Origin of the sequence: Iodobacter fluviatilis (genome assembly GCF_900451195.1) — a bacterium.
In the GTDB taxonomy this organism is placed as follows: Bacteria; Pseudomonadota; Gammaproteobacteria; order Burkholderiales; family Chitinibacteraceae; genus Iodobacter; species Iodobacter fluviatilis.
Map to the genome: position 1 here is coordinate 460,358 of NZ_UGHR01000003.1, position 57,319 is coordinate 517,676.

54 protein-coding genes (2 of these 54 cut by a window edge) are annotated in these 57,319 nt (G+C 49.9%); 30 read left to right on the plus strand and 24 right to left on the minus strand.

Annotation, left to right across the window (positions count from 1 at the left end):
• Window positions 1-485, minus strand: the 5' portion of a protein-coding gene (locus DYD62_RS17480) for an ABC transporter ATP-binding protein (RefSeq protein ID WP_207916629.1). The gene continues 325 nt to the left of window position 1, outside the view; only the first 485 of its 810 coding nucleotides appear in the window; it begins with the start codon at window positions 483-485; its stop codon lies beyond the left edge, outside the window.
• Between the two features lie 428 nt (window positions 486-913).
• Between DYD62_RS17480 and DYD62_RS17490 the strand changes: the two genes are divergently transcribed.
• From DYD62_RS17490 to DYD62_RS17540, 11 genes are all read left to right on the plus strand, one after another.
• Window positions 914-2,224, plus strand: coding sequence for an ExeA family protein (locus DYD62_RS17490; RefSeq protein ID WP_115228685.1), 1,311 nt, complete (start codon window positions 914-916; stop codon window positions 2,222-2,224).
• 149 nt (window positions 2,225-2,373) lie between these two features.
• The gene (locus DYD62_RS17495; RefSeq protein ID WP_165928707.1) at window positions 2,374-4,203 is read left to right on the plus strand and encodes a type II secretion system protein GspD; all 1,830 of its coding nucleotides are present in this window, start codon (window positions 2,374-2,376) and stop codon (window positions 4,201-4,203) included.
• On the plus strand, window positions 4,200-5,618 hold the full coding sequence (locus tag DYD62_RS17500) for a tetratricopeptide repeat protein (RefSeq protein WP_115228687.1): 1,419 nt from the start codon (window positions 4,200-4,202) through the stop codon (window positions 5,616-5,618). Before DYD62_RS17495 ends, DYD62_RS17500 begins: the two co-directional genes overlap by 4 nt.
• Before the next feature lie 91 nt (window positions 5,619-5,709).
• Complete coding sequence (locus DYD62_RS17505) at window positions 5,710-7,416, plus strand: GspE/PulE family protein (protein ID WP_099397100.1); 1,707 nt, start codon at window positions 5,710-5,712, stop codon at window positions 7,414-7,416.
• Window positions 7,417-7,436: 20 nt separating this feature from the next.
• Window positions 7,437-7,931: a hypothetical protein gene (locus DYD62_RS17510; RefSeq protein ID WP_115228688.1), complete on the plus strand. Its 495-nt coding sequence runs from the start codon at window positions 7,437-7,439 to the stop codon at window positions 7,929-7,931.
• 42 nt (window positions 7,932-7,973) lie between these two features.
• Complete coding sequence (locus tag DYD62_RS17515; protein ID WP_115228689.1) at window positions 7,974-9,170, plus strand: type II secretion system F family protein; 1,197 nt, start codon at window positions 7,974-7,976, stop codon at window positions 9,168-9,170.
• Window positions 9,167-10,723, plus strand: coding sequence for a hypothetical protein (locus tag DYD62_RS17520; RefSeq protein ID WP_115228690.1), 1,557 nt, complete (start codon window positions 9,167-9,169; stop codon window positions 10,721-10,723). The genes DYD62_RS17515 and DYD62_RS17520 overlap by 4 nt, the downstream gene beginning before the upstream one ends.
• Window positions 10,713-11,300: a hypothetical protein gene (locus DYD62_RS17525; RefSeq protein WP_115228691.1), complete on the plus strand. Its 588-nt coding sequence runs from the start codon at window positions 10,713-10,715 to the stop codon at window positions 11,298-11,300. The genes DYD62_RS17520 and DYD62_RS17525 overlap by 11 nt, the downstream gene beginning before the upstream one ends.
• Complete coding sequence (locus DYD62_RS17530; protein WP_115228692.1) at window positions 11,297-11,593, plus strand: hypothetical protein; 297 nt, start codon at window positions 11,297-11,299, stop codon at window positions 11,591-11,593. Before DYD62_RS17525 ends, DYD62_RS17530 begins: the two co-directional genes overlap by 4 nt.
• Entirely contained in the window at window positions 11,571-13,040 is a 1,470-nt protein-coding gene (locus DYD62_RS17535) for a hypothetical protein (protein WP_115228693.1), read from the plus strand. Before DYD62_RS17530 ends, DYD62_RS17535 begins: the two co-directional genes overlap by 23 nt.
• A 103-nt stretch (window positions 13,041-13,143) precedes the next feature.
• Window positions 13,144-13,896 (plus strand): type II secretion system protein, encoded by a 753-nt coding sequence (locus tag DYD62_RS17540; protein ID WP_115228694.1) that lies wholly within the window; start codon window positions 13,144-13,146, stop codon window positions 13,894-13,896.
• A 444-nt stretch (window positions 13,897-14,340) separates the two neighbouring features.
• On the opposite strand, the gene secA is transcribed toward DYD62_RS17540, so the two are convergent.
• Window positions 14,341-17,079, minus strand: a complete 2,739-nt coding sequence (gene secA, locus DYD62_RS17545; protein ID WP_115228695.1) for a preprotein translocase subunit SecA — start codon at window positions 17,077-17,079, stop codon at window positions 14,341-14,343.
• A 99-nt stretch (window positions 17,080-17,178) separates the two neighbouring features.
• Window positions 17,179-18,069, minus strand: a complete 891-nt coding sequence (locus DYD62_RS17550) for a M23 family metallopeptidase (protein WP_115228696.1) — start codon at window positions 18,067-18,069, stop codon at window positions 17,179-17,181.
• 26 nt (window positions 18,070-18,095) lie between these two features.
• On the opposite strand from DYD62_RS17550, the gene DYD62_RS17555 reads away from it, so the two are divergent.
• Both DYD62_RS17555 and DYD62_RS17560 read left to right on the plus strand, forming a co-directional pair.
• The gene (locus DYD62_RS17555; protein ID WP_115228697.1) at window positions 18,096-18,536 is read left to right on the plus strand and encodes a DciA family protein; all 441 of its coding nucleotides are present in this window, start codon (window positions 18,096-18,098) and stop codon (window positions 18,534-18,536) included.
• 92 nt (window positions 18,537-18,628) lie between these two features.
• Complete coding sequence (locus DYD62_RS17560; RefSeq protein WP_115228698.1) at window positions 18,629-19,273, plus strand: type II secretion system protein; 645 nt, start codon at window positions 18,629-18,631, stop codon at window positions 19,271-19,273.
• Window positions 19,274-19,321: 48 nt separating this feature from the next.
• Here the strand turns inward: DYD62_RS17560 and hda are convergent, their stop codons facing one another.
• On the minus strand, window positions 19,322-19,999 hold the full coding sequence (gene hda, locus DYD62_RS17565) for a DnaA regulatory inactivator Hda (protein WP_115228929.1): 678 nt from the start codon (window positions 19,997-19,999) through the stop codon (window positions 19,322-19,324).
• Between the two features lie 184 nt (window positions 20,000-20,183).
• Between hda and purM the strand changes: the two genes are divergently transcribed.
• The 4 genes from purM to DYD62_RS17585 all read left to right on the plus strand — a co-directional run bounded on the left by purM (window position 20,184) and on the right by DYD62_RS17585 (window position 24,367).
• The gene (purM, locus tag DYD62_RS17570) at window positions 20,184-21,221 is read left to right on the plus strand and encodes a phosphoribosylformylglycinamidine cyclo-ligase (RefSeq protein WP_115228699.1); all 1,038 of its coding nucleotides are present in this window, start codon (window positions 20,184-20,186) and stop codon (window positions 21,219-21,221) included.
• A gap of 82 nt (window positions 21,222-21,303) precedes the next feature.
• On the plus strand, window positions 21,304-21,939 hold the full coding sequence (gene purN / locus DYD62_RS17575) for a phosphoribosylglycinamide formyltransferase (protein WP_115228700.1): 636 nt from the start codon (window positions 21,304-21,306) through the stop codon (window positions 21,937-21,939).
• Window positions 21,939-23,093: a DUF3108 domain-containing protein gene (locus tag DYD62_RS17580; RefSeq protein WP_115228701.1), complete on the plus strand. Its 1,155-nt coding sequence runs from the start codon at window positions 21,939-21,941 to the stop codon at window positions 23,091-23,093. Before purN ends, DYD62_RS17580 begins: the two co-directional genes overlap by 1 nt.
• Window positions 23,094-23,098: 5 nt before the next feature.
• The gene (locus DYD62_RS17585; RefSeq protein WP_115228702.1) at window positions 23,099-24,367 is read left to right on the plus strand and encodes an RsmB/NOP family class I SAM-dependent RNA methyltransferase; all 1,269 of its coding nucleotides are present in this window, start codon (window positions 23,099-23,101) and stop codon (window positions 24,365-24,367) included.
• A 106-nt stretch (window positions 24,368-24,473) separates the two neighbouring features.
• On the opposite strand, the gene DYD62_RS17590 is transcribed toward DYD62_RS17585, so the two are convergent.
• The 18 genes from DYD62_RS17590 to DYD62_RS17675 all read right to left on the minus strand — a co-directional run bounded on the left by DYD62_RS17590 (window position 24,474) and on the right by DYD62_RS17675 (window position 44,323).
• Window positions 24,474-24,998, minus strand: coding sequence for a GNAT family N-acetyltransferase (locus DYD62_RS17590; protein ID WP_115228703.1), 525 nt, complete (start codon window positions 24,996-24,998; stop codon window positions 24,474-24,476).
• An 89-nt stretch (window positions 24,999-25,087) separates the two neighbouring features.
• Window positions 25,088-25,312: a hypothetical protein gene (locus tag DYD62_RS17595; protein WP_115228704.1), complete on the minus strand. Its 225-nt coding sequence runs from the start codon at window positions 25,310-25,312 to the stop codon at window positions 25,088-25,090.
• A 192-nt stretch (window positions 25,313-25,504) separates the two neighbouring features.
• Window positions 25,505-27,880 (minus strand): alpha/beta hydrolase family protein, encoded by a 2,376-nt coding sequence (locus DYD62_RS17600; RefSeq protein WP_115228705.1) that lies wholly within the window; start codon window positions 27,878-27,880, stop codon window positions 25,505-25,507.
• A gap of 201 nt (window positions 27,881-28,081) precedes the next feature.
• Window positions 28,082-29,344, minus strand: a complete 1,263-nt coding sequence (locus DYD62_RS17605) for an ATP-binding protein (protein ID WP_115228706.1) — start codon at window positions 29,342-29,344, stop codon at window positions 28,082-28,084.
• Window positions 29,344-30,384: a cobalamin B12-binding domain-containing protein gene (locus DYD62_RS17610; RefSeq protein ID WP_115228707.1), complete on the minus strand. Its 1,041-nt coding sequence runs from the start codon at window positions 30,382-30,384 to the stop codon at window positions 29,344-29,346. The genes DYD62_RS17605 and DYD62_RS17610 overlap by 1 nt, the downstream gene beginning before the upstream one ends.
• A gap of 24 nt (window positions 30,385-30,408) precedes the next feature.
• Window positions 30,409-30,708 (minus strand): antibiotic biosynthesis monooxygenase family protein, encoded by a 300-nt coding sequence (locus DYD62_RS17615; protein ID WP_115228708.1) that lies wholly within the window; start codon window positions 30,706-30,708, stop codon window positions 30,409-30,411.
• A 221-nt stretch (window positions 30,709-30,929) separates the two neighbouring features.
• Window positions 30,930-31,331 carry a ClpXP protease specificity-enhancing factor gene (locus DYD62_RS17620; protein WP_115228709.1) on the minus strand — a complete coding sequence of 134 codons (402 nt, stop codon included), beginning with the start codon at window positions 31,329-31,331 and terminating at the stop codon, window positions 30,930-30,932.
• An 84-nt stretch (window positions 31,332-31,415) separates the two neighbouring features.
• Window positions 31,416-32,021, minus strand: a complete 606-nt coding sequence (locus tag DYD62_RS17625; RefSeq protein ID WP_046351697.1) for a glutathione S-transferase N-terminal domain-containing protein — start codon at window positions 32,019-32,021, stop codon at window positions 31,416-31,418.
• 129 nt (window positions 32,022-32,150) lie between these two features.
• The gene (locus DYD62_RS17630) at window positions 32,151-32,672 is read right to left on the minus strand and encodes a response regulator (RefSeq protein ID WP_115228710.1); all 522 of its coding nucleotides are present in this window, start codon (window positions 32,670-32,672) and stop codon (window positions 32,151-32,153) included.
• Window positions 32,672-33,991 (minus strand): response regulator c-di-GMP phosphodiesterase, NosR family, encoded by a 1,320-nt coding sequence (nosR, locus tag DYD62_RS17635; protein WP_207916626.1) that lies wholly within the window; start codon window positions 33,989-33,991, stop codon window positions 32,672-32,674. Before nosR ends, DYD62_RS17630 begins: the two co-directional genes overlap by 1 nt.
• Window positions 33,992-34,138: 147 nt before the next feature.
• On the minus strand, window positions 34,139-35,782 hold the full coding sequence (locus DYD62_RS17640) for a PAS domain-containing sensor histidine kinase (protein WP_115228711.1): 1,644 nt from the start codon (window positions 35,780-35,782) through the stop codon (window positions 34,139-34,141).
• A gap of 24 nt (window positions 35,783-35,806) precedes the next feature.
• A complete protein-coding gene (locus DYD62_RS17645; protein WP_115228712.1) occupies window positions 35,807-37,132 on the minus strand; it encodes an ATP-binding protein in 1,326 nt (441 codons plus the stop codon).
• A gap of 44 nt (window positions 37,133-37,176) precedes the next feature.
• Window positions 37,177-40,023, minus strand: coding sequence for an EAL domain-containing protein (locus tag DYD62_RS17650; RefSeq protein WP_115228713.1), 2,847 nt, complete (start codon window positions 40,021-40,023; stop codon window positions 37,177-37,179).
• Between the two features lie 332 nt (window positions 40,024-40,355).
• Window positions 40,356-41,111, minus strand: coding sequence for a cytochrome c1 (locus tag DYD62_RS17655; RefSeq protein ID WP_115228714.1), 756 nt, complete (start codon window positions 41,109-41,111; stop codon window positions 40,356-40,358).
• 12 nt (window positions 41,112-41,123) lie between these two features.
• The gene (locus DYD62_RS17660) at window positions 41,124-42,398 is read right to left on the minus strand and encodes a cytochrome b (protein ID WP_115228715.1); all 1,275 of its coding nucleotides are present in this window, start codon (window positions 42,396-42,398) and stop codon (window positions 41,124-41,126) included.
• A 10-nt stretch (window positions 42,399-42,408) separates the two neighbouring features.
• Window positions 42,409-42,993 (minus strand): ubiquinol-cytochrome c reductase iron-sulfur subunit, encoded by a 585-nt coding sequence (gene petA, locus DYD62_RS17665; protein ID WP_115228716.1) that lies wholly within the window; start codon window positions 42,991-42,993, stop codon window positions 42,409-42,411.
• Window positions 42,994-43,103: 110 nt separating this feature from the next.
• Complete coding sequence (locus DYD62_RS17670) at window positions 43,104-43,571, minus strand: hypothetical protein (RefSeq protein WP_115228717.1); 468 nt, start codon at window positions 43,569-43,571, stop codon at window positions 43,104-43,106.
• A complete protein-coding gene (locus DYD62_RS17675) occupies window positions 43,571-44,323 on the minus strand; it encodes a Nif3-like dinuclear metal center hexameric protein (protein WP_207916621.1) in 753 nt (250 codons plus the stop codon). The genes DYD62_RS17670 and DYD62_RS17675 overlap by 1 nt, the downstream gene beginning before the upstream one ends.
• 22 nt (window positions 44,324-44,345) lie before the next feature.
• On the opposite strand from DYD62_RS17675, the gene DYD62_RS17680 reads away from it, so the two are divergent.
• Complete coding sequence (locus DYD62_RS17680; RefSeq protein ID WP_115228718.1) at window positions 44,346-45,497, plus strand: Do family serine endopeptidase; 1,152 nt, start codon at window positions 44,346-44,348, stop codon at window positions 45,495-45,497.
• Between the two features lie 41 nt (window positions 45,498-45,538).
• On the opposite strand, the gene DYD62_RS17685 is transcribed toward DYD62_RS17680, so the two are convergent.
• Both DYD62_RS17685 and DYD62_RS17690 read right to left on the minus strand, forming a co-directional pair.
• Entirely contained in the window at window positions 45,539-46,723 is a 1,185-nt protein-coding gene (locus DYD62_RS17685) for a M23 family metallopeptidase (protein WP_115228719.1), read from the minus strand.
• A gap of 175 nt (window positions 46,724-46,898) precedes the next feature.
• Window positions 46,899-48,869: a monovalent cation:proton antiporter family protein gene (locus DYD62_RS17690; RefSeq protein WP_115228720.1), complete on the minus strand. Its 1,971-nt coding sequence runs from the start codon at window positions 48,867-48,869 to the stop codon at window positions 46,899-46,901.
• 364 nt (window positions 48,870-49,233) lie between these two features.
• On the opposite strand from DYD62_RS17690, the gene DYD62_RS17695 reads away from it, so the two are divergent.
• The 12 genes from DYD62_RS17695 to DYD62_RS17750 all read left to right on the plus strand — a co-directional run.
• Window positions 49,234-50,205 carry a KpsF/GutQ family sugar-phosphate isomerase gene (locus tag DYD62_RS17695; protein ID WP_115228721.1) on the plus strand — a complete coding sequence of 324 codons (972 nt, stop codon included), beginning with the start codon at window positions 49,234-49,236 and terminating at the stop codon, window positions 50,203-50,205.
• A 174-nt stretch (window positions 50,206-50,379) separates the two neighbouring features.
• On the plus strand, window positions 50,380-50,895 hold the full coding sequence (locus DYD62_RS17700) for a KdsC family phosphatase (RefSeq protein WP_115228722.1): 516 nt from the start codon (window positions 50,380-50,382) through the stop codon (window positions 50,893-50,895).
• Window positions 50,895-51,473, plus strand: coding sequence for an LPS export ABC transporter periplasmic protein LptC (gene lptC / locus DYD62_RS17705; RefSeq protein ID WP_115228723.1), 579 nt, complete (start codon window positions 50,895-50,897; stop codon window positions 51,471-51,473). The genes DYD62_RS17700 and lptC overlap by 1 nt, the downstream gene beginning before the upstream one ends.
• On the plus strand, window positions 51,451-51,954 hold the full coding sequence (lptA, locus tag DYD62_RS17710) for a lipopolysaccharide transport periplasmic protein LptA (RefSeq protein ID WP_115228724.1): 504 nt from the start codon (window positions 51,451-51,453) through the stop codon (window positions 51,952-51,954). Before lptC ends, lptA begins: the two co-directional genes overlap by 23 nt.
• Window positions 51,951-52,676 carry an LPS export ABC transporter ATP-binding protein gene (gene lptB, locus DYD62_RS17715; protein WP_099399311.1) on the plus strand — a complete coding sequence of 242 codons (726 nt, stop codon included), beginning with the start codon at window positions 51,951-51,953 and terminating at the stop codon, window positions 52,674-52,676. Before lptA ends, lptB begins: the two co-directional genes overlap by 4 nt.
• Complete coding sequence (locus DYD62_RS17720) at window positions 52,677-54,050, plus strand: RNA polymerase factor sigma-54 (RefSeq protein WP_115228725.1); 1,374 nt, start codon at window positions 52,677-52,679, stop codon at window positions 54,048-54,050.
• A 24-nt stretch (window positions 54,051-54,074) separates the two neighbouring features.
• Window positions 54,075-54,401 carry a ribosome hibernation-promoting factor, HPF/YfiA family gene (hpf, locus tag DYD62_RS17725; protein ID WP_099399309.1) on the plus strand — a complete coding sequence of 109 codons (327 nt, stop codon included), beginning with the start codon at window positions 54,075-54,077 and terminating at the stop codon, window positions 54,399-54,401.
• 105 nt (window positions 54,402-54,506) lie between these two features.
• Complete coding sequence (locus DYD62_RS17730; RefSeq protein ID WP_099399308.1) at window positions 54,507-54,980, plus strand: PTS sugar transporter subunit IIA; 474 nt, start codon at window positions 54,507-54,509, stop codon at window positions 54,978-54,980.
• On the plus strand, window positions 54,961-55,905 hold the full coding sequence (gene hprK / locus DYD62_RS17735; RefSeq protein WP_099399307.1) for an HPr(Ser) kinase/phosphatase: 945 nt from the start codon (window positions 54,961-54,963) through the stop codon (window positions 55,903-55,905). The genes DYD62_RS17730 and hprK overlap by 20 nt, the downstream gene beginning before the upstream one ends.
• Window positions 55,902-56,750, plus strand: coding sequence for an RNase adapter RapZ (gene rapZ, locus DYD62_RS17740; protein ID WP_115228726.1), 849 nt, complete (start codon window positions 55,902-55,904; stop codon window positions 56,748-56,750). Before hprK ends, rapZ begins: the two co-directional genes overlap by 4 nt.
• The gene (locus DYD62_RS17745; protein WP_233702965.1) at window positions 56,743-57,177 is read left to right on the plus strand and encodes a NusG domain II-containing protein; all 435 of its coding nucleotides are present in this window, start codon (window positions 56,743-56,745) and stop codon (window positions 57,175-57,177) included. Before rapZ ends, DYD62_RS17745 begins: the two co-directional genes overlap by 8 nt.
• Window positions 57,152-57,319: the 5' end (the start) of a Gx transporter family protein gene (locus tag DYD62_RS17750; RefSeq protein ID WP_115228727.1), read on the plus strand. The gene runs 357 nt beyond the window's last position; 168 of the gene's 525 nt are visible here — the first part of the coding sequence; the start codon lies at window positions 57,152-57,154; its stop codon lies off the right edge, out of view. Before DYD62_RS17745 ends, DYD62_RS17750 begins: the two co-directional genes overlap by 26 nt.

The window sequence follows — 57,319 nt, forward strand, 5'->3', positions numbered from 1 at the left end:
ACAGCAGGGTCAAGTGCAATTGCCCTTGCCAATGCCACACGCCTTGCCATACCGCCAGACAGCTCTGATGGCATCTGATCACTGACGCCGCGTAAGCCCACGGCATTTAGTTTCATCAGCACTAAATCACGAATCATGGATTCGGGCAGATTGCTGCGCTCTCTGAGTGGAAAAGCCACGTTATCGAATACAGATAAATCAGTAAAAAGTGCGCCAAACTGAAACAACATGCCCAGTTTTTTACGCATTTTGTAAAGACTGGCCTCGTTCATCCTGCCCACATCCTCTCCGGCAACCGTCAGCTTGCCCAGATGGGGCTGAATTTGCCCGCCAATCAACTTGAGGATGGTGGTTTTGCCCGAGCCGGATCCACCCATGATGGCAACGACCTGGCCGGGCTTGATGCTCAGTGAGACATCGGTAAGCACCGGACGTTCACCGTAAGCAAAGCTCACATTCTCAAACTGGACCAGCGAGGAAGGCATGGTGCACGATACTCTTGGCATAAAAAGGGGGTATTGTAGGTGGGTCTGGCCTGATCAGGTAGGTTAACTTTGTATGAAAATGTATGGAATTATTGCCATGCAACAAAGCTGGCATCTCACGGCAAGTCTTGTATCACCTTTGCTGCCGGGGAATCCGCAGCAATTCTCGTGTTTTTCGCCCCGATAAACCCGCCAAAAATGGCATGCAAACATACGAAAAAACAACATTTCTATTGCCTTTATTCCTGCTGGTTTTAAATTTAATTCCCTCTTTATTTCATGACTGATGAGCATTGCAGCTGCGGCGCTCACTCTGCAGCGTTTTATTGCGCTCAGGCAAAGACCTGTCCGTCCAGATATTTGTTTAATTTTTACTGAATCCTCGTACTAGTATGAAAGCAAGCGTTCATCCATAGACAGGATCATCAATGTATCTGGAACACTTTGGCTTAAACGAACCCCCTTTTCGGATTACGCCACACCCTGAGTTTTTCTTTGTTGGGGCTGAGCGGGGCGCTACTCTGGATGCTTTGATATATGCCGTCCTAGCCGGAGAAGGCTTGGTTAAAGTGGTGGGGGAAGTCGGAAGTGGCAAAACCATGCTGTGCAGGGTATTGATCGAACGTTTACCTGCCAGTGTAGACAGCGTTTATATCGCCAATCCCGCCATGAAGCCGGATGAATTAATGCTGATGATTGCTGAGGATTTGGGCATTGTTTGCGATGCAACATACACCAGTGGCAGAGTAAGGGATTTGCAGGCCGCTTTACTCGAGCGTTTTGCCACAGGGCGGCAGGTGGTCATTCTGATCGATGAAGCCCATGCCATGCCAACAGAAAGCCTAGAGGCAGTCAGGCTGCTTTCAAATCTGGATCATGGTCACCACAAGCTATTGCAAATCGTATTATTTGGGCAAACCGAGCTGGATGCGCGTTTAGCCAGCCAAGATTTACGCCAATTACGTGAGCGGATTACCCATGTATTTCAGCTTGCACCACTTAAAGCAAAAGATATTGAATCTTATATCGATTTTCGGATGCGCACGGCAGGGTATCGTGGCCCTGCGTTATTTCAAGCCGAGGCGCTGACGTCTATTTACCGTGCTTCGGAAGGATTAACCCGGCGGATAAATATTCTGGCAGATAAAGCTTTAATGGCTGCATTTTGCCAGAGCCAGCATTCCATTACAGCAAAGCACGTAAGCGCAGCGGTGAAAGACAGCGCTTTCAAGTCGGTTAAAAAGCGCACCGGTTGGGGATGGATTGTGCTGTCTGTGGGGCTGGCTGGAGGCGTATGGGCGGGCCTGATGCAAGCCGCAAACCCGCCAGCTCAGGCGGTAGTGGCATCAACACCCCTGGCATCAGCCAGCAGCCCGGAAACCTTGGTCCCTGAAGTGCCGCTTTCTGCAGCTTTGCGGCAAAAACTGACTGAATCCAGGCAAAAAATGAATCGGGCGGAGGCGAGCGAAACGGCGGTTATGCTGCTGGTGACTTCTCAATCAAAAACAGCTGAATTAGAAAAATTCTTGGTACAGGCCGCTCTGTTATTGCCCCAGGAGCAATTATTAATTTATCCCGCTGAAGTCAGGGGTAATAAAGGCTGGGGCCTAGTTTATGGTCTTTTCCCTGATAAAAACAGCGCCAAGGCCGCAATGGCCACTCTGCCGGAATCACTCAGAAAAAATAAGCCTATTTTACGCACGGTGGGGGGGATGCGGGACGAATTGTGGAATCTGTAAGTATGAATAAAAAGCAAAGATAAGCTATTAATCAGGACTAATTAATTATTCCATTCTATAAATGATTTCATGCCGAACTTAAATGGCTGGCCTGATGAAGTAATGATCCGGCTATAAAACAGCAGATGTTTCTGTATGAGTGCTCAATTATGCGGTGGCAAATTTTAATTCTGGTTTCCTTGCTCAGTGCCTGCGCGGGTCAATCGGGCTTGGAGATGGAAACTGGCCGCCATTTAGAAGCTAAAGCCGTCTCTTCTGAGATTCCAAAGCCGGTCAGTGCAATGCCTGTTTTACCTAAGCCACAGCCCGCTGCTAAAACGGCCACCTATAGCGTGGTGGTGCATCAGGTGTCTGTAAATGAAATTTTATTTGCCCTAGGGCGGGATGCCAGAATAAACGTGGATGTACATGCCGGGGTAAGCGGCAATGTTACATTAAATGCAATTAATCAGACGCTGCCGCAAATATTAGAGCGGATGAGCAAACAAGTTGATTTGCGCTGGGAGCTGGAAAACGGCGTGCTAACTGTTACGCCAGATTTACCCTATCTTAAAACCTACAGAATGAATTATTTTAATTTATCTAGAAATGTTAAATCTAACGTTACGCTGGCTAATTCGGTAAGCAGTGGCAGTGGAGGTGGGTCTGGCAATAGCTCTAATACGCAAATTGATATGCTGGCCGATCATCATTTGTGGAAACAGATCGATTTAAATTTAAAAGAGCTGCTGGGTATCTCGGCTGAAGCAAAAACTGGTGGGGCGCAGCTGGGGGCCATTGTGCAGGATCAAAGCGCACAGGCTGTTAAGAGTAATGTCTCTGTTGATAAAAAAGAAGTCGTTAAAACAGCTGCAGAAGCAGCAAAGGCAGCCAAAGATATAGCCCAGGCTAATAAAACCAATGCAGAAACAGAAAAAATAAAATCAGGTGAATCACAGCCTATTAATAAAACCAGCCCGCCGGCAGATAGCAGCAGATTAGTCATTCTTAATCCAGAAACAGGTGTTGTTACAATAAGGGCCAGTCAGAAGGAACACGCAAAAGTAGCCGAGTATTTAAATGCAGTACAAAGCGGTGCTTTGCGTCAGGTGCTGATTGAGGCCACGATTGTAGAGGTTTTATTATCTGATCAGTATCAGGCCGGGGTAGATTGGAGCCGGATAGGTGAAACAGATAATCAGTTAAATTTTCAACAGAAATCTCTGGCTAATAATCTGGGTACTGCCCCTTTAAGTATTCTTTCCTATACCAAAACGGGGGGTATTTTAAGCGGTACATTTAACTTCACGATTAAAATGCTGGAGCAATTTGGCCGCACCCGTGTGTTATCCAGCCCCAAAATCATGGCATTAAATAATCAGACTGCCGTAATGAAGGTTGTGGAAGAGCAGGTGTATTTTACAATTAAAGTCACACCACCCGTTGTAACAGATGGGAAAGTCACCACACAGGCTACTTACGATAGCGAGCTGCATACCGTGCCTATTGGTTTGGTGATGCAGGTGACGCCGCAAATATCTGAAGATGGTCAGGTGGCACTGAATGTAAGGCCAACCATTACCAATATTAATTCATTTATTGAAGACCCTGCTGTAGCCATTCTGGCCGCAGCCAACAATACACAAATTAAAAGCCTGGTGCCTATATTGCAGGTCAGGGAATTTGATTCCACATTAAAAGTAGCCAGCGGGCAAGTGGCTATTTTGGGTGGGTTAATTCAGGATTCATTAAATAATGACAGGCAGGGGGTGCCAGGTTTATCCCGAATGGCCTATGTGGGCGATTTATTCAGCTACCGCAATGATAAAGTTAGAAAAATTGAATTAGTGGTTTTTTTACGACCTGTTTTAATCAGGGATAGTAGCGATTTAGGTAATTACCAGCAGTTTTTACCTAATGATCAGTTTTTTAAGAATGAAGCTGATCATGATTTATCGGCATTTCAGTCCGGAGGTGTTCCTTTGGGGACTAAACCATGAGCTTATTGCTGCAGGCCTTAAAAAAAGCGGAGGAAGCCAAACGGCTGCGTGAAGCGGCAGCCTTGGCTGCAGGTGATGAAAACCTTACCACTGCAACGGATCAAGCCGCTGATCTGAATACCCACCTGCAGCTAAGTGATGTTGCTGATGAGCAAGTGCCAGATGCGCTGGAGGAAGTAACCACTTCATTATCTTTGGAAGATACTGAGCCCTTATCCCCTCCTACCGATGCACCATGGGAGTTTGTACCGCTGCCATTAGATGATTTGGCCCTGCCTGTGCCGCCCGCCGAACCGGCTCCAGCCGGTCAGGCCAATCAAACCGATCAGGTTAATTTAGCCGTGGATACGGCTAATTTACCGCCAGCGCCGCTTAATACACCAGAGCCTGAAGAAGATCTTACCTGGCTGAAAAGCACACCTCCGCCTGCTGCTCCAAAAGAGCCTGTGGCTCCTGTGACCATGACCGCCCCTCCACCCGCACCTATTGTTGCTCCGCCACCAGCAGTTAAGCCTAGGCAGCGTTCCCATTCGCTTCCCTGGCTGGTGCTGGGTGGCGTTTTGATTATGGGGGGAATGGGGGGCTATTTCTGGTGGCAGTATCAGGCACTGACATTGTCTGCTGTTGCAGCACCAGCACCAGCACCAGCACCAGCACCAGCCATCGCAGAGGCGGCCCCGGCAGCACCTGCCTCCAGTCCGGTGCCAGCTACTCCGCTTCCTGTTCGGGCAGCCAGTGCTGTGGTGGTCGTGCTGACTCCGGCCCCCCTGCCTGTTCCTGCCCGCTACAAAGGTGATGCGGCCAGAGTGGAGGAGCGTTCCGGTGCACCCAATGGCGCGGGCATTCGTTTTGAAACACAAAATAATGAGGCTGCAGTTCCGCTGCCGCTGGCGATGGCATATCGCTCTTTTCAGCTGGGCGATTATCGGGCGGCTGAGGAGGGCTACCGGCGCATACTGCAGCTGGATGCCCGCAATCGTGATGCCTTGCTGGGAATGGCCGCCCTTGCGATAAAGCGGGGCGCAGGCGCTGAGGCCACTCATTTTTACCGGCAAATATTATCGCTGTATCCAAGAGATGAAGTGGCGCAGTCGGCTTTGTACTCGCTAACCCCTGCGAATGAAAGCTCTGAAGCAGGCCTGCGCCAGCTCTCGTCTCAGCAGGCCGATGCCGCATTTGCCTTGGCTAATTTTTACGCGGGGCAAAATCGCTGGAGTGAGGCACAGGGTGCATATTTTCAAGCGCTGACCCTTGATGCAGGGAATGCAGATTACGCATTTAATCTGGCTATCAGCCTGGAGCACTTACAAGAAAATAAATCTGCAGCAAGGTATTACCGGCAAGCCTTAGCAGGCAAAGGGACTTTTGATCGGGCGAGCGCCGAAGCAAGATTAAAAGCTTTGGAGTCGCAATGATGATGACCGCCACAAAGTTAGCGCCAGCCAGCGGATCAGATTTGGTGGCTTACCTGCTTGCCAAAACAAGCTTGCATGCCATGGAGCACTTATGAACGCGCCGGTCAGAAAGCTGCCGCTGGGCGAACTGCTGGTTTCTAAAGGCCTGCTGTCAGAAGATCAGCTGCGTATTACCCTCTTTGAGCAGCGGCGCAGCGGCGTGCCACTTGGCAAGCTGATGGTGTCGCTGGGCTTTGTGTCTGAAGGCATCTTGCGTGATGCCTTGTCTGAAAACCTAGGGCAGGTCAGCGTCGATTTATCCAAGATTCTGGCCGACACGCAGGCGATTAAGCTGGTGCCTAAAGACGTGGCCAAGCGGCATATGCTGCTGCCCGTGTCGCTGGATACGGAAAGAAATAAGCTGACGCTGGCGATGTCTAACCCGAATAACCTGGTTGCGCTGGATCAGGTGCGTATTCTGCTTAAAGACAAATACGAGTTGGAAACTCTGCTGGCTGCAGAATCTGATTTAGTCCACGCCATCGATCAATATTATGGTTTTGAGCTGTCTATCGATGGCATTTTGAATGAAATAGAAACCGGGGTGATTGATTACGCCAGTCTGCAGCACGCCGAGGCCGAGTACAACCAGCCGGTAGTGCGCCTGATTGATGCGCTGCTGGCCGATGCCTGCACGCGCGGCGCATCGGATATCCACTTTGAGCCTGAATCGTCTTTTGTGCGGATTCGCTACCGCATCGATGGTGTGCTACGGCAAATTCGCGCCCTGCACAAAACCTATTGGCCTGCGATGGTGGTGCGGCTAAAGGTGATGAGCAATATGAATATCGCCGAAACCCGCTCGCCGCAAGATGGCCGCATCTCGCTCACCCTAGCTGGCAGACCGCTGGATTTTCGGGTGGCGGCGCAGCCTACCACTTGGGGCGAGAATATTGTGCTGCGGATTTTAGACAGGCAAAAAGGCTTGGTGAAGCTGGATAAGCTGGGCTTGAGTAAAGAAAATCTTTATTTATTGCAGCTGATGATTGCCCGGCCGGAAGGGATTATTTTGGTCACCGGCCCTACCGGCTCGGGAAAAACCACCACCCTCTATTCGATTTTAAGCAGTGTCAACACCGAAGCCGTTAACATCATGACGCTGGAAGACCCAGTGGAATATCCGATTCCCATGCTGCGGCAAACCTCGGTAAATGAAGCGGCCAAAATGGATTTTGTGAACGGTATTCGCTCCATGATGCGGCAAGACCCGGACATCATTCTGCTGGGCGAAATCCGCGATCGCGATACCGCCGATATGGCATTTCGCGCGGCCATGACCGGCCACCAAGTTTACTCAACCCTGCACACCAACTCTGCCATCGGCTCCATTCCGCGCCTCTTAGATATCGGCGTGCTGCCCGACGTGTTGGCAGGCAATATCATCGGCATCATCGCCCAGCGCCTTGCCCGAAAACTCTGCCCGCTCTGCCGTGAGCCCTATGAGCCCGATGCCTTTGAGCGGCGCTTATTGGGCATAGCGCCGGAGGGGGAGCCCATCACGCTGTACCGCGCCAGTGGTTGCCCCAAGTGTGATCACCAAGGCTATAAGGGCCGTTTAACCGTGATGGAAGTCTTAAAAATGAGTGCCGAGCTGGATGAACTCATTGCCCGGCATGCCACGCGCTTAGAAATAAAAAAAGCGGCGGAAGCCCAAGGCTTCAGAACCATGGCCGATGATGCATGCAGGCATGTGCTGGATGGGCTGACTTCGCTGGCAGAGATTTCCCGTGTGATTGATTTAACCGACAGGGTGGTTTAGCGCCTCAAAGGAGGATTGCAATGTATGTACGTGAACATATTTCGCGCGTGGTGGATGGCAAAACCTACAACACGCGCACCGCATTAAATTGCCATATGCATACCGAATCAAAAGACGATCAGGGCGTGCCGCATTTGATCGAGCTGTATCGCACCAAGCGTGATCAGTATTTTTTGGTTGAGCACAATATCCCTCATCCTCATATGGATACTGAAAAACGGTTGCCCACCGATGTGCTGACGCCCATTTCGCTGGAGCAGGCAGAGGAGTGGGTAGAGAAATACTGCCCCTGGCGTAAAGAAAAGATTTTTGCATCCAGCAGTGAAGCGGACGCCACCACACTGACTTTGCGAATAGACAAAATGACCAAGGCGCAGCTGATTGCTCAGGCGGCCAAGCATAACCTCACCCTGAACGCCTATTGCCTGCTGAAGCTGGAAAAAATTCTTTATGAAAAAGAATCACCAAGAGGCGGCGGAGTGTTTCTGGAACGTGGGTTTAATCCTTCGGAGTGAGGGGTAGATGGCCCTCTGCGGCTTGATTTCTGAGGAAAGCCAATGCAGTTTACTTATCGTGCGGCAGACAATGCGGGCCTAGTTCAGAAGGGTAAAACAGAGGCCAATAATCTGACGGATTTAGAGCAGCGCCTTGAGCGGATTGGGCTGAGCCTGATTACGGCGAAAGCGGCATCGCCAGGAGGTGGGCTGGGCGGAAAAAAGGTCAGCCGGCGTGAGCTGATTACATTTACTTTTCATATGGAGCAGCTTACCCGTGCAGGGGTCTCTATTCTGGAAGGTTTATCTGATCTGCGCGATAGCCTAGAAGAGCCGCGTTTTCGCGAAGTGATTGCTAATTTAATTGAAGATATTGAAGGTGGGCAGCAGTTTTCGCAGGCGCTGGCTGGCCATCCCCAAGTTTTTGATGCCATTTATGTGAATCTGATTCGTGCAGGTGAGGCCAGCGGCAAATTACCGGAAGTATTACTTAATTTATCTGATTCATTAAAGTGGCAGGACGAGCTGGTTTCACAAACTAAAAAGATCGTGATGTATCCGGCATTTGTAGGCGTGCTGGTGGTGGGGGTAATTACTTTTTTAATGATTTATTTAGTGCCGCAATTAGTTTCTTTTGTAGCCGCTATGCAGCAAACCCTGCCTTTGAATACCCGTATTTTAATTGCGGTATCTAATATATTTATTTATTACTGGTGGGCTTTGTTTGGCACGCCCATTATTTTATTGCTGCTGTTTCGTTTGCGCTTGCGTCATGACGCTAGGTTTCGCCATCGCTTTGATGGCTGGAAACTCACTATTCCGCCATTTGGCCCGATTTTGCATAAAATTATTTTGGCCCGCTTTGCCAACTTTTTTGCCCTGATGTATGCAGCTGGGATTCCTATTCTGGATTGCATCAAAATCTCGGAAGGAATTGTCAGCAACAGCATGGTGGCTGAATCATTGCAGCGGATTCAGGCACAAATCCGTGAGGGGCAAGGGGTGACGGCCAGCTTTAATCAGGAAAAAATGTTTCCGCCACTGGTGCTGCGCATGCTGAAAGTGGGCGAGAGCACCGGCCAGCTAGATCATGCCCTGATGAATGTTTCCTACTTTTATAACCGCGACGTAAAAGAATCCATAGAGCGCGTACAGGCTTTGATCGAGCCATCGCTCACCGTGGTGCTGGGCCTGATTTTGGCTTGGATTATGTCCTCGGTGCTTGGCCCTATTTTCGACACGATTAGCAAATTGCGATGAGCCACTGCACACTCTTTTTATCCAATACCCGGCTGATCGCTTTTCGTATCGAAAAGGGCCAGCTGCTTGAGCATGCGCGCTTTGCTCTGGATGATGAAGGTGCTGCAGCGTTCTCATTTTTTTTGGATGCCTGGAAAGAAGCCATTTTCAGCCTGCTGGTGGATGTGGTTGAGGAAGATTTTCAGCTGGAATCGATTCCGCATCTGGGGCGCAGTGATCGCACGGCCTTGCTGGCCAGACGCCTAGATCAAAACTACCGGACCACGCCCTATCGCCGTGCTTTTGTGCAGACATTTGCCAAATCAGGTGAGCAGGATAAGGTGCTGATGTCGGCATTAACGCTGGCGGCTCCCGTCGACGCCATTGTGAATGCGTTGCTGGCCAAAAAAATGGTCTTGCAGGGGATTTATTCTGCGGCCCTGCTGGCTGGAGAAATGCTGCATAGATCAGGCTTGGGGCTGACGCATTATTTGCTGGTTTCATTTACCCCCGGCGGCGGAATGCGCCAGACTTATCTGGCCGCAGACGGGCTTAAATTTAGTCGCGTGAGCAGCCTGCCCGAGGGCAGCAATTTGCAGGATACAGAGCGCCTTGCTGAGGTGATTGTGGTGGAGGCGCTGCGGGCCAGGCAGTATTTATCCACGCTACGCCTGCTGGGGCGTGAAGATAAGCTGCAGCTTGCTGTGCTTTCGCCTGATGGCGATTGCCAGCCGGCAATTCGCGCTCGCTTGGCAAGCAGTGGTGATGCTGCTCAGTTTGTACTGAGTGATGTGCCGCTGGATTTACTGGCACGTAAGCTGCACCTGCCTCAGGCAGATTCCTTGCTGCATATTTTATGCAGCTGGCTGGAGCTACACCCGCCTGCCAACCATTATGGGCAGGGCCGCCATCTTATTCATGCCACATGGCGAAAGCGCGGTATTTTGCTGCGCCGTACTGCATACCTTGGTTTATTTCTGGCCTGTGTCTGGAGCGGGCAGGCGATATGGGAGGCAGGTGAGATTCAGGCATCCATTAGTCAGTCGCTTAAAAAAACTGGGCAGATTGATGAGCGTTTGCGGCGTTTTAATCTGCTGCTCAAGCAAGGCCAGACGAGTGACCCCGCGGCGATGAAGGGTACGGTTGAGCTTTATACCAAGGAATTTCTGACCTGGCCGGATATGGAAGATCAGGCGCAGCAAGTGAGCCACGTTTTGCTGGATTTTCCTGAGCTGATTCTTGATGAGCTGCATTGGAAATCTGGCCGTGGCCCGGTTGACCCTGCTACTCAGGCAGAGGCTGCGGATGCATCGGCACCCGCCGCAATCCCTGTGGTGATGGAGCTGAAAGGCCGGGTAGAGCCCTTTGATTTGCAATATCGGCAGGCGCTGGCCAGTGTGGAGCGCTTAAGTGCTCGGCTGGCAGGCTTGCCCGGTGTTACCGTGCAGCCGGTGACGCTGCCCCTCAATACCAGCTCTAAATCTGGCGTTGAAGCCAAGCCATTGCAGCAGGATAGTCAGCGGGTGGATTTTTCTCTGCGCCTGAGCTGGGAGCAAAAAAAGCATGAAAATTGATCTTCAGCCCCTGCAGCTGATTCGCCATGATCTGATTATGACTGGGGCAACCCTTGCTCTTGGCTTGCTGCTGATTGTGCTCTCGCAGATTTATCTGTGGCGGGCACAGGATGAGCAGCAGGCTTTGCGCAGCAATGTGCAACGTTTAACCTTGCAAGCCGATGCCCAGGAGAATGCCTGGAATAACACCCAGCAATACCGTGCGCTTTATCAGACGCTTAGCCAGCGCGGCATACTCAATGGCGAGCACCGGCTGGATTGGATTGAGTATCTGACCGAGCTGAACCGCCGCTCGCCCGGGCTGAGCATTCTGTTTCGTTTTGAGCCACAGCGTGTCTTTACCGCTACTGCAGAAACCGTGCAGCTCTATGGCAGCAAAATGATGCTCAGCTTTGAGCCCAGTGATGAAGATGAGTTCTCGCAAGTGCTGGCTGGTTTAAGGCGCTTATCCGGCTGGCCAGCGCCGGAGCAGTGCGTGATGACCCGCCAGGCAGAGGCCGGAGCGGGTTTAAAAGTGATTTGCGATATTGAATGGTTAAGCATCGGGCCGGTGGCCGCCCCTGAGGCAAGTCAATGAAATACATCATTTTGATTTATCTGATTCTTAGCCCACTGGCTGATGCCGGGTGGGGGCGTTTATTTTTTAGCCCGGAAGAGCGGGCGGTCGCGCGCGGTGAAGCCTCTGCGCCGCAGGCCGTGTGGGCCACTGGCTCGGAGGCGCTAAGGCTGGATGGTGAAATTAGTCGTAATGGTAAGAAAATACGCTGGCTGAATGGCGCGCTAAGCACGGCCTCTGTGCCTGCCGGGCTGAAGGTAGGGCAAACGCTAAGCCGCGGAGTAAGGCGTGATGTTTACCAAACAGCGCCTTAGGCAAAGCCGTCAGCAGGGGGCCATTGCCCTGATGCTGTTAATGGTAGTAGGGCTGGGGATAGCCGGGGCGATCCTAGCAGGATTTAGCCGCCATGCTCTTGAGGTTTATCGTGAGCAGCAAACGCAAAATGTGCTGGCAGAAGCCAAAAAAATACTACTGGCAGAGGCTTTATCTAAACGCGGCAATACCGTGCCGATTACCCGCCCTGGGGAGTTTTTCTGCCCCGATCTGAATATCCCGGGTGAGGCTGCTTATGGGCAGAGTGGCTTGAATGGCGCAGCTTGCCCGGGCGCTGCGGCGCGGATTGGCCGTATTCCATGGAGAAGCTATCAGGCTGCAGAGCTGCGCGACAGCTCTGGCGAGCCGCTCTGGATGGCGGTGGCTGATGGTTTTCAAGAGCGAAGAAATACGCCGCTCAATAGCGATACTGCGCCTGCGGGGGCAAATCCCTGGTTTTATGCGGCCGCCAATAATGGCACTCAGGCTTTGTCTGATGCGGCAGACCCGGTGATTGTGGTGATTCTGGCCCCCGGAGCGGCTCTCAATGGGCAAAATCGCAGTACGGCTGCTCAGCAGCGAAATGCAAATAATTATCTGGAATGTAATCGGCTGACTGTGGGAGGTGCATGTCTTGGTGCGCCCAATAACTATGCTAATTACAACGCCACGCAAGGGCGGTTTTTGAATGGGCCGCGGCTGGATGCCAATGCGAACCCAACACTGAATGACCGCCTGATTACTATTCGGCGCAGTGAGTTGCTGGCCCCTTTAGAAAAACGCGCAGCCCAAGAGTATCAGCAGCTGATTCAGCTTTGGGCCGTGCAGGCGGGAGCGGGGGCTTTACCCAACCCGGCCAGCCCGGCGGACCCTGGCTGTGCGGATACGGCTGCAGTAAACAGCAATGCCTGTACGCCTTCGCCTGCTGTTTGCCGTGGGCATATACCCAAATCGATTGCACTGACAGGCGTGGGTTTGCTACCTGTTTTGCCTGAATATCTGGTTAATCCGGCCAACCGGCCCGCCACAATGCCAAGCCAGGCGGCATGGCAAAACGTATTGCTTGAATACGACTGGCTCTATCGCAATCGTTGGGAGCAAATGTTTTTTTACGCTGTGGCCAATACACCCAACTGCCCTGCGCCCATCGCAATTACATTAAGAAATATGCAAACGCCAGCAGCAGGTGTGAATGCGGTCATGATAGGGGCAGGGGTTGCGCTAACGGGACAAACCCGCGTGACGGCTGCTGATAAAGCGTTCTTAAATAATTATCTGGACCCAGTAAGCAGCTATGCCGCAGCGCCCGATATTAACCGCCGGGCGTGGGATGCGGTGCCGCCGCAGATAGATCAGTACGCCAAGCTTGGGTTGGCCGATGCAGGGAATGATCGCCTTTATTATCGTGTTGCAAACCAATGGACGTATGCGCCAAAGGACAGACCATGAGGCAGAGGGGATTTACTCCTGCTGAAATGACCATCGTTCCGGTGATTATCGGCAAGCTGCAGGCGGGTGGCCCAGTGGATTTTAAGTCCCTAAAGGAGAGAGCATGAAGGAGAGGGGATTTACACTTGCCGAAATCGCAATTGTTTTGGTGATTATCGGCATTATGCTGGCAGGGGGCTTGGGCGCTTTTAAGGCACAAACAGACAGCCAGAGAATGCGTGAGGGGCGGGCTCAGATGGCCGAAATTAAAGAGTCTTTGCTGGGGTTTGCTGTACAGCATGGTTATTTACCCTGCCCGGCGGATCCGGCTCTGACGACGTTTACAGAGGATCGCGCGGCAAATGGCACTTGCAACCGGGCCCAGGGCAGTATTCCAGGCGCAACTCTGGGTTTGCCGCGTTCAACCGATCCGTTTAATCAGCCATTTACTTATCGGCTAACGCTGGGTTTTGCCGATAACGGCCCCGCATCACTGCCGCCTGTGGTGACGGATAGCAATCAAACACTGGGAGTGGCAGGCAGCTGTCCTTTGGGCAGTGTGGCGCCTTTAGGGATGAGCTTTATGCTTTGCTCATCTGGGGATATTCTGATTTACCCGACTTCGGGGGCTGCAACTCCACTTGCATCGAATGTGCTTGCTGTCGTCGTGATGCACTACCGCCACGGCCCGCCCAATGGAGCGGCGGGCTCTGCTGATGAGCAGGAAAACACCAATAACGATGTTAATTTTGTGAGCAAACTCAGGGCAGAGGATGACCCTGCAACACCGGCTGATGAAGAATACGACGACATTACCGATTGGATTAGCCCGTCTATTTTGGCGGCAAGAATGCTGGCGGCGGGTAAGTTACCTTGAGGTATTGGCTTGTCTAGGTGCTGCATTCCATGTGTGCTAAGCAAAGTCAAAAAGATAGTGCCATCGGCACGTTGATTTTGGAACGGTAGCCCTTGCTTCGCCAATAAAAGAAGCAAAGACAACAGCAAAACACGAAGGCCCCTGCTGCGGTCTAATCGAGTCGGCGGCGGGCGGGATTGGCTCGCTGCCTCGCTCCCAAGTGAGATCCCCGCTTGCTCGGAGCTTGTGTGTTTCAAGGAGATATTTAGCCCCGTCTATGAGCCGCGATAAAATTTGTATGCACCTGAGTATTGAAAATGCAAACAATCAAAGCAAATGGCTTTGAACTCTGCTTTTCTCCGTGAAATTGCGCATCCTCGGTGTTTCAAGCGTGAGTTTTGTTATAAGGGCTTACAAATAAAAAACCCCGAAGCACGCTTCGGGGTTTTTTGTGGCTGCAGGGTATTAAGCAATTTGCCCGTGGCAGTGCTTATATTTCTTGCCTGAGCCGCAAGGGCAGGCGTCATTGCGGCCTACGCCGGAGAACTGCACTTTCGCACCGCCCTCCATGGCTTGCATCAGTGCCGCTTTGATTTGCTCTTCATCACCGCTTGCCAGTAAAGCTTCTAATTCCTGATGATTAAATTGCAAGGCTGAAGCGGGCAACTCTTGTGGGCGAACAGCATCCACATCTTCTTGTGAGCGTACTTGCACGGTCATCACAATCTGAATCACTTCGCGTTTAATGTTTTCTAAGAGCTGAGAGAACAGCTCAAACGCTTCACGCTTGTATTCTTGCTTAGGATTCTTTTGTGCATAGCCGCGTAAATGAATACCTTGGCGTAAATGATCAAGCGATGACAAATGCTCGCGCCAGCTTTGATCGACGTGTTGCAGGAGAACCGAGCGCTCAAACTGACGGAAAGTTTGCTCGCCCGCAGTTTCAACCTTTTTATTGTAGCTTTCAGCGGCAGCAACCTGTACACGCTCTTTCATGGCTTCAATGGTCAGCGTGGTGTCGTTTTTGATCCAGTCTGCAATGGCAAGATCAATATTAAATTCGCCCAATGCACGCTCTAAACCCACAACATCCCATTGCTCTTCCATTGAGTCGGCAGGGATATAGGTGTCAAAGAGATCAGAGACCATGCTGTCGCGCATTGCACCGATGGTTTCGCTTACTTCTTCGCTTTCTAAGATTTCATTGCGTTGGCCGTAAATCGCTTTACGCTGCTCGTTGGATACATCATCGTATTCCAGCAATTGTTTACGAATATCGAAGTTGCGGCCTTCCACTTTACGCTGGGCAGATTCAATCGCGCGGGAAACCATACCGGCTTCAATCGGCTCGCCTTCAGGCATTTTTAAGCGATCCATCACCATCGCTACGCGATCACCGGCAAAAATACGCAGTAGAGAGTCTTCCAGCGATAGATAAAAACGGCTGGAGCCCGGGTCACCCTGACGGCCAGAGCGGCCGCGCAGCTGGTTGTCGATACGGCGTGATTCGTGGCGCTCGGTACCGATAATATGCAAGCCACCCGCTGCAACAACGGCTTCGTGGACGATTTTCCAGTCTGCTTTCATTGCCGTGATTTTGGCGGCTTTATCGGCCTCGCTTAATTCTGTATCTGCTTCAATGGCCTTGATTTCGCGCTCAATATTACCGCCAAGCACGATATCCGTACCGCGACCGGCCATATTGGTGGCAATAGTAATCACGCCAGGCGCACCAGCTTGGGCGACGATATCGGCTTCGCGAGCGTGCTGTTTGGCATTCAGCACATTGTGCTTAAAGCCGTCTTTTGTCAGCATTTCGGAGAGCAATTCAGATTGCTCAATCGAGGTGGTACCTACCAGCACCGGCTGTTTGCGTTCTTGGCAGCCTTTGATATCGGTGATGATGGCGTTGTATTTTTCGCGGTCGGTTTTGTAAACCTGATCCTGCCTGTCGTCCCGCACCATATCGCGGTTGGTTGGCACAATCACGGTTTCCAGACCGTAAATTTGCTGGAATTCGTAAGCTTCAGTATCGGCTGTACCGGTCATGCCGGAGAGCTTGGTATACATGCGGAAGTAATTTTGCAGTGTAATCGTGGCAAGAGTCTGGTTCTCTTGATTGATTTCTACGCCTTCCTTGGCTTCAACAGCTTGGTGCAGGCCTTCAGACCAGCGACGGCCGGACATCAGACGGCCAGTAAATTCATCAACGATGACAATCTCGCCCTCGTCGGTCACTACATAATGCTGATCACGCTGGAACAAGGCATGGGCGCGCATCGCAGCATACAGATGGTGCACCAGGCTGATATTGCCAGCGGAGTACAGGCTGTCGCCTTCTTTTAACAAGCCCTTCTTGGTGAGGATGGCTTCTACTTTTTCGTGCCCTGCTTCTGAAAGCAGCACTGAGTGGGCTTTTTCATCCACCCAGAAATCGCCTTCAGATTCTTCTTCGCTTTGGCGGGTCAGCTGGCCGGGAATATCGTCTACCAGCTGGTAAAGCTCAATGCTGTCTTCGGCCGGGCCAGAGATAATCAACGGTGTGCGGGCTTCATCGATCAGAATCGAATCCACTTCGTCGACAATGGCGTAGTTCAGCTTGCCCTGCACGCGCTCACCCACAGTGAACACCATATTGTCGCGCAGATAGTCAAAACCGAATTCGTTATTGGTGCCGTAAGTAATATCGCAGGCGTAAGCCGCTTGTTTTTCGTCGTGTTGCATCTGGCCCAGATTCACACCACAAGTCAGCCCTAAGAAATTATAGAGCTTGCTCATAATGCCCGCATCGCGGCTGGCCAAGTAATCATTTACAGTAATGACGTGTACGCCATTGCCGGAGAGTGCATTCAGGTAAGCAGGCAGCGTGGCAACCAGTGTTTTACCTTCACCCGTGCGCATTTCAGAGATCTTGCCCTGGTGCAGCGCTAAGCCACCCATTAGCTGCACGTCAAAGTGACGCATGCCTAAGCTGCGCTTAGAGCCTTCGCGGCAAACAGCAAAGGCCTCTGGCAGAATTTGATCAAGTGTTTCACCCTTGGCAACGCGGCTGCGGAACTCTGCCGTTTTAGCGCGCAAGTCATCGTCGGAAAGAGCGGCAATGCCCGCTTCAAGGGCGTTGATCTGCTTTACGATGGTGCCGTATTGTTTGAGCAGGCGGTCATTACGACTTCCGAAAACTTTTTTGAGCAAATTTGCAATCATCTAAAGCTACCAGCAATGGGCTAGGCCCGGTTATTGTGACAACGGCGGATAAGCATCCTCATCCGCCGTATATGCTACCGTTTCAATCAAAATTCAAGATCAATCGCCGGATTTTGTCGCAGCAATATTAATTTCATTCGTGGCAGGGCCAATAAATCGTAAGGGATTTTGTGCTATCCCTTTATATCTTATTTCAAAGTGCAAGTGTGGGCCTGTCGAGCGGCCTGTGGATCCAAGTAAGGCTATTACCTGGCCCGCATTTATCTGATCCCCCACTTTCACGGCAAGCTTAGATGCGTGAGCATAGCGGCTTGTGATGCCATTGCCGTGATCTAAGTCAACCATATTACCATATTGGGGGTGGAAGGCCGCAAAGCTGACTTTGCCACTGGCTGCCGCCATAATGGGTGTGCCACTATCGCCTACAAAATCGATGCCTTCATGAAATACCTGATTGCCATTAAATGGATCAATCCGCTTACCAAAGCTTGACGATTGTAAGCCTGCATTGAGAGGGGCTTTGGAAGGCAGTTGCCACGCCTTAGGCCGCAGTAACACGCTTTCTGCTAAGGATAGCTGATCCAGCCTAGCGTTCAGATTTTGGCTGGCCGCGTCAATTTCATTGGCCAGCGTTTCGGTGCTCATTGCAGTGCCCTTGTGTTGCAAACCGCCCTGAGGCACGGGCTGGCTGGATAAAAAGGGCTTAATATCAATCCCGGTTTTATTCCCAACTTGGCTGGCCAGACCATCAAGGCGTAATAATTTAGCCTGCAGCTCTCCCACCCGGATGGCAAGCGCATCAATTTCGGTCTGGCGGGCATTATTATGGGGTATCAGCCGCCACAGCGCAGGGGATTGCTTAAAGCTGCTTGTAACAGCAACACTGACGGAAGCAATCAGCAGGGCCGCAATCAGACCCAGAACGATCACTTGTCGTGTATCTAGGGTAAGTGTTTTGCCCAGGCGATCAGACATCACAATGACATTCATTTCATTATCCTAACAGGCCATCAGCCATGAAAAAAACCACTTTGCAGCAAGTCGGGCACGACAGACAGCTCGCCAGTCTGATGCATCAGGTTGATGATCTGGCGAGAGTATTAACGCTGGTGCGTTCTGTATTGCCGCCAGCGATGGCAGTGCATTGTCTTGGAGTGGCCTGGTCCGGCGATACTTTATTAATTGGTGTAAGTGGCAGTGCTGCGGCATCCAGAGTACGCCTGAACGCGCCTCAGATTCTTGCTGCACTGCAAGCCGGCGGATGGAAAGCTACCGTAGTTCAGCCCAAGGTGCAAGTCGGCTTGCAAAGCACAAATGCCATGCGAAGCAAAGACTTACATCTGAAAGAGGGGGCTTGTGTTGCTTTCTCGCAGCTGGCAGACACCCTAGAAGAGGGGCCATTAAGGCAGGCCATAGCTTCTCTCCTGAATCGCCATGCACCCAAAGACCAGATTTAGTCTATAAACCTTGTAAGGCCTTGTAATAACATGTTTTTGCTGATGTTCAGGCCCTATTCTCTGAGAGGCTAAATCGACGAAGGAGCTGGGCAATGAGTGTGAATCAGGCGGGGTGTCAGTCTAAACAAGGTGGTTTTACTCTGGTGGAGCTGGCCATTGTGCTGGTGATTATTGGTCTGATCCTTGGGATGGCTTTTAAGGGCAAGGATTTGATTGACGGGGCAAAGGTGAAGAGCCTCGCAGCACAATACAATAAGGTGCAGGCGGCGTTTAATATTTATTTTGAGCGTTATGGCGCTTATCCGGGGGATGGATGTGGCGTAGTAGCTTTGGGAGCTTTTACGCCTTGTGTAGGTGCTAAAAATGGGGTTTTAGATACGGCAAATGAAGTCAATTCGGCGCTCATTCAGTTGCAAAATGCTGGAATGTTAAGTGCTTCTGACCTGTCAACTCCTTTTGGTGTTCCATGGAGCATATCCTCTTCAACACTGGCGACATTTCCTCCTGCTGGAACAAATTACCTTACTTTTACGGCAGGTGGACTTAACCCCCCTTTGGCGACTGTTGCTGATGCTCGTTACGTATGTGCATTGGATAGATTGATTGATGATGGAGCAAACGGGAATCTTGCTGCAGCAGCAAGAACTACCGTTAGAAGTGGTTTGGCTTATACGGCAGCAACGGATTGTTGGGGGCTTCAGGGTAAGGCGAGTGTGGGTTTGCGCTTGCTGCCATAATGAGCAATTAACGCGTCAGTTCGCCCGAGCTTGCCACCAAACTCGGGTTTACTCCGTCCAATCCCCGCGCAACACTTCCCTCAGCAAAGAAACCGTTACCGGTCTTTTTTCAGTCAAAGATAAATCATTGGCCGCATCCAGATGCTGATACAAGGTCGGCAAATCGCGCGATGCATGGCGCAGCAGGTAATCGGCTAAATCATCCCCCAGCTCAAAACCCAGTGCATAAGCGCGGCGTTTTAGGGCGGCGGCTTTGTCTGTGTCTGATAGCGGTTTGAGCTGATACACCAAGCCCCAGCCTAGACGAGTCGTTAAATCGGGCCTGAGCAGCAGCAGCATCGGTGGCTTAGGGCCTGCAGCCAGCAGCAGGCCTCCGCCATCTTTGAGCGTATTAAAGTGATCAAACAGGCGGATTTGTTCATCACGGCTAAGTGCATCAACGTTGTCTACAATGAGCGCGGCTTCTTTGGGTAAAGAAGCGGGCAGGGCATCGTGGGCGGCATCGGTAAAAAATATTTGAGTGCCGGCGGGCAGCATGGCGCGCGCGGCGGCGAGTAAGTGGCTCTTGCCACTGCCGCGTTCTCCCCAAAAATAGAGAAAGCGCACGTCTCCCTCACCAAGGCTCCAACAACCAAGCTGATAAAGCAGCTCGGCGTTTTCGCCACGGATAAAATCCTCAAAAGAGGGCAGGGCTGGCAGTTGCAGATCCAGCACGAGTTGCTTCATGCGGGAGGGGCTCCAAGAGGTCGATGACAAGCGTGCGGGTGTTTTTTCACAAGATGCGATAAAATGTCTGGCTTTGCGGCAGGTGCTGTTCCTAAAAGGGCCATTCACCTGCACTAATATAACGAATGTTCGCCATTCTAGCGCAGAAGCCCCTAGTGGCGCTGCCAGTTTCACGAGGCCTTGCATGACCAATCAAAGCTTGAGCTACCGCGATGCGGGTGTCGATATCGATGCCGGCGATCAGTTGGTTGAAAATATTAAGCCCTACGCTAAGCGTACCATGCGCCCGGAGGTGCTGAGTGGTATTGGCGGTTTCGGCGGTTTAGTCGAAATCAGTAAAAAATACCAAGAGCCTGTTTTAGTGTCCGGCACCGATGGTGTGGGCACTAAACTGAAGCTCGCTTTTGAGCTGAATCGTCACGATACCGTGGGGATTGATCTGGTTGCGATGAGTGTGAATGATATCTTGGTGCAAGGTGCCGAGCCATTATTCTTCCTCGATTACTTCGCTTGTGGCAAGCTCGATGTGCCCAATGCAACTGAAGTCATCCGCGGCATTGCCAATGGTTGCGAGCAGGCTGGTTGCGCACTGATCGGTGGCGAAACTGCAGAAATGCCAGGTATGTACCCAGTGGGTGAATACGATCTGGCTGGCTTTGCAGTTGGCGTGGTCGAAAAAAGCAAAATCATTACTGGCGACGATATTGCGCCGGGTGATGTGGTGCTGGGCCTAGCTTCTAATGGCGCGCATTCCAATGGCTACAGCTTAATTCGCAAAATCATGCACCGCGCTGAAGCCGATTATGCTGCAGAATTTGACGGTGGCAAGAGCCTTGCTGATGTAGTGATGGCAGCAACACGCATCTACGTGAAGCCACTGTTGAAACTTATGCACGCTTTGCCGGTCAAGGGTATGGCACATATTACCGGCGGCGGCATCAGCGAAAACGTACCGCGTGTATTGCCCGCTAACGTCGTTGCGGCCATCGATGCAAAATCTTGGACCATGCCTAAGTTATTCCAGTGGCTGCAAAAAGAAGGCAATGTGGACGCGCAGGAAATGTACCGCACCTTTAACTGTGGCGTGGGTATGGTGGTGATTGTGGCGGCAGACCAAGCCGATGCAGCGATTGCCCTGCTGCAGGCAGAAGGTGAAACCGTTTACACCCTAGGCGCGATCCGTGCCCGTGTGGGTGATGAGCACCAGACTCAAGTCATGTAATGGTTGCAGGGCGGGCACGCGTGCCCGCCTGAGCAGATACTGGGCGAGGGGCACTTACCTCGCCCTTTCTCTTTTGAGACTTATGAAAAATATCGTTATTTTGATTTCTGGCCGTGGCAGCAATATGCAGGCCATTGTGGATGCACAAATTGCGGGTGCAAATATCTGCGCCGTGATTGCAAATCGCCCCGATGCCGCAGGCCTTGCCTGGGCTGCAGAGCGTGGCATTGCCACCGCCGTGCTTGATCACAAACTTTATGCCGGCCGTGAGGCCTTTGATGCCGCCCTGACTACGCTGATTGATGGCTATGCACCTGATTTAATCGTGCTGGCGGGCTTTATGCGAATCCTGACAGCTAGCTTTGTCAATCACTATGCTGGCCGCCTGATCAATATTCATCCGTCCCTCTTGCCTGCTTACACTGGCCTGCATACACACGAACGTGCTCTGGCTGATGGCGTAAAAATTGCAGGTTGCACCGTACATTTTGTGACAGCTGAGCTGGATCATGGCCCTATTATTTTGCAGGCCGCGCTGGCCGTGCTGGATGACGATACGGTAGCCAGTTTATCCTCAAGAATGCTTGAGCAAGAGCATTTGATTTACCCGCAGGCAGTACGCTGGTTTGTAGAAGACCGCCTGAAGCTGATCAATGGCAGGGTGCATGTGGATAGCCCCGCACCTGCGGCCGTTTTGATCGCGCCACCGGTGCTTTAATGTTGCGCTGGCCGGGCTTGCTGCTGGGGATCGCTGCACTGCTGTCCCTGCTATTGCATCTGGGCTCAATATTTAATGAGCAAATTTATGCCTGGCTGACGCAGCAACCTTACACCGAGAGTGAGCTAAAAAAAGTCACGCAAAAGTTGAGCGATATCGCCCAGGCAGACGATGCCCGTCCTGCTGGCTTGAAAGGGGTGAAACCCGCGGATCATCAAGTCGTCTATTTACACCATGGGCCTGTGCTGCATAAAAAAACCGCAGAGAAACCTATGGTGCTGGCGGCGAAAAAATCCCCCGCCAGGATTGCTGCAAGCAGCCCCCCTGCTGCAGAGCGGATTGCAAGCAGTGTGGCGGTGGCAGCCAGCGCCGTTGCAAAAGAAGTGCCGCAGGCCTCGGCCGCAAGCAGTGTTAAACCTGTGGTGGTGATTGCCTCGGCGGTTGTTGAAGAAGAATTGCCTCCGCTCAAAGAAAGCCCTTTAGTGGCGGAGCAAACTTATCCCGCAGCGGTAGAAATTACCTATGCTTATGGAATATTTCCGATCCGTATGAGCTGGAAGGCGGTCAATGGCCATTATTCGCTGAAGCTGCGGGGTGCTTTATTTAGTAAATCACGCAGCTTTGTCAGTGATGGTGAAGTAGGGCAAAAAGGGGTGATTCCGCATCGCTTTGCAGATTATCGTGACGAAAAGCTGATTAATGAGGCCCTCTTTAATTGGGATGATATGCAAGTCACCATTAAAGATGGTGGCAGCAGCAAGGTTGAAGCTTTAAAAGCGGGTGATCAGGATATTTTCTCTGCTGCGTTTCAACTTGCCCTGCAGGGCTCACGGATGAAAGATTTTACTTTTACCGTAGCCAGCGGCCGTAAGATTTATAAAGACGTACCGTTTGAAATCAGCGGCCAAGCTAGCCTGCGATTAGGTGACAGGCAAATCGAAGCCATTTTGTTGCGGGGCCGTTTTGAAGACCGTACTTTTGATTTTTGGCTGGCACCACAGTGGCACAATATGCCAGTACGAATGACCTTATCACTGGGTAGCGAAGGCAGCTTCGATATCTGGGCGAATGATATAAAAATTAATGGGGAAATGGTGCTGGAGCCTCCAAGCAATAGCCATAACTCCAACTCCAACCGCATGATGCGAAGATAAAAGACATGATTGCTTTAAATAATACCCGTTACCACGCCGCTATTTCTGTTCTGTCCGAAATGCTGGTGTTTGCCGCCCCATCTGATGCCACCATGTCGCGTTTTTTTCGCAGCAATCCCAATCTGGGCGGGCAGGATCGCCATATGATTGCTGAATGCGTGTATGGCATTTTGCGCAATAAAATTCGCCTAGAATGGGTTTTAGGTGGCCCAGCCAATGCGCGCAGCCTGCTTACTGCTTATCTGGTCGTGGTAGAGCGCCGTAATCTGCGTGAATGTGGCGATTGGTTCCCGGACACAGAAAAAGACAATTTTGCCCTCTGTAAAAGCAAAAAACTCGCCGAGGCCCCGGTGTATGTACGTGCCGATCTGCCAGAATGGGTCGTGAATGACCTGATCGCTGGCGGCATGATAGACGCTGATATCCTTGCGCTGGGCGCTGGCCTGCAAGGCGCTGCTGCGCTTGATCTGCGTGTAAACAGCTTAAAAGCCAAGCGCGAGCAGGTCGCTGCTGAGCTAAAAGACGTGGGCGGAATCGACACCATCCCAACGCCTTACTCTCCTTGGGGCCTGCGCGTGACAGGCAAGCCCGCCATTAATAAATACCGCGCCTTTACCGAAGGCCGTGTAGAAGTACAAGACGAAGGTAGCCAGCTTCTGGGCCTGCTTACCGGCGCAAAACGCGGCCAGATGGTGGTGGATTTCTGCGCGGGTGCGGGGGGTAAAACCCTGCTGCTGGGTGCAATGATGAATTCCAGTGGCCGTTTGTATGCCTTTGATGTGTCAGAAAAACGCCTGAATAACTTCAAGCCTCGTCTGGCCCGCTCCGGCCTTTCTAACGTGAATGCCCAGCTGATTTCCAGCGAAAACGATCAGAAAGTGAAGCGTCTGGTTGGCAAAATCGACGCGGTACTGGTTGATGCTCCCTGCTCCGGCATGGGCACAGTACGCCGTAACCCGGATCTGAAATTCCGCCAGAACCCGCAAAGTGTGGCCGAATTGAACACCATGCAAGCCAGTATTCTGGCCTCTGCTTCACGCTTGGTAAAATCCGCAGGCCGCCTGGTTTACGCCACATGCAGCTTCTTACCTTCCGAAAACGAAGCCATTGTTGAAGCCTTCCTTGCCGCTAATCCAGATTTCAAACTGCTTGATGCGCCTGAGCTGCTGAAAGCTGAGCAAGTAGAAATCCCGCTGACCGGCCCTTACTTCAAATTATCTCCGCACCTGCATCAGGCCGATGCTTTCTTTGCGGCGGTGATGCAAAGAGATTAATTGCTTCCGCGTTAAGAAAAAAAGCCCATCACGTTGATGGGCTTTTTTTCGGTATAGATTTGCAAGTCCGGGGTGAACACACGGTTTGAATGTTCATCTGCCAGAACTACACTTTAGTTACCCAAGCCGCTTTATCCATAGACCAGACCGCAGTATCCATCTCATACCAGCGCTCTATGCCGCGATATTGCATGCCTAGTTTTTTCATAACATGGGCCGATCCATGATTATCCTGATGGCAGACGGCGTATAAAGAGTCTGCTTCCAGTTTGTCAAAAGCAAATGCGGCCATCGCTTGTGCGGCTTCTGATGCATAACCCAGCCCCCATTTGTCTTTACGCAGACGCCAGCCTATTTCCAGAGGATTGGCCGGGTCACGCCCCAAGTGTTGTATGCAGCCTGCACCTATGATTTCATCGCTGTCGGTTTCGATGAAACTCCACCAGGAGAATCCGTATTCTATCCAGCGGGCCTTGACGCGCTCTATCATTGCCCGGGTTTTTGCTGGTGTCTCTGGTTTGCCGGTGATGTATTGCATGACTTCAGGCTGACTATTCATTTTGAACAGCCCGTCAAAATGGTGGTCGCTGATTGCTTCGAGGCGCAGGCGTGCAGTAGTCAGTATCGTCATGATCAGTTAAGACGCCATAGAATGATGGTTTAAATTTTGCGTGTTTCCTGATGGACATCGAAAAAAGCCACCACAGGGCAGCAGGGGGTTTAAGCGATGGCTTCTAAATCCTCTATCGGATGTTCCATCGTGACATCGTTTTCGGTGGGGCGGCGGGCTATCCAGCGGACTTTGACTAGGCTTTTTGTTCCGCCAAGGGGCACAAACACATCCAGCACATAACCTTTGCGCCGGTCCAGCAGACGGCCAATTTCGGGTTTAAGGTACTGAATCTGGCTTCTGCGAAACTGTACCGTTTGTTTTACTTTAATCATCTTGCTCTTCTGTTTATGAATGGGCCCATGGCAAGGTAAAACAGCATGGGCTTTGTGTCAGTTTTTTAAACGGCTGTTGTTTTCTGTCTCTATGTAAGCATGACAAATATATTGATTGATGCCAATAGAATTTTGGGGGAGTGCCGCTTCAATTTTCAGCAAAAAACCCATCCAAGGATGGGTTTTTTTGTTTTATGGTTTGGTTTTTAAATAGGTTTCCAACCACTGATCCTGCTCCCACAGCATTTGCATAATGGATTCGCGGGCGCGGTAGCCGTGGCTTTCATTGGGCAGCATGACTAAGCGTGCTCTGGCACCCAAGCCTTGCAGTGCCTGGTACATGCGCTCGCTTTGCACGGGGAAGGTGCCGGAATTGTTATCCATTTCGCCATGAATTAAGAGCAGCGGGTCTTTGATCTGATCTGCGAAGTTGAAGGGGGCCATCGCTTGGTAGACAGGTTTTGCTTCCCAAAAATTGCGGTCTTCGGATTGAAAGCCAAAGGGAGTCAGCGTGCGGTTATAAGCGCCGGATCTGGCGATGCCAGCTTTAAATAGGCGGGTATGTGCCAGCAGATTGGCCGTCATAAATGCACCGTAGCTATGGCCGCCGACGGCGATTTTATTGCGATCGGCTACACCCAGCTTCACCACGGCATCTACAGCGGCTTCGGCATTCATGGTGAGCTGCGGCAGATAGTTATCGTTAGGCTCGGTTTTGCCTTCGCCCACAATCGGCATGGCGGGGTTGTCGAGTACGGCGTAGCCGCGGGCCAGCATGGCTTGCGGGCCGTTGTAGCTGATGCGGTTAAAGCGGTAAGGTGATTCGCGCACCTGGCTGGCAAGCTGGGCGTTTTTAAATTCGCGCGGGTAAGCCCACATCAGCATGGGCAGCGGGCCATCGCGCTTTGCTTCGTAGCCTGCGGGCAGATAAAGCGTGGCATCCAGCATCACGCCATCTTTACGCGGGTATTGGATTTTTTGCTTTTGCACGTCTTTAAGTTGTGGTGTGGGATGGGGGAATTGGGTGAGCGCACGGCTGCTGCCTGCCAAGTCTCGTAGGTAGAAGTTGGGTCTTTCGGTAGTGGCTTCACGGCTGCTGATGAAGCGATTCTCATCCAGCATCGCAACGGGAATTTCATAAAACGGTGCTTGTGATTGCCAGAGGCGTACCGATTTTTTGCTAGCTAATTCATAGCGGTCTAAAAAGGGCCGGTCGCCTTCAGGGCCTGCGCCTTCACCAATCAGATAAATAGCCTTGCTGTCACTCTTAATGATGTTTTGGGCGTAGACATTTTTTGCCATGACTGGCTCACCCGGATCGGCATAGCGGTCTTCTGATTTGCGGGCGACTAGTAGCTCAGGCGCTTGTTCGGGGTGATCGGGGTGAATGCGCCATGTGCGGGTATCGCGTGTTTTCCACCATGATTCTTCGACCAAGGCTAAATCGCCACTTCCCCATTGCAGGGATGAGGCACGCCAGGCTAGCTCTATCAGCTTTTGCGGCGGGGCCGTGAAGGGTGCGCTTTGCTGGAGCAGTGCATCGCGTGTTTTGGCTTCTGTTGCTGGATTGCCGCCATCTTGCGCTTCCAGCCAGGTGAGTGTGGCGGGCAGATCTTTGCGCCATGCAAAATCACGTGGCTCTTTGGATACGGCGTCGTTGCCCGGCGGGATACGATCTTGCAGTGGCAGAGCCACTGTTTTGAGCTGTTTGCCTTGCTTATTCCAAACCTCTATCGCTTGCGGGAAGTATGAAACCGGCAGCAAATAAGAATAGGGACGGCGCAGCGAGGTGGTCAGAATCAGTTCACCATCAGGTGATGCACTGGCAGCCAGCAGGGTGAGTGGCTGGGCAATTTTTTTGATTTCGCCTTTCAGGTTCACAGTGGCCAGCTGGCTTTGTAGATGCCAGTCGAGCAGATCGGCGTCGCTTGGTGTTTTCAGCATATCGGCGTAGGTGCGGATTGCGCTTTTACTGCCGGGCTGGCTTTCCTGGGTATTGGGGCCGCTAGGGGTGAGCGCTGCTGTGGGTGCTTTTCCAGCCGGTTTAAGCTGCACCAGTAATTGCTCGCTGGCGCTCAGCCAGCTAAAGCCAGCTCCTGCAATGGCGTTGATGGGCTCTTTAATCAAAGGCCGGGCGCTGGCTTGGGCCACATCAATCAGCCAAAGCTCCACCCCTGCATCGCCCCAGCGGCTAAAGGCAATCCAGCGCTCATTGGCCGACCATGCGGTATCGGCAATTCGCGCTTCCTTAGGCAGACCGCTGATATTGCGGCTTAATCCGGTTTTGATATCCAGTAAGCTGGCACCGTTGGCAAAATCAAAGCGGCTTTGGCTGCTCATTTTTGGGTTGATACGCAGGCCCGCGAGTTTTAACTCGGGCTGTGCTACATCGCTGATGCCGGGCAAGCCTGGCAGGCTGAGCAGCAGGGCGGTGCTGTGCTTGGGGCCAAGGCGGAATAAGGGGCCACGCGGGGCATCAACGATGGCTTGTAATTCGGCTGGCGGAGTTTGATAGGCAGCTATGGTAAGAGGGCTCATCATCAGGGTAAGTAGCAAAAGTAGGCGCATAGGATCTTTTTCAATAGCTTATGGGCGGGGCAATAGCTGCTTTGGGCAGGCTTTGCATCTTGTGCCTCACTGTAACACAGTGGTTTGTAAGTATATTGAAATAGTATCGGCTTGATAAAGTGGGGTATGTAAGCGCAATTTTGAATTTAATACGATTGCTTAGTCAGGCTTTATGGGCTGAGTGCACTTGTGAATGAAACATCAACAGCCCCTGACTAATGGCAAGCGAATACGAAACAGGCTGCCTTGGCCAGGGCTGCTGTTTAAGTCTATGTGGCCACCGTGGTCTGCGATGATTTTCCATGCCTGAGAAAGCCCAAGGCCTGTGCCGCTGCCTACGGGTCTGGTGGTGAAAAAGGGCTCAAAAATTCTGGATTGCTGCTCTTGCAGTATGCCGCAGCCGTTGTCCTCAATTTCTATCCAAACCCAGCTCTGATTACAGCCTGAGCGCAGGATGATCAATCCTTTTTCGCTAATGGCTTGTGAGGCATTCGTCAGCAGATTAAGAAAAACTTGATTGATTTCTGCTAAATGGCATTGCAGCAGAGGGATATGGCCGTATTCGCGCCGGATGATGGTATCGGGGCGGAGCTTGCTTTGAATCATTTGTACCGTGCTTTCTAGGCCTTTGTGCAGATCCGCCATTTGCCAGCTTGTTTGTTCGATTTGAGAAAATTCTTTCAGATTTTGCACAATATCCCGTACCCGCCGCAGCCCATCCCTAGATTCATTCAGTAGCTGCTGGCTGTCTTCCCGCAGATAGGGAATATCTTTTTTTTGATAAAGCTGCCGGATTGCTGCGAGGGTACCGGCGGGGAGTAGTGATTCGGTGGCGGTATAGGCGTCGAGCACGCTCAATAGATCGTTGATATATCCGCTCATGACGCCTAAATTGGCGCTGACAAAGGCGATAGGATTGTTGATTTCGTGGGCAACGCCCGCAGCTAATTGGCCGATTGAGGCCATTTTTTCTCTTTGCAGCAGCTGGCTTTGGGTCTCTTCCAGTTTTTTAAGCAGGCTGTCTTGGGCTCGGTTGGCGCGCAGCAGCTCGCGTTGTTTGTCAGCCAGCTCTTGATTTAAGGTGAGCACGGTTTGGATAAGCTGCTCGCTTTCTTTTATATCGTATTCACTGATTATCTCGATATTGCCGTTGCGGCAATACACGAGGCCCTTTTGCGAATGCCCGGAACCCTGGCTGTCTAGATAGTTAAGAATACCCCGGTGCAAAATGCCATCTTCATTGCTCCCAATCAGAGCGATAAGGGTGTTGAAATCAGGGTTAATGATAAAAGGGCTGATATCTTGGGGGCTTGAGGCTGGGTCTTGCTTGAGCAGCTGATAAAAGCCATCGTTGGCGTCGATGATAGTGCCCTCCTTGTTTAGGATGACATAGCTGATTGAAACCAGCGCTCTCAGCATGGGGGGAATCATCGTTTGCGGGGGCAGCGAGGCAGAGAAGGGCATTAGATCGTTTCTATCTGAGCAAGATCTGCTGAAGGAGACCAACTATCTGCCTTTAGCGTGCGCCACATTTCACTTAGTGCATTGGTGCAAAGTCCTCCTATCATAATCTGCGGGCGATGCTCACCAAACTCCCCGTGAATAGCTGCAATCGTCCGCCTTAGGGTATCTAAATGCTGGGCTTGAGATACCGATAAGCCAACCAGCTCTGGCTGCCATGTTGAAATCTGTGAGAGCAAAGCCTTTATGGGCAGATTTGCCCCCAGCTGTTGTACCTGCCAGCCTGCCAGTTCGAATGAATCAGCCACCATCCGTATCCCAATCGAGTGCAAATTGCCTTCTACGCAAGCAAATAACGCTCGTTTTCCATTGCTAGGGGAGAAATCAGCAAGGCTATACAGATATGCCAGCTCATTTTGCACAATGGTGGTTGCCAGATGTTCCTGGGCGACACTAATTTGGTTTTGTTGCCACAACTGGCCAATCTGATACATAGCGGGTTGTAATAGATGGGTCGCAATATATATATACCCGGCTCCATCTCGGTGGGCTTGCTGCAGCAGCTCATGGGCTTCACGAATATTGCCTGCTGCCAGCTTGCGTGTAAGTAAGTCCGCAGATTGGTGAGGCGCAGGCAGGCACTGCATAAATGCGGGAATCTGCGCTGATACTCTGGCGGCAGAAAGAGCGCTGCTGGCATCGTTGAAAATGCCTGAAATAATGGCGTGCTCAATAGGGGTGAGTTTATGTTCAAAATAGTCTGCAAGCCAGTGCAGCGATTCTACAAGCGAGCTGCCGGGCACATTGCGCGCAGCCAGCACGCTATCAAGCCAGCAGATGTATTCAGTAAAGGGCCTGCTGTTGCCGCTGCTCAAAGCCCCGGTTAAGAATGAGATATGGAGTGCAATATCGGCCTTGCAGCTGCGTTTGCCCTGCTCGCCAAAGCGATGTTGCAGATCAGGGTGGGAGGCATAAATTCTGGTGGTGGCATAGTCTGCCGCTGCATGGCTGTGCTCAAGGAGGATCTCACTAAGAATCGGCATGAAGGTTCTCCATATGCACACGCTTTAATCACAGAGAAAGCTGAAGTACTCGATGCGTGTTGTATTGGGTAGCAGCTTCAGGTTTTTGGGGATGCCCTGATGGGATTGTCGGTAGTTGTGGCTGTGGTGCCAGCTGTGAAAGCTTTCGGCATTATTCCACCAGGTGACCAGCATAAATTGCCTAGGGTCAGATTCGGGATTCCACACCTCCATCCTTATAAAACCTGCGCTGTCATCTGCCAGATGGGGCCGCTGCAGAAAGGCTTCTGCAACAGCATCGTGCGTGTTATTGGCTACGGTAAAGTGGCTGACGGCAATAAACATAAGGTGTCCTTGCGGCGGCGGGGGCAGAAGACCATATGACTTAATAGTCAGCAAACAGCCAGCCTGAATCAAGATTAATGAAATGCAATAAGAAGATAAAATGAGTGTAGTTTGAAACGGGCAGATATACACCGCAGATAGGGGCTTATTGGGTGAATAGCGGGCGTATGTTGTTTACTGCTGGCAGGCATAAAAAATCCCACCGCAGGGGTGGGATTTTTTTACTTAACCACTCGCAGCTGTGGCTTGCCTGTTGGGCGGGGCGGAGTGTCATCCGGGCCATCGTCAGCTGTTTCTGTTGCTTCATTCGGGCCTTCGTATTCAAAGCCCATACCTTCTCCGTTTTCACGCGAGAAAATTGAAACCACACAACCAATCGGGATCAGGATTTCTCTGGAAACACCGCTAAAGCGCGCAGAAAAGCTGATGTAGTCGTTACCAATGCTGAGATTGTGCGTGGCGTTATAGCTGATATCCAGCACAATTTCGTTGTTTTTAACGTGCTCCATCGGCACTTGTAGCTTGCCCATCACACGCACAACCAGATAAGGCGTGTAGCCATGGTCCGAGCACCATTCATGCAGTGCACGAATTAAATAAGGCTTGGTGGAGACGGTTTGCATAGTTTGTCCTTAGTGACTGGAGGGTGGGGAATGGTGAGCGGGATGTAGTAAGTGCTCACTCACGATTCCCTCTATGCCTGCAATTTACTTACGCATCGCTTTTTCGTTTGCTGTCAGCGAATCAATAAAGGCTTGACGGCTGAACAGACGCTCACCGTATTTCATAATTGGCGCAAGTGCTTTGGTTACTTCGATACCGTAGTGCTCAAAGCGCCAGATCAGTGGTGCAATGGCTACATCCAGCATGGAGAACTCTTCGCCCAACATGAATTTTTGCTTGGCAAACAAAGGTGCGATTTGGGTCAGGTTATCACGGATGGTTGCGCGGGCCTTTTCCATTTCTTTCTTGGTTGTGCCGCTGGTTTCCAGTGTTTTAACGTGGATAAACAGCTCGCGTTCAAAGTTAAATAACATCAGACGGGCACGGGCGCGCATCACAGGATCCGCTGGCATCAGCTGCGGGTGCGGGAAACGCTCGTCGATATACTCGTTAATGATGTTGGATTCATACAATGTCAGATCGCGCTCAATCAATACGGGCACTTCATTGTATGGATTCATCACGGCCAAATCTTCAGGCTTGCTATGAACATCGACGTCGATGATTTCGAAATCCATGCCCTTTTCAAACAAGACAATGCGGCAACGATGGCTAAACGGGCAGGATGTACCGGAATACAGCTTCATCATGGTGACGGATCTCTGCAAAAGTATATGAATTGCAGCATTCTACGCATTTTGGCGGCTTTAATCCAGAAAACGAATATAACGATATGATTTTTAAGAAAAAAATGTAATAAATGACAAAGCGTTTTTTGCTTAACTTGTTTCATCACCATCTAAAAGTACAGAGCCATCCGGCCCCCAGTTCACTTGCGTCAGGCTGTGCTTATGAGATTCACTACGGATTTTTCGCAGCTCATCGGCCAGCTGCTGGTTTTCAATAGCCAGTTTTTGAAAACGCAGCGCGCCAGCAACGGCAGAGCGTAATTCAAAATCATTCCATGGCTTACTGATAAAGCGGTAAATCTCCACTTCATTAATGGCTAGGACCAAACCGGCTAGATCAGTCATTCCCGATAAAATAATACGTATGCAATCGGGCTGGCGATAGCGAAAATCCGTTAAAAAAGCCACGCCATCCAGCTCGGGCATACGGTAATCAGAGATCACTAAATCAAAAGACTTTTCTTCGCTGGCAACAAGGGCGGCTCTGGCATCGGTATAGGTATCAATTTCATAGCCTGGGGATGTGCCATCAAATTCATCTTTGGCATTGAGCGTGCGTTTTAAAGCAGAAAGAATATTTGCTTCATCGTCAACTATCAGTATCCGGGACATTATTTCACCTGAATGTAGATTTCTAATGCGGAATGATCACTTTTTTCAAATGCACAAATTTGCTTGATCAGACGCTCATCCAGAACATGATCTTTTGCCAGCAGCATCACGCCGGAGGCAAGTAGATCACGGGCCAGCACCATTTGGGGTTTAAGCTCTTTGCTGCGGATTAATTGCTCGTGGCTGTATTCCGGCCTTGCAATTACGGCAAGAAATGCTTCAACCACCTTGGGGTCGTAACGTTTGCCGCTGCTGCTTTCGATGTTTTTAATGGCCTCAGATTGCAGCATGGCTTTGCCAGTAAGAAACCCAGCCTGAAGCGATTCATAATCGCAGCAAAGGCCTAAAATTCGCGCGCCGATCGGGATTTCAGCTGCCGCCAACTTATCAGGGTAACCCAGGCCATCAAAGCGTTCATGCTGGCTGCGAATAATGGCAGATGCACCTTGCAGCTGTTCCAGCGCCATCAGCGCAGCATGGCCTTTACTTGGGTAATTTGCATAAATATTGCGCTCTTGCAGCGTCATTTCAACTAAGGGCTTTGCAAGCAATGTGTCTGGCAGACCTATTTTGCCTATGCTGTGCAGCAGGGCGGCAATAAATGTGTCTTGTACTTCTGTTTCTGTCAGGCTTAATTGCCTTGCTACTTTTCGGCTTAAATCGGCAATAACACGGGCATGGCCAGATAAATTATTGGCCCGCATTTCTATTAAATTTGCAAAAACTCTGACTGATGTTACAAAGCCTTTTTTTAGTTTCTCATGCATGGCATGCAATTCACTCATGGCGGATTCTAATTCATAAGTACGGGCCTTAACCTGAGCTTCCAGTGACTGATTTAATTCCTGTAATTTTTGATTCTGCTGGCCTATTAGGGAGTTAAGCTGAATTTTATCTCTTTCCAGCCGTTTTACGGTGAGTGCTTCTTCAACAATACTCAGCATCTCCTGATCATCCCATGGCTTGGAAATATAGCGGCTGATTCTGGCTTTATTGATGGCATCAATGGTTGAATGAATATCTGCATAGCCAGTAAGTAAAATACGCGGAATGTCAGGCCAGTAATTGAGCGCAATTGAGAGAAATTCGGCCCCATTCATTTCTGGCATACGCATATCAGAGATAATCAGATCGATTTTTTCCTGGCCAAGAATAACCAGCGCCGCTGCACCACTTTCAGCTGTAAGAATTTGATAGCCGGATCTGCGCAATAAGCGGCGAAGTGAAGCAAGAATATTGGCCTCATCATCGACGCATAGCACGGTAAACTCTTCACATAGAGCTGGTGCTGTGTAATCGATAAGATCCGCTTCTGGCACGATTGAATCCTTTCTCAGTTCGGGTAAATATAAAATCTTAAGCAATATCAGATTAAAATATTCTGTTCAGCATTTAAAACCTGGCATTTTTTCGGGCTGACCCGATATACAAACAGGTATGCTATTCTCTGTGACATTATTTATAAATCATTCCTGCTTTATTGGCAGCCAAATATCAAAGGTTGTGCCTTCTCCTTGTTTGCTGTGTACATCAATCCGGCCGTGATGTTCCTGAATAATGCCGTAGGAAAGTGATAACCCCAGGCCTGTGCCATGGCCAACGGGTTTGGTGGTAAAAAAAGGGTCGAAGATTTTGCTTAAATGCTCCGCCGCAATGCCCTTGCCATTGTCTCTAAATGAAATACAAATATGCTGATTTTGCTGACGTGTACTGATAAAAATTTTCCCCTGTTTTTCAATAGCATGGCTGGCATTAACCAGAATGTTTAAAAAAACCTGGTTCAGCTGAGAAATAACACATTTAATCAATGGCAATTCACCATAATCCAGAATGACTTCTGATTTGTATTTTATTTCGTTTTGTACAATATTCAGTGTGCTGGTTATGCCCGCATGAATGTCAGCTTCTTCCCATATTTGATTACTGTCTATCCTGGAGAATTCTTTCAGATTCTGCACAATGCCTTTCACCCTTTTAATGCCTTCCCTTGATTCTATAATCAATGAACTGATGTCATCTTTTATGAAATCATAATCAATTGATTTTTTTTCCTCCATTAATTTGATGTATTCAATACTGTTTTTTTCTAAAGATGACTCATATCTACTTTGCATTGTGAATATTTCTTTTAAATAGCCATCCAGTGCACCAATGTTTGAGCCAACATAGCCGATAGGGTTGTTAATTTCATGCGCAATGCCGGCGGCCAGCTGGCCGATTGAAGCCAGTTTTTCTGATTGAAGTAATTTATGCTGCATGCCATGCATTTGTTCATTAAGCTTGATGAGCTCAGCATTTCTTATTTCTAAAGCTAATGTATTGGCATTTGCCTCAATAATTCTGTCTTTTACTTCGTTCTCCAGCAATTTTTCACGGAGTTTGCTGGCCGTGATATTGCAGCTTATTTCATAATAATTTTTTTCCGTTTCTGTAATCATGGGAACTAAAAGTGTTTCCAGCCAGTATTCTTCACCCTTTTTCGATTTAGCACAGGTTTCAAACCTGAGTGTTTCATAAGGTTGTATTTCCTGAATTGATTGTAAAAATTCAGCGCTATAAATTAAACCAATATCAAAGCGATTGGTTTTTAATAACTCTGCTTGCGTATAGCCACTAAGCAGGCAAAAAGGCTCGCTGGCGTAAATAAAGCTGCCATCTGCCCTAGTAATAGTGATTAAGGCATTTTTATGCAGGGCATGTCTTTGTATTTCCACCTCTGACATAATGTTTTCCATTTGCCGGAGTAATACTTTATTGTAGGTAATATCGATAGCCAGCGCCGAAATGCCGCTGATATTATTCGATTCATCGTAATAGTGCATACGATGAATTTTTAAAATTCTTTCCTGACCTTTGCTGTTAGTTAGGGATATTTCTTCTTCAGAAATTCCGGCTTGCAAACAGTAACGATCACCCTCTTCAATTTTTTGTGCAATTTCTTTATCAAAAAAATCAAAATTTGTACCGCCAAGCCAAGAGTCTGTTTTGTTTTTTGAAAAATCAGACCACCCGGCATTTGCCCATATATAGCGTAAAGAGGCATCTTTCTGCCATGCCGGAAATGGGAAATGAGCACAAATTTTGCTGATAAAAAAAGGAGCGTTCATCATATTGCCTTTGAAAATCTATTTGGTTTAAGAAAGGGCCTGAGCTTCGCTCAGGCTATTTAACTCTCTTGCATTAATAGGAATTCTTAATGTGAAACAACTGCCTTTATTTACAATGCTTTTCACGCTGATTTCCCCGTGCATTTTTTTCATCAGTCCAAAGGCTAAGGAAAGTCCAAGGCCAGTTCCTTTTCCTATTGGCTTGGTTGTAAAAAATGGTTCAAAAATCCGGTTGAGGTTTTCAGGTGCAATCCCACTGCCTGTGTCGCGTACATCTACATAAATATTATTATCAACCATTCGGGTGCGTACTAATATTTTTCCAAATGTTTCAATTGCTTGGGCGGCATTAACAAGTAAATTAAGTATGACCTGATTAAATTGTGATCCAATGATTTCTACCTTAGGTAAATCTGAGTATTCTAAGATTATTTCTGCTTTATACTTGATTTCGTTTTTTGCCATATTGATGGTGCTGTCAATCGATTTGTTAATATCAACCGGGGCCCACTCTCCTGAGTCTACATGAGAAAAATCTTTTAAATCTTTTACAATACCTTTTACTCTTTCTAGCCCTTCTTTTGATTCTGCTACTAGGGCAGCTAGGTCATCAGTAATATAGGCAAGATCGTGTTTTTTAATAATAGACACTTTTATTTCATCGCTGATTGTGCCCGTGTTATTGTATTCATCCAGAGCGGCAATTAATTTATTGCTGTATTCATTGAGAGTGTTTAAGTTTGAGCTGATAAAGCCAAGCGGGTTGTTTATTTCGTGAGCTACTCCAGCAGCAAGCTGCCCGATTGATGCCATTTTTTCAGCCTGAGCCAGCTGCATTTTTGTGGTTTCAAGATGATCAATTAATTGTGCCTGATCCTGAGTCTTTTTTTCTAATTGTGATTCTACTTTCTGGCGGGCATCCATTTCTTCACGAAGTTGTTGATTACTTTCTTCCAGATGAATCGTTTTTGCTTTGATACGCTGGTCCAGCTGCTGCATATTTTCAAAAAGATAATTCAGCTGATCTGCTAGCTTGCTAAATTCATTATTGCCATTTACTTTTAAACGCATTTCCCAATCATGATGATCATTGATCTGGTTTAAGCCTTCATAAATATCCGACATCGCTTGGATGGCGCTGCGGCTGAGTGCTGATATCAGTATTAACCCTGTAATAATGATACCAATGCACAAGCCGGTCATTCTTAGTTTTACAGCATCCAGAGTAACCGTACCCTCTGCTGCACTAAGGGCAATATGCCCATACAGCAGAAAGGCAGCAATGCAATATAAAAATAGTATATAAAAACGGCTGTGCAGACTTAGTCGTTTCCAATAATTAAATATAGCCATTTTCTGTTTTTCCAATGATTAATTTCTATTGTCGTTTCCATTTTTTAAAAAGATCCCTGTTTGTGCTTAATCGTTTGTTCATAATATGCAAAGGCATGACGAACTTCTTCTAAGAGATCTTCGTCTTCCCATGGTTTGGTGATGAATTTATATATTCCTGCAGAATTGATGGCATTCGTTAAAGCATTAAGCTCGGTATAGCCGGTAAGCATAATTCTTACTGTATCTGGGTAAAGCTCACGGACACGACGTAGAAATTCCGAGCCATGCATCTGGGGCATGCGCTGATCAGAAATAATGACGTGAATTGAATTTAAAGCCAGTAATTCAAGTGCATCTAGTGCCGATGTGCTGGTAAAGATCTGATAACCACTGCGGCGAAAAAGCCGCTTGAGTGCATTCAGAATATCCGGCTCATCATCAACAATAAGTAATGTGCGTGAATTTTGTTCTCTTATTTTGTTTTTAAAAGGCTGTTTTTTTACATTGGCAATAAATGTATCAAATTCATCTGCAGGCAGTGGTTTGGAATAATAGTATCCTTGAATCAGATCGCAGTTTTGTCTGTGCAAAAAATTAAGCTGGCTTTCCGTCTCTACTCCTTCTGCTACAACATTCAGCCTTAGGCTGTGGGCCATACTGATAATTGCAATGGCAATTAAGGCATCATTGGGTTCTGTTGTGACATTCTGAATGAATGACCTGTCAATTTTTAAGGTGTTAAATGGGAATTGTTTTAAATAACCAAGGCTTGAGTAGCCTGTACCAAAGTCATCCATTGCCAGCGAAATGCCAAGCTGTTTCAGCTGTTTTAAATAAATAATTGCGGCATCCAAATTTTGCACGACCACAGATTCGGTTAATTCTAATTCCAGCCATTTTCCTTCAAGGTTTGCGTTATTGAGCGCTTTAGTAATGATTGCTACAATGTTTTCTTGGCGGAATTGCAAGGCAGAAAGATTGACGGTAACAGGAATAGAGAGTTGCTCTTGCCATTTCTTAGCCTGTATGCAGGCTTCGTTCAGTACCCATTCACCAATTGGAATGATAATGCCGGATTCTTCTGCAAATGGAATAAACTGGCTAGGCTGTATTTGCCCCATTTCGGGGTGTTGCCAGCGTATTAAGGCTTCTGCTCCGATTAATTCTCCTGAATAAAGATCAATTTGTGGCTGATAATAAAGTTGGAATTCTTTATTTTGCAGTGCATTTCTCAGTGCAGATTCCATTTCCAGAATATGGCTGGCCCTTTGATTCATTTCCGGAGAGAAAAACCTAAAATGATTGCGGCCATTTTCTTTTACCTGATACAGGGCTACATCGGCACGTCGTAAGAGCGAATCTGCATTGGCTCCATCCATAGGGGCAAAGCTGATCCCTATGCTGGGGGTAATAAACAACTCTGTTTTGCCAATATGAAAAGGCGTGGAGAGCATTTGCTGCACTTTTCTGGCAACGGTTGCGGCATCTTCCTGATTGACCAGCTCGCTGACGATGGCAAATTCATCGCCTCCCATTCGGGCGATGGTGTCGCCTGCCCTCATCATGGATTCCAGCCTGCTGGCCACCAGCTTAAGCAAAATATCACCAATGGCATGGCCCAGGCTGTCGTTTACTTTTTTAAAGCGGTCTAAATCAATCAGTAAAATGGCCGCAATGCTGTTGTAGCGCTGGCTGTGGGTAATGGCACGCGCCAGCCTGTCGTTGAGCAGGGCGCGATTAGCAAGGCCTGTGAGCGGGTCATGGGTGGCTAACTGTGCAAGTTGCAGCTCTTGCCTCTGGCGCTCACTGACGTCATGAAAAATGCTGATGTAATGGGTGGCTTCACCTTGCTGATCCAGTAGTGGCGAAACAAATACTTCATTGGCATAGCGCGCGCCATCTTTGCGAAAACATTCCAGGACGAAGTGCCCGCAGGCCCGGTTACGCAGAGTGCGCCTGAGGATTTCTAATTCGGGCTGATCCAGTTTATTACGCAGTAAAATCCGGCCGTTTTGCCCTAGTACATCTTTGGCGCTGTAGCCTGTGATCGCTGAAAATGCTTGGTTTATATAAACCACAGGGTGATTTTTATCTTTTGAATCGCTAATCATGACCGCCAAGCTGAGTGCTTCCAGTGCGGCATGAAAGAGTTTTTGCTGTTGCAATTCGTGTTCGGTGTGCTTTTGATGTGAGATATCCCGTGCACGCAAGATGATGTTAAAGGGCGAGTACTCAGGCTGATTGATCAGGGTTTGCCAGAGAGGGTGCTGATTGCCAAAAGCATCGAACAAGCTGCTTTCCTGGCTGTAGATGCCATTTTTAAGCGTTTGGGGAAGTGTGGATTCATTGAAAGCAGCTTGTGCATCCGGTGGCATAAAGTCGCTGAGCATTTTGCCAGAGGCTTCATTGGGTTTGAGCCCCAGCAGTTTATAGCCAGCCTGATTAAGGTAATCCAGCTGTCCCTTGGCGCTGAGGGTGCAAATTAAATCGTTGCTTTGGTCAAAAAAAGCAGCTTGTCTTGGTAGGCTTGTGTGTTCAGCTGCTGGTGTTTGCTGATTAATGAGCTGTCCAAGTGCATCCATCAGGCTGGCCAGATCACAAGGCCAGCTGAGCGCGGCAGTCCGGCTGTGGGCTAGGCAGAGGGGGCAGGGTTGATGCTTTTGGTGTAGCAGCAGCAGGGGGATATTTTGGGTATTGAGTTTGCTTTGAAACGTACAGCACAAGGGGATTTTTGTGTTGGAAAGCCCGCCGATGATAATGGCATCAATCGCGTGGTGACAAAGTTGTAAGGCTTTTTCATTGCTAGCCGCAGTCAGTACTTTATAGCCACCAAGGTTTAACAATTGCGAGCTTTGCTGCAATTGCACTGGATCACTGCAAATATTTAAGATGGTCGCTATATTGGCCACAGTAAGCTCCCAAATGGGATGGTTCTGTATTTTCTTACTTATTTTCTGTTTTTTATAAAAATATTGTAATTTTTACAAAAGATTGCATAAAGGTATCTGATAATACTTTAGTTAGGTTTTTACATTTTTAATGTATTTTTTCCGCCGTTTATCCATATTTTTTGAAAACAATGTGTAAGAAATTGTGCGGTATTAATTTAAACAGCAAGATTAGTTTTTGAAGGATATTGATCTGGGGGTGAGTGGAATTATTCGGTATGTTTATTGCTGTAAATGGCGGGCATAAAAAAAGCGATAAGGAAGCCTTATCGCTTTTTTAATACTAAATGCGTTTAGTGAACATCGCGCCAGTATTCTTTTTTCAGCATATAGCTGATTGGAATTAAAAAGAATAATAGGAATAGTAATACGCCATAACCTATTTGCTCGCGTTTAACCTGAGCTGGCTCACCCATATAAACCATATAGTTCACCAGATCTGCAACACGATGGTCGAATTCGGCTTGATCGAATGCGCCATTTTCTGCCGTTTTGGTCAGGCTACCTGGTTTAACGAGTTTGAGCGCTTTATGCTCGTGCTCACCTTCTTTTTTAACTTCTAATTCCTGCTGGCCTTGTAAATCCCACAATACGTTAGGCATACCGACTTTATCGAAAGTCAGGTTATTCCAGCCAGTAGGGCGGGTTTCATCACGGTAAAAGCTGCGCAGATAGGTGTAGAGGTAATCTGCACCGCGTGAGCGTGAAATAACCGACAAATCAGGCGGCGTTGCACCAAACCAAACCTTGGCGTCTTTGGCTTGCATCGACACTTTCATCAGGTCACCTACTTTTTCTGTAGGGAACATCAGATTGGCTTTGATCTGGTCTTCGGTCAGGCCGATGTCTTGCAGGCGGTTGTAGCGCATAGCTACCGCACCGTGACAGGACAAGCAGTAGTTAGCGAAGGTTTGCGCACCACGCTGCAGGCTTTCGGTATCGCGCAGATTAATCGGCGCTTTATCCAGATGCACTTCGGTATTGGCCTGGCTGCCAAAGCTAACGCTGGCTAACAGGGCGAACAGCAGTGTATTGAGTGTTTTTTTCATGTTGTCCTCCCCTTAGTGCATCGTTACGCGGTCAGGAACCGGCTTGGTCTTATCAATCTTGGTGTAGTAAGGCATCGCCAAGAAGAAGACAAAATAAACCACAGACAGAATCTGTGCGATCACGGTACGGACATTGGTCGAAGGCAATGCGCCAAGGATACCAAGGCCGATAAAGGCAATCACAAACAGAGTTAGCATGGTTTTGTAAATCGGACCACGGTAGCGGATCGATTTCACTGGGGATTTATCCAGCCAAGGCAGCGCTGCAATAATCATGGTGGCGACACCCATCGCGATCACACCCCAAACTTGCGTACCAGCAAAGGAAGGTACTGCGCGCAAGATGGCGTAAAACGGAGTGAAGTACCAAACCGGTGCGATATGCGCAGGAGTTTTAAGTGCATCAGCCGGATCAAAGTTCGGGTGCTCAAGGAAGTAACCGCCCATTTCCGGCGCAAAGAAGATAATTGCGCTGAATACGGCCAAGAATACTGAAACACCAAAAATATCTTTAACGGTGTAGTAAGGGTGGAAAGGAATACCGTCGAGTGGAATACCAGTCTTCGGGTCTTTCTTTTTCTTAATCTCTACGCCATCCGGGTTGTTTGAACCTACTTCGTGCAAGGCGACCAAGTGAGCAACAACCAGCGCCAGTAATACCAGCGGCAGTGCAATCACGTGCAGTGCAAAGAAGCGGTTCAGTGTAGCGTCAGACACCACAAAGTCGCCACGAATCAGCACCGATAAATCTGGGCCAATAACGGGAATCGAGCTGAACAAGTTAACAATAACCTGCGCGCCCCAGAATGACATCTGACCCCAAGGCAGTAGATAGCCTAGGAAGGCTTCAGCCATCAGGCACAGGTAAATCATCATGCCGAATACCCAGATCAGCTCACGTGGCTTTTGGTAAGAACCATAAATCAGGCCGCGGAACATATGCAGGTAAACCACGACGAAGAACATCGATGCGCCAGTGGAGTGCATATAGCGAATCAGCCAGCCGCCTGCCACATCACGCATGATGTATTCAACCGAGGCAAATGCCACCGAAATATTGGTACCCGGAATCAAAGAACCATCCGGCTTGTAGTTCATGGTGAGGAAAATACCGGTGACAATCTGAATCACCAGTACCAGCATCGCCAGGGAGCCGAAGAAGTACCAGAAGTTAAAGTTTTTTGGTGCGTAGTATTCGGAAATGTGTGCTTTCCAGGTGGAGGTCAGCGGAAAACGCTCATCCACCCAGTTGAGGGCCTGCTGGCCCATCTCTTGTGCTTTGCTCATGGGTCAGCCTCTATTTATCGTCGCCAATCAACAACCGCGCTTCTGTAATATATTTGTGCGGTGGAATGACGAGGTTTTTCGGTGCCGGAACGCCGGAATAGACGCGGCCAGCGAGGTCGAATTTGGAGCCATGACATGGGCAATAGAAGCCACCCAGCCATTCCGGGCCTAAATCGGCCGGAGCCAGATCAGGGCGGAAGGTTGGCGAACAGCCCAAGTGTGTACAGACGCCAAGTGCAACCCAGATTTCGGGTTTAATCGAACGGTTTGCATTGTTGCAGTATTCTGGTTGCTCACTGGCAGCTGATGTTGGGTCTGTCAGTTTGCCGTCGAGCTTTGGTAAGTTAGCCAGCATTTCGGGTGTGCGTTTCACAACCCAAACCGGCTTACCCCGCCATTCGGTGGTCACTTGTTGGCCCAGTTCAAGCTTACTGATGTCCAATTCTACGGGGGCACCCGCAGCCTTGGCCCGCTCTGAAGGAAAAAAACTGGCGATAAAAGGCGTAGCTACACCCGCCCCTGCTACCGCACCGGCAACGCCCGTGGCGATCAGCAGGAATCGCCGTTTGCTGTTATCTACTTGCTGGTCACTCATAACCCAATCCCTGATTGACGGCTAAAACCACCAAATTCTACCTGAAACGACAGGGGAACTTAAAGCTTTGCGCGCATGTCTTCGATAATCTTTCTTGCCCGTGCCCTAGGTTAGGGCTTAGAACGGGCGTAAGTCTGTAATTCTTCATGTATTTTATCGGCGACAGCCGATGTAATTTCACTGACACTTTCGCGTGCTGTTCCGGGCGCAGTAATTTGCCAGACTCTGGCTGAAAGCTGCCAGCCTCCATCAAGCGGGGCAAGGATATAACTCATTCTGGCCTCGGTTGCTTGGGTAACATTAGGAATTTGCATGCTGAATTCTAAACGCTGGGCCGTTCTGCGTTTGAGCTGCATGCCTTTTTGTTTACGATAGACCACGATATCGTCAAAGATCGCTCGCGCTGGCCTGTCTTTAATCAGAATGCTGGGCTGGCTGTTTGTTGTTTCTGGCGTATTTACTGGGTTTTGCTGAATAGTGACAGGGGGTTTGGTCTGATTGGTGCCCGTACTCTGAGGGGCGCTGGCACAGGCTGAAAGCAGGGCCAGGGTGGCCAGAGAGAGTAAAAAACGTTTCATTAGACGAGGTTCGCTTGGTCAAGATGAATATGTTCCAGCCCATATTGGCTGGCCAGGTGCTTGCCTAATGCTTCGATGCCATAGCGCTCTGTGGCGTGATGGCCTGCGGCGATATAGCTCACTCCGCTTTCCCGTGCCAGATGGGTGACAAATTCAGAGGCTTCACCCGTTATAAAGCAATCAATCTCTAATTGCGCCGCTTCGTGAAAAAAGCTTTGAGCCCCGCCGGTGCACCAGGCAACGCGTTTGATTAATTGCTCTGCCGGGCCAATAACCAGCGGGGAGCGTTGTAATTGCGCATCAATTTGTAGTGTAAATTCTGCCAATGTGAGCGGTTTTTCCAGCTCGCCCAGCCAGCCCAGTTTCTGATCACCAAAACGATGGGTGCCTGTGAGGCCTAATTTTTCTCCCAGTTGGGCGTTATTTCCCAGTGTGGGATGCGCATCAAGGGGAAGATGGTAGGCGAATAAATTAACATCGTTCGCCAGCAATTTAGCGATGCGGGCCTTCTTGGTGCGGGTAATGCAGGCGTTTTCACCTTTCCAGAAGAAGCCATGATGAACGAGCAGGGCATCCGCATTTAAATCGATCGCGGCATCAATCAATGCCTGGGAGGCAGTCACCCCGGTGACGATACGCTCTATAGTAGGACGTCCTTCAATTTGCAGCCCATTTGGGCAGTAGTCACGCCAGGTGTCTACGAGCAGCAGTTGTCCGATATAATTTTCTAGATCTTGTCGTGCTATGGGCATATTCAACAGCGCCTTGGAAAACATGAAAAAACTTTGGTTAATTTTCGCACAAACTACAACAGCAGGTCTTGCTGTCTGGTTTCTATTGTCCTTACTTCGTCCTGATTTGCTTCAGCCACCTGCGCCCGCGCCTGTGGTGACCGTGCAGCAAAACCATACAGAAGTGGCTTCTGCGCCTGCGGTGGCGTCATACAGCCCTGCCGCAAAGCGAGCGATGCCTTCGGTGGTAAATATCTACACTGCTAAGGAAGTAAAGACCCCGCTGCCGCCTTTACTCAATGATCCGCGGTTCCGGCGCTTTTTAGGCGATCGCCTAGGGGGCGAAGAGCAGCGTGCTTCAAGTCTAGGATCAGGGGTAATTGTGTCTGAGCAGGGCTATATCATCACCAATAATCATGTGGTGGAGTCGGCCGATGAAATTGAAGTGGCTTTATCGGATGGCCGCACGGCAACGGCTAAATTAATTGGTGCAGATCCTGATACTGATCTGGCGGTGATTAAAATTGAGCTGGATCGCTTACCTGCTATTACTTTTGCAGATGCAAGCAAGGCAGAAATCGGTGACGTTGTGCTGGCCATTGGTAACCCTTTTGGCGTGGGGCAGACCGTTACGATGGGGATTATCTCGGCTTTAGGGCGCTCCGAGCTGGGTATCAATACTTTTGAAAACTTTATTCAGACCGATGCCCCGATTAATCCCGGTAATTCTGGCGGTGCTTTGATCGATACCAAGGGTAATTTAGTAGGCATTAATACTGCCATTTACTCCAGAACTGGCGGCTCCCTGGGGATTGGTTTTGCTATTCCTGCATCAACTATCCGGCAAATTATGGATGCGCTGATTAAAGACGGCAGCGTGACACGCGGCTGGCTGGGGGTAGAGATGCAGGAAGTGACACCAGAGCTGGCGGCGTCTTTTCGTCTAGATGAAGCAAAGGGCGCACTGATTGCCGGCGTAGTACGTGGCGGTCCTGCCGATAGAGCAGGCCTGAAGCCTGGCGATGTTTTACTAAAAATTGGTGGCTCAGAAGTACGTAATGCCTCGGGAATGCTGAATCTGATTGCGGCATTCAAGCCTGATGAAGAGGTAGAGATGGAAATATTTCGCCGAGGCAAACCCGTCGTCTTGCCTGTGAAATTAGGTAAAAGGCCTAAGTTTAATAATCGCCGTTAGAGGTAAAAAATCCACGCCGCGGCGTGGATTTTTTTACGCTGTCAGCAAGGCGGTGCAACGGCCTGATTGCTGCCGGTATCAATAAAACCATCGCTGATCCAGCTGCCTGCTGTTAGGCGGTTCCAGAGCTGGGTGCGCCCCCATACGCCATCTACCCAGTCGCCCTGAGTGCTGCAAACAATTGTGGCCGTTTCTCCCTTTTGCAAACTGCCTGTGATGGCAGCGCTTAAAGAGGGTGATTGGCGCAAATTAACGTAGCTGTCACCACTTTTTGGCGTAATCACACCAGAAGGCAGCGAGTTGCCCCCGCCAAAGTTATTCAGCTGGCCACCAACATTGACGCGATTCCCATTGCGTAATGCGTAGCCCTGATAGGGGGCACTGCCTTCGCGGAACAACCAGCCACCGATGATTTTGCCATCGACCGGCGTTTTATTGCTGCCTTGTTTAAGGGCAAAGTGGACATGAGGCCCTGTTGTTGAACCGCCGCAAGGCAGGCCCATGCCGATTTTTCCCAGATAAGTGCCTTTGCTGACTGAGGCCCCATTGCTCAGATTAGTCAGGTTTTCCATATGGTAATAGCTGCTGCTGAAGCCGTTGTTGTGGACAAGGGTAATCAGCCCGCTGCCATTACGCAGGCAGCTTTGATAAATCAGCCCGTCGCGTGGGGCGAGTACCTGGCCGTTACCGCCTGCAAAATCCAGAGAATTGAAAGGCCGGCTGGTTTGATCGTCGCCGTGCGGCCCGCCGGTCAGCCGCCATGCGCTGCCTTCAGCCCATGGCAGGCCAAGGCCCGTTTGTATTTCTGCCAGCGGTGCATTGCGTTTTAGCCGCTGATTAACACTATGGGCTTGCAGCAGAAGTTTTCTTTCATTGGGTGCAAAAAGCGCGTTTGGCGCTTGCTCCATAAGCTGCGCATATTCTGCGCTGCCTTCAATGGCCACCTGCCAGTTATTCGCGGTGTATTCCGCCATAAAGAAGCGGGTTTCAGGAACTTCATCCAAGTGCGAGGGCAGGATCAGGGTGGCACTGCCAAGTATCCAGCGCGGATCAGCGAGTGATTTCTGGATTTCGACCATAACGCCCTGCTGGGTTGAGGGCTGCAGCTGTAGCAGCATGGCGTTGCTGGCCGCTTTTTGCAGCTCAGGGGGGATTTCAGCCGCTGGGGCTTGGCTGAAGAGTGTGGCGGAGAGTAAGGCAAGCAGGGTAAGGCGATGACGACGCATACAAACCTCCTTGGTAAGGATGCAGCAGCGGCTTAAATGGTGTTTTAGTCCGCCACCAGGCTTTGCATTTCTGCTTTTGTAAAGCAGGGATGCGAGCGCCCATGGTCAGCTTTCTTTTTGTGTAAGTCAATCTGTTTGTGCTGTAACTTGCTGTATATTAAGCGATAGTGTTTTTTTAATCGCCCTGCAGCAAACGCATTTCGGCCGCAGCCAGATTATCGCTTTCTCCTAAAATCACCAGAATATCTCCGGCATGTAATTCAAAACTGGCATCGGGTTGCGTGGGGGGCATATTGCGGCGGCGTACGCTGCGAACCTCAATATTCAGATTCTCGAGCTTCAGCTCGCCCAGATGTTGGCCCACTGCCGCAGCATCATTGGCAAGGTAGATCGTGTGTAAGCGCGGCTGCGGGCGTTCACTATCATCGGCATCTTCGCTTACGCCGCGATAAAAACCGCGCAGCAGCTGGTAGCGTGCTTCCCGGACTTCGCGTACGCGGTGGACCACTTTATTCAAAGGCACGCCAAGCAACATCAGGGTATGCGAGGCCAGCATCAGGCTACCTTCCATGATCTCGGCGACCACTTCGGTGGCCCCGGCATTTTTGAGCTGATCGATATCGCTATCGTCCTGGGTACGGATAACAACGGGCAGCTCCGGGCGAATTGAGTGCACGATTTCTAAAATCTGCATGGCCGAATGGGTTTCGGCGTAGGTAACAACAATGGCGCTGGCCCGCATTAAGCCTGCAGCAATTAATACTTCCCGCTTGGCTGCATCGCCATAAACGACGGAATCACCGGCTGCAGAGGCTTCACGCACCATGTCTGGGTCTAAATCCAGCGCAAAAAAGCCAATATTTTCTTGGCTTAAAACACGGGCTAAAGACTGGCCGCTGCGGCCATAGCCGCACAAAATGACATGGCCATGCTGCTGCATGCTGCGCACGGCAATCTGGTGCAGATTGGCTGCTAAGTTCATCCACTCCGAACGCGCAAGACGCAGCACTAATTTATCTGAGTGCTGAATTAAAAATGGCGTAATCAGCATGGATAAAACAATGCCGGCAATGGTGGTTTGTAAAATATCTTCAGACAGTAGGGCGCTTTTAGAGGCTAAAGCCAGCATAACAAAAGCAAATTCGCCGCCTTGGCCTATCGTAAAGCCCGTGCGCCATGCTGCGCCGGGTGTGCTGCCAAACAAGCGGGAGAGCGCGGCAATCATTAAGATTTTTCCCGGCCCCAGCAGGGACAGCACCAACAGCACCCGCCACCATTGGGCAAGCAGCACCGTGTAATCTAGATTCATCCCTACCGTGACAAAAAACAGCCCGAGCAATAAGTCCCGGAAAGGGCGTACGTCGTCTTCAACCTGATAGCGAAAATCTGTTTCGGCAATCAGCATGCCAGCCAGAAAGGCGCCGAGGGCAAGAGACAAACCAGCCAGCTCGGTGATCCAAGCAATGCCCAGCGTGACAAGGAGCAGGTTAAGCATAAACAGCTCGCTGGAGTGCTGTCTGGCCACAATATTAAACCAGGGGCGCATCAGCTTTTGCCCGAAGTAGAGCAACACTAACAAGACCACCAGAATCTTTACCGCCGCCAGCCCAAGTGCCATCAGCAGCTCGCTGCCGGGAAGGCTAAGCACCGGAATCATGACCAGAAAGGGCACAACGGCTAAGTCTTGAAACAGCAAAATGCCGATCGCGTTTTGCCCGTGCGGAGAATGTAGTTCGTTACGATCGGCCAGCAGTTTGGATGCCATGGCGGTGGATGACATAGAGAGCACGCCGCCTAGAGCCAGCCCCACTTTCCAGTCCATGCCAGCAAAAAAGCAGATCCCCATCACGGTGAACAGCATGGCTCCGACTTGCATTAACCCCAAACCAAATACAATGCGGCGCATTGCATTCAGGCGCGCTAGGTTGAACTCCAGCCCCAGTGTAAACATCAGAAACACCACACCAAATTCTGCCAAGTGCGTTGCCTCATTACTGCTGGCAATAAAACCTAGGGCGTGTGGGCCAATGAGTAAGCCCACCAGCAGATAGCCCAGCATGGCGGGAAGCTTCAGACGACGGCAAAGTACAACTGTTAAAACAGCAGCAGCAAGCAGGAGCAATAAAGAGGACAGATGGATGGACATAGGCAGAGTTAGTTTATCGCTTGCAGACAAAATGCTGAGGATTACATCCTGGCAGCCTGAGTTGTTTTCGTGTGCTTAAGGGGGAATCCCGTACTGGTGGTTTTCCACATCTTAGCCAGCCAAAGCGGCGGGTTATGGGCCATTGTGCAAATCAGCGGAGTCGTTTTGTTGCCACAGATTAATTCTTAGTATGGCAGGTGAATTATGGTTTTCTCATTGCAGATCTTAGCCTGATTTTATTGCGAAGTTCTATTGCAAATTGTCCTTAAATGCATAAACCACCGTATTTATTGATCCTGATTGGCATATTGCCAGCAGACGCAGGTGGCGGGAGAGGGGGTGCTTCTCTTATACTTTCGCGCATATGAAAAATGCTGAATTTATCCTCGGGTGTGCACGTAGCGTACTTCGGGTTGAGGCTGAAGCTGTTTTCGCACTGGCCGGGCGAATTAATGATCAGTTTGTTAAAGCATGCGAGCTGATTCTTTCCTGCCATGGGCGGGTCATCGTGATCGGAATTGGCAAATCGGGACATATTGCCAAAAAAATTGCTGCCACCATGGCAAGTACCGGCACACCTGCTTTTTTTGTCCATCCTTCTGAAGCCGCGCATGGCGATTTGGGTATGATTACCCGCAGCGATGTGGTGCTGGCGCTGTCGAACTCTGGCGAAAGTGATGAAGTGATTGCTTTATTGCCTAGCCTGAAGCGACTTGGCATTCCCCTGATTGCCATGACCGGCAATGCTGAATCAACGCTGAGCAAGCAAGCAACTGTTCATCTTGATTCGGGTGTGTCGCAGGAGGCCTGTCCTTTGAATCTGGCACCTACAGCCAGCACAACTGCAGCCCTTGCTCTTGGTGATGCGCTGGCGGTGGCTTTGCTGGAAGCGCGTGGTTTTCAGGCCGAAGACTTTGCGCTTTCACATCCGGGTGGCAGCTTAGGCAGGCGCTTACTGGTTCTGGTCCGTGATTTAATGCATACCGGTGATGAGTTGCCCGTAGTGCAGCAGGATGTTTTACTGCGTGATGCTTTGCTGGAAATCAGCAAAAAAGGCATGGGCATGACCGCCGTGGTGGATGCTGAAGGTAAATTGGCAGGCATTTTCACCGATGGCGATCTGCGCCGCGCGCTTGATCTGGGCGTTGATGTGAGAGATACCAAGGTTTCTACGGTGATGACGCTCAAGCCTGCCACGATAGAGGCAAGCAAGCTGGCCGCTGAAGCGGTGCAGCAAATGGATGCCCGCCGGGTCAATGGTTTACTGGTACTGGAGGCGGGCCGCTTGATCGGTGCCATTAATATGCATGACCTGCTGCGTGCCCGTGTAGTTTAAAATGGAAGGCTGTTGCAAACTGACTGCGTATTTTGGTTGTAGCTGGCATGGTGCTTATTGCACATAGAAAAAGCCTTGGAAGCCTTCATTTACTCTTTATGAAATGCGGGTTTCTGCTTTTTTCCGGTGACGGTTTGCAATACCTCACGAGTAAAAATATTGAGAGACAGAATAATGACCGATATGGCCAAAGCAGTGCGTTTAATGATTTTTGACGTTGATGGCGTAATGACCGATGGCAGTTTGTACTACACCGATGCCGGTGAAGAGCTGAAGGCGTTTAATTCATTAGATGGCCATGGGCTGAAGATGCTGCGCGCCACGGGTGTTAAGCTCGCTATTATTACGGGCCGCACTTCAAAATTAGTGGAAAAACGGGCAAAAGATCTGGGTGTTGATTACCTCTATCAGGGTGCACATGATAAGCGCGCCAGCTACGAAGATTTGCTGCTGGCAGCGGGTGTGAGCAAAGACGCCTGTGGTTATATGGGCGACGATGTCATTGATATCCCCGTGATGCGGCGGGTGGCCTTTGCCGTTGCCGTGCCTGATTCCCCAGAGCTGGTACGCAAGCACGCGCATTACATTACGGGCAGCCCGGGTGGACGTGGTGCGGTCAGGGAAGTGTGCGAGTATCTGATGCAGGCCCAGGGCACGCTTGATGCCGCTATGGCGCCTTACCTCGCCTGATGGCAGTGCCCGGTACAACCCGCCTGCTGCCTTTGGCCCTTGTTGTTTTGTTGGGCAGCCTGACTTGGCTGCTGGACAGGGCGGCAAGTATGCCCGGCTCAACTGTGGCTATTAATTCAGATCAGCCTGATATGCTGGTTGATAAGGCTACAGCTGTGCGTTTCGGAGAAAACGGGCAGCCTTTGTCTTTATTAACTGCGACTCATGTTTCGCATTTACCTGCTGGTGATATTACGTGGCTGGAAAAACCGCAGCTGCGCTATACCGCGCCGGATCAGCCCCAGCTGGATGTACATGGTGAGCGGGCTAAATCAGTGAATCAGGGGAGCGATGTGTGGTTCCCCGGTGCAGTAACCATGGTTAGAGCGGCCAGCGGCACACAGGCAGAGCTCACTATTAATGGGCGCGATATGCATGTCTTGCCACAGGCGGGCCTCGCAAGCTCTGAAGCGCCTGCAATTGCAAAAATGGGCACGTATGTTATTGAGTCAGTTGGTTTTATTGCTGATTCCAAGGCTGAAACGCTGGAACTTAAATCTAAAGTCAGGATGAGCTATGAGCCGATTCGTACCCGTTAAAATTGTTTTACTCATGTTGCTGGCAGGCTCTGCTTATGCAGAAAAAGCAGACCGCGAAAAGAAGATCAATATTGAGGCTGCAAATTGTGTGATGAATCAAAAAACACAGGCCAGCGTTTGTACCAAAAATGTGGTGCTGACTCAGGGCACGCTCAGTATCCGCGCTGATAAGCTGACGGTACGGCAAGATGAGGCGGGCAATCAGTTTGTTGCTGGCAATGGCAGCCCTGTGCGCTTCCGGCAGAAAATGGATGGTGGTAATGACTGGGTAGATGCCGAAGCGCAACGCTTTGATTACGATGGTCATACTGGCATTCTTAAACTAATGGACAAAGCATGGGTCAAACGTGGGGAAGATCAAATTTATAGTGATCTGATTACCTACGATCTGAATAATGAAGCCTATCAGGCGCAGAGTAAACCTGAAGGCAATGGGCGCGTGAATATCGTGATTACACCGAAAAAGGCACCTGCCCCATGACCAGCTCTTTACGTGCTGAACAGCTGGAAAAACGTTACGGTAAAAGAACCGTAGTGCGTGATGTCACTATGGAGATTTCTAGTGGTGAAGTAGTGGGTTTACTGGGCCCAAACGGCGCAGGCAAAACCACCAGTTTCTATATGCTTGTTGGCCTCGTGGCCATGAATGGCGGGCGAATTACGCTGGATGGCGAGGATATTGGTCATTTACCCATTCATCAGCGGGCGCGGCGTGGTTTGGGGTATTTGCCACAGGAAGCGTCTATCTTTCGTAAAATGACAGTGGCGCAAAATATCACTGCGGTGCTTGAACTGCATTGTAAAAACCGCGAAGAAATGAACGCCCGCTTAGATGAGCTTTTGCATGATTTACATATCGCACATTTGCGTGATGCAGGTGCAATGGGTTTATCAGGGGGCGAGCGGCGCCGGGTAGAAATTGCCAGAGCTTTGGCCGCTAACCCGCGTTTTATCTTGCTTGATGAGCCATTTGCAGGGGTAGACCCGATTGCCGTGATGGATATTCAACGTATTATTGGTTTTTTAAAGCAAAGAGGAATCGGTGTTTTGATCACTGACCACAATGTGCGGGAAACCCTTGGTATTTGCGATCGCGCTTACATCATTTCCGAAGGTGCGGTGATGGCGTCAGGTGCTCCGAAAGATATTGTAGAAAATGAAAGTGTGCGTCGGGTGTATCTCGGTGAACATTTCCGTATGTAAATGAAACAAACCCTGCAGCTGCGGTTATCCCAGCAACTTAATCTTACTCCTCAGTTGCAGCAGGCCATTAAGCTGCTGCAACTTTCTACCCTTGAGTTTCAGCAAGAGCTTGAACAGTATTTAAGTGAAAATCCGCTGCTGGAGCGGGGCGAGGAAGCTGCCGCAGGCGAGGCAGAGCAGCCCGAGCCTCAGTGGGAAATGGGTGAAGATGACGGTTTGCGCTGGGAAGGCACTGGCCATGTCGGATCGGATGATGATGAAGATTTCGACCCTGCCAGCAATATTGCCCGTGATTTAGATTTGCGGGAGCATCTTTTGCAACAAGCCGGTTTATTGCCCTTGTCGCACCGAGATAAGTCTTTGTTATTGATGCTGATTGAGGCGCTGGATGATGAAGGTTTTCTTGCTCAATCCTTAGAAGATGTTTTTTCTCAGCTTCCAGAGGAACTTATCCAAGATTATGAACTCGAACTTGATGACTTAAAGATTGCTTTGATTCGCTTACAGCACTTGGAGCCCTTAGGGGTGGGAGCAAGGGATACTGCAGATTGTTTGTGCTTACAACTGCGCCAGAAACCTGCAAGTGCAGCAAGAGAATTAGCGTTAAAAATTGCCCAGAATTCACTCGATTTATTAGCCGGACGGGACTACACTAAGCTTAAACGAGCCTTTAAATGCGAGGATGCTGAGTTAAAAGCTGCGCAAGAATTGATTGTAAGTTTAAACCCCAGGCCGAGTGCGCAATGGTCTGCAGCATCACCCAGATATGTAAGCCCTGACGTGATTGTGCAAAAAGTAAGAGGCGTTTGGCGTGTCAGATTACACGATGCCTCGATGCCAAAATTACGGGTAAACCGTCTTTATGCAGATATCTTACAAAAAGGCGATGGCTCTCATTTAGCACGAGAGTTACAAGAAGCGCGTTGGTTAGTAAAAAGTGTGCAGCAGCGATTCGATACTATTTTGCGGGTAGCAACAGCGATTGTAGAGCGGCAGCGGGCGTTTTTCGAACACGGTGAAGTCGCGATGCGCCCCTTGGTACTCAGGGACATCGCCGAAGAGCTGGATTTGCATGAGTCGACTATTTCTAGGGTGACCACGCAAAAATATATGCTCACGCCGCGTGGCCTGTATGAATTTAAGTTTTTCTTTGGTAGCCATGTAGATACGGATGCCGGAGGAGAGTGTTCTGCTACAGCGATCAAAGCATTGATCAGGCAGATGGTGCAGCAAGAAGATAAGAAAAAACCTTTAAGTGATAGCGTATTGGCAGAAGCATTATCCGCTCAGGGTATTGTGGTAGCGCGTCGTACAGTTGCCAAATACCGTGAGGCGTTGCAGATTTACCCAGTAAGTCAGCGCAAAAGTTTGTAAGGCCCCAACGGAAGGAGTAACCCTATGAATTTGAATATCAGTGGCCATCATCTTGAAGTGACCCCATCTATCCGCGAGTATGTAAACAGCAAAATGGAAAGGGTCATCCGGCACTTTGATAATGTGATTGACGTTAATGTCATCCTCTCCGTGGAGAAACTGCAACATCAGGTTGAAGCCACCGTTCATGTTCGCGGCCGCGATATCCATGTAGAAGCAGCGGATGAGAATATGTATGCAGCCATTGATTTACTGGCTGATAAGCTGGACCGACAGGTTGTGAAGCACAAAGAAAAATCGATGGATCATCGTAACGAGTCCATTAAACAGCACCAGCCTGCCGCTGAATAAAGCGACTTTTCTCATCTTAGCGGGAACCGGAATACTCAGGTTCCCGTTTTTGTTTTTAAACGACGGCGCTACAATAGGTGTCGTCCTTGTTTTGGTCTGTCTACAATGAGCTTGATCGCCCAAATACTGCCTAGTGGAAATGTCTTCCTTGATATGGAAGTTGGCAGCAAAAAACGTATTTTCGAACAAGTCGGTATTTTGTTTGAAAATAGCCACGGTATTGCCCGCAGCGTTATTTTTGATAGCCTCTTTGCCCGTGAGAAACTAGGCTCCACCGGCTTGGGCCAAGGCGTTGCCATTCCGCATGGCCGGATTAAAGGATTAAAAGAAGCGACAGGTGCTTTTGTGCGTCTGAATGAGGCTATTCCTTATGACGCACCTGATGGCAAGCCTGTTTCTTTAGTGTTTGTATTGCTTGTGCCGGCCCACGCTACTGATTTACATCTGCAAATTTTGTCAGAACTTGCTCAATTATTCTCGGATAAAGTCTTGCGGGAGAGCTTGCTGGCAGCAACAGAGCCAGGCCAGATCTGGAAGTTAATCAGCACTTGGGAGCCTTATGCCACAGATTTCAGTTAGACAACTTTTTATTGATAACGCCGAAAAACTGCGACTCACTTGGGTAGCAGGGCAATCGGGTGCGAATAATCTGTTATCTAATGATGCGTCGGAGCAAAAACCGACCTTATCTCTGGTGGGCCACCTGAATTTTATCCACCCCAACCGCATTCAGGTGCTTGGGGTGGCAGAAACGGTTTATCTGCTGCAGCTTAGCGTTGAAGCCCAAAGAGAATCCCTTGCCCGCTTGTTTTCAAATGAAATGGCGGCGGTGATTGTGGCCAATGGGCAAATTGTGGGTGATTGCCTGCGCGAAGCCTCCGAGCGTTTTCATGTGCCGCTGCTTACCTCTCCCGAGCAATCCCCTTATTTAATGGATGTACTTCGCTACTACCTTTCGAAGGCGTTGGCGGTTTCCACGCATCTGCACGGGGTGTTTTTGGATGTGCTTGAAGTCGGCGTATTGCTGACCGGCGAATCCTCTATGGGTAAAAGCGAGCTGGCGCTGGAGCTGATTTCACGCGGCCATGGCCTTGTGGCAGACGATGTGGTTGAGGTTTATCGCACCAATCCCGAAACGCTGGAAGGGCGCTGCCCGCCGATGTTGCGAGATTTTCTGGAAGTGCGCGGGATTGGCGTGCTCAATATCCGTACTATTTTCGGAGAAACCGCCGTCAGGCCGCGTAAAACGTTGAAGCTGATTATGCATCTGGCTAAGGCCGGCGGCGAGAAAGTCGCCCCGATGGATAGATTGCAAATGCAGGCCGCTACGCAGGATATTCTGGGCGTGCCGATTCGCAAACTGGTGATTCCTGTGGCGGCCGGTCGAAATTTAGCGGTTTTGGTTGAGGCCGCGGTTAGAAATTATATTTTGCAATTACGCGGCATAGATTCCACGCGTGAGTTTATTGAAAGACACCAAAAGTTTATGGAGATGGGCGAATGAGTAAGCAGCAGCTTATTTTGCTGTCTGGTTTATCAGGAGCCGGGAAAAGCGTTGCGCTGAAAGCTTTGGAAGACCTAGGCTATTTTTGCATCGATAATCTGCCCGCGCCTTTGCTGCCGCAAACAGTGGCTTTGCTGGACGAAGACGGCTATCCCAATGTTGCTATTTCGGTTGATGTACGCAGCGCTCACAACTTTGCTAGTTTTCCCAATCATCTTGAAGCCTTGCTGGAGCTGGGGCTGGATGTGCAAATGCTGTTTTTGGAAGCCAATAACGATACGCTGGTCAAACGTTTTTCAGAAACACGTCGTAGTCATCCCTTATCCAGTGGTGAATTAACCGTGAGTGAGGCGATTGGGCTGGAGCGAGAGATGCTGGTGGATTTTTCTACCCAGGCTCATCGTATTGATACCAGTGATTTATCGGCTAATCAGCTGCGTAGTTGGATCCGACAATTTGTAGCGCTGGATCGCTCTAGGCTTACAGTGATTTTTGAATCGTTTGGTTTTAAGCACGGCCTGCCTATGGATGCAGATTTTGTGTTTGATGCCCGCTGTTTGCCTAATCCTTATTATGATAAAGCTTTGCGTCCGCTCACCGGTAAAGATCAGCCGGTGATGGATTTTCTAGTGCGGCAAGAAGTAGTAGGGCGCTTTCAAAATCATATCAGAACATTTCTGGAGGCATGGCTGCCAGAGTTTGAGGCCGATAACCGCAGCTATATTACGGTAGCCATAGGCTGCACAGGCGGCCAGCATCGCTCGGTTTATCTGGCTGAGCAGTTGGCTAAATACTTTGCCGAGCATCGGCAAGTATTGCTCAGACACCGCGAGCAACATGCCTAAAATCGATGGTGGCGCAGGCGCTCCCTCTTGCCCCTTAGAGAGCAAGGGGAGGGTGAATAATAAAGTAATGCGGCCAGGTGACTGGCCGTTTGCTTTACTGGCGCTGGCTTTCGTGGTGTATCTGGGCTTTTGGAGCTGGCGGCAGGATAGTGCCACGCGGGTACGTATATATCAGGCAGGCAAAGTTTTTGCCGAGCTGGATTTAAACGCCGAGCGTACTTTGCAAGTAGCAGGCCCCCTCGGGCTGACCTCGGTTGAAGTAAAATCGGGCCGGGTCAGGATTAGCAGCGACCCTAGCCCGCGGCAGTATTGCGTGCGCATGGGCTGGCTGGATCAGGCTGGCCAGATGGCGATTTGCCTGCCTAACCGGATCAGCATCGAGCTTTTAGGCTCGCGCCCTTATGAAATCGACAGTCTCAGCTACTGAAATCCGCATCAAGCCTAGCCCCGATGATGTGCGTATTGCCCGCTATGCCGCGCTGGCGATTGCGCTGTCTGTACTGGAGGCAGGTATTCCATCGCCTATACCCGGCATTAAGCCGGGGCTGGCTAATATCATTACCCTGATT

Excerpts from the sequence above, each read along its gene's own strand:
- DYD62_RS17660 (WP_115228715.1), bottom strand. The coding sequence starts at position 42,398 with ATGAGCAAAGCACAAGAGATGGGCCAGCAGGCCCTCAACTGGGTGGAT.
- hprK (WP_099399307.1), top strand. The coding sequence starts at position 54,961 with ATGCCACAGATTTCAGTTAGACAACTTTTTATTGATAACGCCGAAAAA.
- DYD62_RS17535 (WP_115228693.1), top strand. The coding sequence starts at position 11,571 with ATGTTTACCAAACAGCGCCTTAGGCAAAGCCGTCAGCAGGGGGCCATT.
- DYD62_RS17645 (WP_115228712.1), bottom strand. The coding sequence starts at position 37,132 with ATGGCTATATTTAATTATTGGAAACGACTAAGTCTGCACAGCCGTTTT.
- DYD62_RS17745 (WP_233702965.1), top strand. The coding sequence starts at position 56,743 with ATGCCTAAAATCGATGGTGGCGCAGGCGCTCCCTCTTGCCCCTTAGAG.
- DYD62_RS17515 (WP_115228689.1), top strand. The coding sequence starts at position 7,974 with ATGCAGTTTACTTATCGTGCGGCAGACAATGCGGGCCTAGTTCAGAAG.
- DYD62_RS17540 (WP_115228694.1), top strand. The coding sequence starts at position 13,144 with ATGAAGGAGAGGGGATTTACACTTGCCGAAATCGCAATTGTTTTGGTG.
- DYD62_RS17695 (WP_115228721.1), top strand. The coding sequence starts at position 49,234 with ATGAAAAATGCTGAATTTATCCTCGGGTGTGCACGTAGCGTACTTCGG.
- DYD62_RS17655 (WP_115228714.1), bottom strand. The coding sequence starts at position 41,111 with ATGAAAAAAACACTCAATACACTGCTGTTCGCCCTGTTAGCCAGCGTT.
- DYD62_RS17630 (WP_115228710.1), bottom strand. The coding sequence starts at position 32,672 with ATGTCCCGGATACTGATAGTTGACGATGAAGCAAATATTCTTTCTGCT.
- DYD62_RS17520 (WP_115228690.1), top strand. The coding sequence starts at position 9,167 with ATGAGCCACTGCACACTCTTTTTATCCAATACCCGGCTGATCGCTTTT.
- DYD62_RS17700 (WP_115228722.1), top strand. The coding sequence starts at position 50,380 with ATGACCGATATGGCCAAAGCAGTGCGTTTAATGATTTTTGACGTTGAT.
- DYD62_RS17580 (WP_115228701.1), top strand. The coding sequence starts at position 21,939 with ATGTTGCGCTGGCCGGGCTTGCTGCTGGGGATCGCTGCACTGCTGTCC.
- DYD62_RS17680 (WP_115228718.1), top strand. The coding sequence starts at position 44,346 with ATGAAAAAACTTTGGTTAATTTTCGCACAAACTACAACAGCAGGTCTT.
- DYD62_RS17590 (WP_115228703.1), bottom strand. The coding sequence starts at position 24,998 with ATGACGATACTGACTACTGCACGCCTGCGCCTCGAAGCAATCAGCGAC.
- DYD62_RS17610 (WP_115228707.1), bottom strand. The coding sequence starts at position 30,384 with ATGCCGATTCTTAGTGAGATCCTCCTTGAGCACAGCCATGCAGCGGCA.
- DYD62_RS17495 (WP_165928707.1), top strand. The coding sequence starts at position 2,374 with ATGCGGTGGCAAATTTTAATTCTGGTTTCCTTGCTCAGTGCCTGCGCG.
- DYD62_RS17675 (WP_207916621.1), bottom strand. The coding sequence starts at position 44,323 with ATGCCCATAGCACGACAAGATCTAGAAAATTATATCGGACAACTGCTG.
- DYD62_RS17550 (WP_115228696.1), bottom strand. The coding sequence starts at position 18,069 with ATGAATGTCATTGTGATGTCTGATCGCCTGGGCAAAACACTTACCCTA.
- DYD62_RS17585 (WP_115228702.1), top strand. The coding sequence starts at position 23,099 with ATGATTGCTTTAAATAATACCCGTTACCACGCCGCTATTTCTGTTCTG.
- lptA (WP_115228724.1), top strand. The coding sequence starts at position 51,451 with ATGAGCCGATTCGTACCCGTTAAAATTGTTTTACTCATGTTGCTGGCA.
- DYD62_RS17730 (WP_099399308.1), top strand. The coding sequence starts at position 54,507 with ATGAGCTTGATCGCCCAAATACTGCCTAGTGGAAATGTCTTCCTTGAT.
- DYD62_RS17620 (WP_115228709.1), bottom strand. The coding sequence starts at position 31,331 with ATGCAAACCGTCTCCACCAAGCCTTATTTAATTCGTGCACTGCATGAA.
- DYD62_RS17525 (WP_115228691.1), top strand. The coding sequence starts at position 10,713 with ATGAAAATTGATCTTCAGCCCCTGCAGCTGATTCGCCATGATCTGATT.
- rapZ (WP_115228726.1), top strand. The coding sequence starts at position 55,902 with ATGAGTAAGCAGCAGCTTATTTTGCTGTCTGGTTTATCAGGAGCCGGG.
- DYD62_RS17670 (WP_115228717.1), bottom strand. The coding sequence starts at position 43,571 with ATGAAACGTTTTTTACTCTCTCTGGCCACCCTGGCCCTGCTTTCAGCC.
- secA (WP_115228695.1), bottom strand. The coding sequence starts at position 17,079 with ATGATTGCAAATTTGCTCAAAAAAGTTTTCGGAAGTCGTAATGACCGC.
- DYD62_RS17595 (WP_115228704.1), bottom strand. The coding sequence starts at position 25,312 with ATGATTAAAGTAAAACAAACGGTACAGTTTCGCAGAAGCCAGATTCAG.
- hda (WP_115228929.1), bottom strand. The coding sequence starts at position 19,999 with ATGAAGCAACTCGTGCTGGATCTGCAACTGCCAGCCCTGCCCTCTTTT.
- DYD62_RS17510 (WP_115228688.1), top strand. The coding sequence starts at position 7,437 with ATGTATGTACGTGAACATATTTCGCGCGTGGTGGATGGCAAAACCTAC.
- petA (WP_115228716.1), bottom strand. The coding sequence starts at position 42,993 with ATGAGTGACCAGCAAGTAGATAACAGCAAACGGCGATTCCTGCTGATC.
- hpf (WP_099399309.1), top strand. The coding sequence starts at position 54,075 with ATGAATTTGAATATCAGTGGCCATCATCTTGAAGTGACCCCATCTATC.
- DYD62_RS17490 (WP_115228685.1), top strand. The coding sequence starts at position 914 with ATGTATCTGGAACACTTTGGCTTAAACGAACCCCCTTTTCGGATTACG.
- DYD62_RS17600 (WP_115228705.1), bottom strand. The coding sequence starts at position 27,880 with ATGCGCCTACTTTTGCTACTTACCCTGATGATGAGCCCTCTTACCATA.
- lptB (WP_099399311.1), top strand. The coding sequence starts at position 51,951 with ATGACCAGCTCTTTACGTGCTGAACAGCTGGAAAAACGTTACGGTAAA.
- DYD62_RS17530 (WP_115228692.1), top strand. The coding sequence starts at position 11,297 with ATGAAATACATCATTTTGATTTATCTGATTCTTAGCCCACTGGCTGAT.
- DYD62_RS17560 (WP_115228698.1), top strand. The coding sequence starts at position 18,629 with ATGAGTGTGAATCAGGCGGGGTGTCAGTCTAAACAAGGTGGTTTTACT.
- purM (WP_115228699.1), top strand. The coding sequence starts at position 20,184 with ATGACCAATCAAAGCTTGAGCTACCGCGATGCGGGTGTCGATATCGAT.
- lptC (WP_115228723.1), top strand. The coding sequence starts at position 50,895 with ATGGCAGTGCCCGGTACAACCCGCCTGCTGCCTTTGGCCCTTGTTGTT.
- purN (WP_115228700.1), top strand. The coding sequence starts at position 21,304 with ATGAAAAATATCGTTATTTTGATTTCTGGCCGTGGCAGCAATATGCAG.
- DYD62_RS17555 (WP_115228697.1), top strand. The coding sequence starts at position 18,096 with ATGAAAAAAACCACTTTGCAGCAAGTCGGGCACGACAGACAGCTCGCC.
- DYD62_RS17720 (WP_115228725.1), top strand. The coding sequence starts at position 52,677 with ATGAAACAAACCCTGCAGCTGCGGTTATCCCAGCAACTTAATCTTACT.
- DYD62_RS17625 (WP_046351697.1), bottom strand. The coding sequence starts at position 32,021 with ATGATGAAGCTGTATTCCGGTACATCCTGCCCGTTTAGCCATCGTTGC.
- DYD62_RS17615 (WP_115228708.1), bottom strand. The coding sequence starts at position 30,708 with ATGTTTATTGCCGTCAGCCACTTTACCGTAGCCAATAACACGCACGAT.
- DYD62_RS17500 (WP_115228687.1), top strand. The coding sequence starts at position 4,200 with ATGAGCTTATTGCTGCAGGCCTTAAAAAAAGCGGAGGAAGCCAAACGG.
- DYD62_RS17605 (WP_115228706.1), bottom strand. The coding sequence starts at position 29,344 with ATGCCCTTCTCTGCCTCGCTGCCCCCGCAAACGATGATTCCCCCCATG.
- DYD62_RS17640 (WP_115228711.1), bottom strand. The coding sequence starts at position 35,782 with ATGATGAACGCTCCTTTTTTTATCAGCAAAATTTGTGCTCATTTCCCA.
- DYD62_RS17505 (WP_099397100.1), top strand. The coding sequence starts at position 5,710 with ATGAACGCGCCGGTCAGAAAGCTGCCGCTGGGCGAACTGCTGGTTTCT.
- DYD62_RS17685 (WP_115228719.1), bottom strand. The coding sequence starts at position 46,723 with ATGCGTCGTCATCGCCTTACCCTGCTTGCCTTACTCTCCGCCACACTC.
- DYD62_RS17690 (WP_115228720.1), bottom strand. The coding sequence starts at position 48,869 with ATGTCCATCCATCTGTCCTCTTTATTGCTCCTGCTTGCTGCTGCTGTT.